The sequence below is a fragment of the Serratia plymuthica NBRC 102599 genome (genome assembly GCF_001590925.1).
GTDB classification, from domain to species: domain Bacteria; phylum Pseudomonadota; class Gammaproteobacteria; order Enterobacterales; family Enterobacteriaceae; genus Serratia; species Serratia plymuthica.
The window spans coordinates 1-56,669 of sequence record NZ_BCTU01000007.1; the positions used below are offsets into that span (position 1 = coordinate 1).

57 protein-coding genes, 1 tRNA gene and 1 riboswitch (1 of these 59 running past the window's edge) are annotated in these 56,669 nt (G+C 56.5%); of the genes, 42 read left to right on the forward strand and 16 right to left on the reverse strand.

The features are described from left to right. The first annotated feature begins 18 nt into the window (after nt 1-18). Nucleotides 19-93, forward strand: a tRNA-Gln gene (locus tag SPL01S_RS04690). Between the two features lie 107 nt (nt 94-200). Here SPL01S_RS04690 and ubiF read toward each other — a convergent pair. After that, entirely contained in the window at nt 201-1,382 is a 1,182-nt protein-coding gene (ubiF, locus tag SPL01S_RS04695; protein WP_063198233.1) for a 3-demethoxyubiquinol 3-hydroxylase, read from the reverse strand. Nucleotides 1,383-1,579: 197 nt separating this feature from the next. Here ubiF and miaB point away from each other — a divergent pair, with 197 nt between their 5' ends. The 12 genes from miaB (at nt 1,580) to SPL01S_RS04755 (ending at nt 13,228) form a co-directional block, all read left to right on the forward strand. After that, on the forward strand, nt 1,580-3,004 hold the full coding sequence (miaB, locus tag SPL01S_RS04700; RefSeq protein WP_062869922.1) for a tRNA (N6-isopentenyl adenosine(37)-C2)-methylthiotransferase MiaB: 1,425 nt from the start codon (nt 1,580-1,582) through the stop codon (nt 3,002-3,004). A gap of 130 nt (nt 3,005-3,134) precedes the next feature. After that, complete coding sequence (locus SPL01S_RS04705; protein WP_063197901.1) at nt 3,135-3,470, forward strand: zinc ribbon domain-containing protein YjdM; 336 nt, start codon at nt 3,135-3,137, stop codon at nt 3,468-3,470. 202 nt (nt 3,471-3,672) lie between these two features. After that, the gene (locus SPL01S_RS04710; RefSeq protein WP_004949638.1) at nt 3,673-4,728 is read left to right on the forward strand and encodes a PhoH family protein; all 1,056 of its coding nucleotides are present in this window, start codon (nt 3,673-3,675) and stop codon (nt 4,726-4,728) included. Beyond that, on the forward strand, nt 4,725-5,198 hold the full coding sequence (gene ybeY / locus SPL01S_RS04715) for an rRNA maturation RNase YbeY (RefSeq protein WP_004949634.1): 474 nt from the start codon (nt 4,725-4,727) through the stop codon (nt 5,196-5,198). Before SPL01S_RS04710 ends, ybeY begins: the two co-directional genes overlap by 4 nt. Before the next feature lie 83 nt (nt 5,199-5,281). After that, complete coding sequence (corC, locus tag SPL01S_RS04720; protein ID WP_004949631.1) at nt 5,282-6,160, forward strand: CNNM family magnesium/cobalt transport protein CorC; 879 nt, start codon at nt 5,282-5,284, stop codon at nt 6,158-6,160. A gap of 7 nt (nt 6,161-6,167) precedes the next feature. Then, nucleotides 6,168-7,697: an apolipoprotein N-acyltransferase gene (gene lnt, locus SPL01S_RS04725; protein WP_062869920.1), complete on the forward strand. Its 1,530-nt coding sequence runs from the start codon at nt 6,168-6,170 to the stop codon at nt 7,695-7,697. A 383-nt stretch (nt 7,698-8,080) separates the two neighbouring features. Beyond that, nucleotides 8,081-8,977, forward strand: a complete 897-nt coding sequence (locus SPL01S_RS04730; RefSeq protein WP_006324078.1) for an amino acid ABC transporter substrate-binding protein — start codon at nt 8,081-8,083, stop codon at nt 8,975-8,977. A 211-nt stretch (nt 8,978-9,188) separates the two neighbouring features. Further along, entirely contained in the window at nt 9,189-9,929 is a 741-nt protein-coding gene (locus SPL01S_RS04735) for an amino acid ABC transporter permease (protein WP_020438628.1), read from the forward strand. Next, nucleotides 9,929-10,603 carry a glutamate/aspartate ABC transporter permease GltK gene (gltK, locus tag SPL01S_RS04740; RefSeq protein ID WP_004949616.1) on the forward strand — a complete coding sequence of 225 codons (675 nt, stop codon included), beginning with the start codon at nt 9,929-9,931 and terminating at the stop codon, nt 10,601-10,603. The genes SPL01S_RS04735 and gltK overlap by 1 nt, the downstream gene beginning before the upstream one ends. Further along, the gene (locus tag SPL01S_RS04745) at nt 10,603-11,328 is read left to right on the forward strand and encodes an amino acid ABC transporter ATP-binding protein (protein WP_004949614.1); all 726 of its coding nucleotides are present in this window, start codon (nt 10,603-10,605) and stop codon (nt 11,326-11,328) included. The genes gltK and SPL01S_RS04745 overlap by 1 nt, the downstream gene beginning before the upstream one ends. 120 nt (nt 11,329-11,448) lie before the next feature. Beyond that, nucleotides 11,449-12,381, forward strand: a complete 933-nt coding sequence (gene rihA, locus SPL01S_RS04750) for a pyrimidine-specific ribonucleoside hydrolase RihA (protein WP_063197903.1) — start codon at nt 11,449-11,451, stop codon at nt 12,379-12,381. Nucleotides 12,382-12,529: 148 nt separating this feature from the next. Beyond that, nucleotides 12,530-13,228, forward strand: coding sequence for an FMN-dependent NADH-azoreductase (locus SPL01S_RS04755; RefSeq protein ID WP_063197906.1), 699 nt, complete (start codon nt 12,530-12,532; stop codon nt 13,226-13,228). A 51-nt stretch (nt 13,229-13,279) separates the two neighbouring features. Here the strand turns inward: SPL01S_RS04755 and SPL01S_RS04760 are convergent, their stop codons facing one another. Further along, nucleotides 13,280-13,762 (reverse strand): zinc ribbon-containing protein, encoded by a 483-nt coding sequence (locus SPL01S_RS04760; RefSeq protein WP_004949608.1) that lies wholly within the window; start codon nt 13,760-13,762, stop codon nt 13,280-13,282. 267 nt (nt 13,763-14,029) lie between these two features. Between SPL01S_RS04760 and leuS the strand changes: the two genes are divergently transcribed. From leuS to lipA, 13 genes are all read left to right on the forward strand, one after another. Continuing rightward, on the forward strand, nt 14,030-16,612 hold the full coding sequence (gene leuS, locus SPL01S_RS04765; RefSeq protein WP_063197908.1) for a leucine--tRNA ligase: 2,583 nt from the start codon (nt 14,030-14,032) through the stop codon (nt 16,610-16,612). A 14-nt stretch (nt 16,613-16,626) separates the two neighbouring features. After that, complete coding sequence (gene lptE / locus SPL01S_RS04770) at nt 16,627-17,187, forward strand: LPS assembly lipoprotein LptE (protein WP_063197910.1); 561 nt, start codon at nt 16,627-16,629, stop codon at nt 17,185-17,187. Then, complete coding sequence (gene holA, locus SPL01S_RS04775; RefSeq protein ID WP_004949603.1) at nt 17,184-18,218, forward strand: DNA polymerase III subunit delta; 1,035 nt, start codon at nt 17,184-17,186, stop codon at nt 18,216-18,218. Before lptE ends, holA begins: the two co-directional genes overlap by 4 nt. Next, nucleotides 18,208-18,870, forward strand: coding sequence for a nicotinate-nucleotide adenylyltransferase (gene nadD, locus SPL01S_RS04780; RefSeq protein ID WP_062869915.1), 663 nt, complete (start codon nt 18,208-18,210; stop codon nt 18,868-18,870). Before holA ends, nadD begins: the two co-directional genes overlap by 11 nt. A 187-nt stretch (nt 18,871-19,057) precedes the next feature. Beyond that, entirely contained in the window at nt 19,058-19,375 is a 318-nt protein-coding gene (gene rsfS / locus SPL01S_RS04785; protein ID WP_004949598.1) for a ribosome silencing factor, read from the forward strand. 3 nt (nt 19,376-19,378) lie between these two features. Continuing rightward, nucleotides 19,379-19,849, forward strand: coding sequence for a 23S rRNA (pseudouridine(1915)-N(3))-methyltransferase RlmH (gene rlmH / locus SPL01S_RS04790; RefSeq protein ID WP_004949595.1), 471 nt, complete (start codon nt 19,379-19,381; stop codon nt 19,847-19,849). Between the two features lie 38 nt (nt 19,850-19,887). Next, nucleotides 19,888-21,783, forward strand: a complete 1,896-nt coding sequence (gene mrdA, locus SPL01S_RS04795; RefSeq protein WP_063197913.1) for a peptidoglycan DD-transpeptidase MrdA — start codon at nt 19,888-19,890, stop codon at nt 21,781-21,783. 8 nt (nt 21,784-21,791) lie between these two features. Next, nucleotides 21,792-22,904 (forward strand): peptidoglycan glycosyltransferase MrdB, encoded by a 1,113-nt coding sequence (mrdB, locus tag SPL01S_RS04800; protein WP_004949591.1) that lies wholly within the window; start codon nt 21,792-21,794, stop codon nt 22,902-22,904. Nucleotides 22,905-22,914: 10 nt separating this feature from the next. After that, the gene (rlpA, locus tag SPL01S_RS04805) at nt 22,915-24,000 is read left to right on the forward strand and encodes an endolytic peptidoglycan transglycosylase RlpA (protein WP_063197916.1); all 1,086 of its coding nucleotides are present in this window, start codon (nt 22,915-22,917) and stop codon (nt 23,998-24,000) included. Between the two features lie 241 nt (nt 24,001-24,241). Continuing rightward, complete coding sequence (dacA, locus tag SPL01S_RS04810) at nt 24,242-25,453, forward strand: D-alanyl-D-alanine carboxypeptidase DacA (protein ID WP_006324071.1); 1,212 nt, start codon at nt 24,242-24,244, stop codon at nt 25,451-25,453. A 111-nt stretch (nt 25,454-25,564) separates the two neighbouring features. Then, nucleotides 25,565-25,828: a DUF493 family protein YbeD gene (gene ybeD / locus SPL01S_RS04815; protein WP_004949579.1), complete on the forward strand. Its 264-nt coding sequence runs from the start codon at nt 25,565-25,567 to the stop codon at nt 25,826-25,828. A 134-nt stretch (nt 25,829-25,962) separates the two neighbouring features. After that, nucleotides 25,963-26,631, forward strand: coding sequence for a lipoyl(octanoyl) transferase LipB (lipB, locus tag SPL01S_RS04820; protein ID WP_062869913.1), 669 nt, complete (start codon nt 25,963-25,965; stop codon nt 26,629-26,631). Beyond that, nucleotides 26,624-27,589 (forward strand): lipoyl synthase, encoded by a 966-nt coding sequence (lipA, locus tag SPL01S_RS04825; RefSeq protein WP_062869912.1) that lies wholly within the window; start codon nt 26,624-26,626, stop codon nt 27,587-27,589. Before lipB ends, lipA begins: the two co-directional genes overlap by 8 nt. A gap of 96 nt (nt 27,590-27,685) precedes the next feature. Here lipA and tatA read toward each other — a convergent pair whose 3' ends face one another. After that, on the reverse strand, nt 27,686-27,895 hold the full coding sequence (tatA, locus tag SPL01S_RS04830; RefSeq protein WP_062869911.1) for a Sec-independent protein translocase subunit TatA: 210 nt from the start codon (nt 27,893-27,895) through the stop codon (nt 27,686-27,688). A gap of 218 nt (nt 27,896-28,113) precedes the next feature. On the opposite strand from tatA, the gene SPL01S_RS04835 reads away from it, so the two are divergent. Beyond that, complete coding sequence (locus tag SPL01S_RS04835; RefSeq protein WP_063197918.1) at nt 28,114-29,175, forward strand: diguanylate cyclase; 1,062 nt, start codon at nt 28,114-28,116, stop codon at nt 29,173-29,175. Here the strand turns inward: SPL01S_RS04835 and SPL01S_RS04840 are convergent. Next, nucleotides 29,172-29,603: a GNAT family N-acetyltransferase gene (locus SPL01S_RS04840; RefSeq protein WP_063197921.1), complete on the reverse strand. Its 432-nt coding sequence runs from the start codon at nt 29,601-29,603 to the stop codon at nt 29,172-29,174. The two genes, SPL01S_RS04835 and SPL01S_RS04840, sit on opposite strands and share 4 nt — an antisense overlap. Before the next feature lie 81 nt (nt 29,604-29,684). Then, nucleotides 29,685-29,747: riboswitch (Fluoride riboswitch) on the forward strand. 77 nt (nt 29,748-29,824) lie between these two features. Between SPL01S_RS04840 and crcB the strand changes: the two genes are divergently transcribed. The 3 genes from crcB (at nt 29,825) to SPL01S_RS04855 (ending at nt 32,296) form a co-directional block, all read left to right on the forward strand. Further along, a complete protein-coding gene (gene crcB / locus SPL01S_RS04845; RefSeq protein WP_004949564.1) occupies nt 29,825-30,208 on the forward strand; it encodes a fluoride efflux transporter CrcB in 384 nt (127 codons plus the stop codon). Nucleotides 30,209-30,502: 294 nt separating this feature from the next. Continuing rightward, the gene (locus SPL01S_RS04850) at nt 30,503-31,099 is read left to right on the forward strand and encodes a TetR/AcrR family transcriptional regulator (RefSeq protein ID WP_004949559.1); all 597 of its coding nucleotides are present in this window, start codon (nt 30,503-30,505) and stop codon (nt 31,097-31,099) included. 6 nt (nt 31,100-31,105) lie between these two features. Beyond that, nucleotides 31,106-32,296 carry a multidrug effflux MFS transporter gene (locus SPL01S_RS04855; protein ID WP_062869908.1) on the forward strand — a complete coding sequence of 397 codons (1,191 nt, stop codon included), beginning with the start codon at nt 31,106-31,108 and terminating at the stop codon, nt 32,294-32,296. A 68-nt stretch (nt 32,297-32,364) separates the two neighbouring features. Here SPL01S_RS04855 and cspE read toward each other — a convergent pair whose 3' ends face one another. Beyond that, on the reverse strand, nt 32,365-32,574 hold the full coding sequence (gene cspE / locus SPL01S_RS04860) for a transcription antiterminator/RNA stability regulator CspE (RefSeq protein WP_002210315.1): 210 nt from the start codon (nt 32,572-32,574) through the stop codon (nt 32,365-32,367). 345 nt (nt 32,575-32,919) lie between these two features. Between cspE and SPL01S_RS04865 the strand changes: the two genes are divergently transcribed. The 5 genes from SPL01S_RS04865 (at nt 32,920) to SPL01S_RS04885 (ending at nt 38,031) form a co-directional block, all read left to right on the forward strand. Further along, entirely contained in the window at nt 32,920-34,083 is a 1,164-nt protein-coding gene (locus SPL01S_RS04865; protein WP_063197923.1) for a M20 peptidase aminoacylase family protein, read from the forward strand. Nucleotides 34,084-34,280: 197 nt separating this feature from the next. Continuing rightward, nucleotides 34,281-35,606 carry an LLM class flavin-dependent oxidoreductase gene (locus SPL01S_RS04870; RefSeq protein WP_020438625.1) on the forward strand — a complete coding sequence of 442 codons (1,326 nt, stop codon included), beginning with the start codon at nt 34,281-34,283 and terminating at the stop codon, nt 35,604-35,606. 132 nt (nt 35,607-35,738) lie between these two features. Next, nucleotides 35,739-36,266 (forward strand): GNAT family N-acetyltransferase, encoded by a 528-nt coding sequence (locus SPL01S_RS04875; protein WP_004949547.1) that lies wholly within the window; start codon nt 35,739-35,741, stop codon nt 36,264-36,266. A gap of 41 nt (nt 36,267-36,307) precedes the next feature. Beyond that, nucleotides 36,308-37,195, forward strand: a complete 888-nt coding sequence (locus SPL01S_RS04880; RefSeq protein ID WP_013811858.1) for an amino acid ABC transporter permease — start codon at nt 36,308-36,310, stop codon at nt 37,193-37,195. Between the two features lie 8 nt (nt 37,196-37,203). Continuing rightward, nucleotides 37,204-38,031, forward strand: a complete 828-nt coding sequence (locus SPL01S_RS04885; RefSeq protein ID WP_006324062.1) for an amino acid ABC transporter ATP-binding protein — start codon at nt 37,204-37,206, stop codon at nt 38,029-38,031. A gap of 34 nt (nt 38,032-38,065) precedes the next feature. On the opposite strand, the gene SPL01S_RS04890 is transcribed toward SPL01S_RS04885, so the two are convergent. After that, complete coding sequence (locus SPL01S_RS04890) at nt 38,066-38,578, reverse strand: VOC family protein (protein WP_006324061.1); 513 nt, start codon at nt 38,576-38,578, stop codon at nt 38,066-38,068. 289 nt (nt 38,579-38,867) lie between these two features. Between SPL01S_RS04890 and SPL01S_RS04895 the strand changes: the two genes are divergently transcribed. After that, nucleotides 38,868-39,347, forward strand: a complete 480-nt coding sequence (locus SPL01S_RS04895) for a cold-shock protein (RefSeq protein WP_063198236.1) — start codon at nt 38,868-38,870, stop codon at nt 39,345-39,347. Nucleotides 39,348-39,519: 172 nt separating this feature from the next. After that, entirely contained in the window at nt 39,520-39,681 is a 162-nt protein-coding gene (locus SPL01S_RS25445) for a YnfU family zinc-binding protein (protein ID WP_006324059.1), read from the forward strand. 5 nt (nt 39,682-39,686) lie between these two features. Here SPL01S_RS25445 and SPL01S_RS04900 read toward each other — a convergent pair whose 3' ends face one another. The 3 genes from SPL01S_RS04900 to SPL01S_RS04910 all read right to left on the reverse strand — a co-directional run bounded on the left by SPL01S_RS04900 (nt 39,687) and on the right by SPL01S_RS04910 (nt 43,360). After that, a complete protein-coding gene (locus SPL01S_RS04900; RefSeq protein WP_037433888.1) occupies nt 39,687-41,135 on the reverse strand; it encodes a GGDEF domain-containing protein in 1,449 nt (482 codons plus the stop codon). Between the two features lie 631 nt (nt 41,136-41,766). Then, entirely contained in the window at nt 41,767-42,318 is a 552-nt protein-coding gene (locus SPL01S_RS04905) for a flavodoxin family protein (protein WP_004949530.1), read from the reverse strand. Nucleotides 42,319-42,448: 130 nt separating this feature from the next. Beyond that, entirely contained in the window at nt 42,449-43,360 is a 912-nt protein-coding gene (locus SPL01S_RS04910) for a LysR family transcriptional regulator (RefSeq protein ID WP_063197925.1), read from the reverse strand. A 97-nt stretch (nt 43,361-43,457) separates the two neighbouring features. Between SPL01S_RS04910 and SPL01S_RS04915 the strand changes: the two genes are divergently transcribed. Then, entirely contained in the window at nt 43,458-44,522 is a 1,065-nt protein-coding gene (locus SPL01S_RS04915) for an aldo/keto reductase (protein WP_063197928.1), read from the forward strand. Between the two features lie 168 nt (nt 44,523-44,690). Further along, complete coding sequence (locus SPL01S_RS04920) at nt 44,691-44,996, forward strand: YnfU family zinc-binding protein (RefSeq protein WP_063197930.1); 306 nt, start codon at nt 44,691-44,693, stop codon at nt 44,994-44,996. A gap of 71 nt (nt 44,997-45,067) precedes the next feature. Here the strand turns inward: SPL01S_RS04920 and SPL01S_RS04925 are convergent, their stop codons facing one another. After that, a complete protein-coding gene (locus SPL01S_RS04925) occupies nt 45,068-46,612 on the reverse strand; it encodes a glycosyltransferase family 39 protein (protein ID WP_063197933.1) in 1,545 nt (514 codons plus the stop codon). 80 nt (nt 46,613-46,692) lie between these two features. Between SPL01S_RS04925 and SPL01S_RS04930 the strand changes: the two genes are divergently transcribed. The 3 genes from SPL01S_RS04930 (at nt 46,693) to SPL01S_RS04940 (ending at nt 47,603) form a co-directional block, all read left to right on the forward strand. Next, complete coding sequence (locus tag SPL01S_RS04930) at nt 46,693-46,914, forward strand: helix-turn-helix domain-containing protein (RefSeq protein WP_111738557.1); 222 nt, start codon at nt 46,693-46,695, stop codon at nt 46,912-46,914. 117 nt (nt 46,915-47,031) lie between these two features. Continuing rightward, nucleotides 47,032-47,280, forward strand: coding sequence for a type II toxin-antitoxin system CcdA family antitoxin (locus tag SPL01S_RS04935; protein WP_081113140.1), 249 nt, complete (start codon nt 47,032-47,034; stop codon nt 47,278-47,280). Continuing rightward, a complete protein-coding gene (locus SPL01S_RS04940) occupies nt 47,280-47,603 on the forward strand; it encodes a CcdB family protein (RefSeq protein WP_063197941.1) in 324 nt (107 codons plus the stop codon). Before SPL01S_RS04935 ends, SPL01S_RS04940 begins: the two co-directional genes overlap by 1 nt. 341 nt (nt 47,604-47,944) lie before the next feature. On the opposite strand, the gene SPL01S_RS04945 is transcribed toward SPL01S_RS04940, so the two are convergent. The 6 genes from SPL01S_RS04945 to SPL01S_RS04970 form a co-directional block, all read right to left on the reverse strand. Further along, a complete protein-coding gene (locus tag SPL01S_RS04945; protein ID WP_063197944.1) occupies nt 47,945-48,841 on the reverse strand; it encodes a PhzF family phenazine biosynthesis protein in 897 nt (298 codons plus the stop codon). A 310-nt stretch (nt 48,842-49,151) separates the two neighbouring features. Further along, complete coding sequence (locus SPL01S_RS04950; protein ID WP_063197947.1) at nt 49,152-50,069, reverse strand: alpha/beta fold hydrolase; 918 nt, start codon at nt 50,067-50,069, stop codon at nt 49,152-49,154. Between the two features lie 26 nt (nt 50,070-50,095). Next, on the reverse strand, nt 50,096-51,250 hold the full coding sequence (locus SPL01S_RS04955; RefSeq protein ID WP_063197949.1) for an alkane 1-monooxygenase: 1,155 nt from the start codon (nt 51,248-51,250) through the stop codon (nt 50,096-50,098). After that, complete coding sequence (locus SPL01S_RS04960) at nt 51,244-52,314, reverse strand: 2Fe-2S iron-sulfur cluster-binding protein (RefSeq protein WP_063197952.1); 1,071 nt, start codon at nt 52,312-52,314, stop codon at nt 51,244-51,246. The genes SPL01S_RS04955 and SPL01S_RS04960 overlap by 7 nt, the downstream gene beginning before the upstream one ends. A gap of 1 nt (nt 52,315) precedes the next feature. Beyond that, nucleotides 52,316-53,335, reverse strand: coding sequence for an arylesterase (locus SPL01S_RS04965; protein ID WP_232246027.1), 1,020 nt, complete (start codon nt 53,333-53,335; stop codon nt 52,316-52,318). Next, nucleotides 53,332-56,669, reverse strand: partial view of a type I polyketide synthase gene (locus SPL01S_RS04970; protein WP_063197957.1) — the end only. Its footprint extends 4,501 nt past the window's final position; only the last 3,338 of its 7,839 coding nucleotides appear in the window; the start codon falls outside the window, past its right edge — the gene reads right to left on this strand; the stop codon is at nt 53,332-53,334. The genes SPL01S_RS04965 and SPL01S_RS04970 overlap by 4 nt, the downstream gene beginning before the upstream one ends.

The window sequence follows — 56,669 nt, forward strand, 5'->3', positions numbered from 1 at the left end:
ATTTTACTGTTATACAATTGGGGTGTCGCCAAGCGGTAAGGCTCTGGTTTCTGATACCAGCATACCCAGGTTCGAATCCTGGCACCCCAGCCACATTTAGAAAAGCCCGCTTCGGCGGGCTTTTTGCTATTCTGCGTTCGTGAAGTCTCGTTAAAGCGGGCGCAACCTGCTGCGCCCGTACCAGGAAAACACCACCTCGACTACAGCCCCAGTGCGTATTTCAGCGCATGTTCCTTCAGCTTGCCCGCCCGCTGGGCCGCCATCAGCGCAATATTGCGCGCTACGTTCAGCGGCGCCAAATTATTGCTGAACGCGGTATAAAACAGATCCATGCCACTTTGCATCAACAGGTTATCGGTGCGACGACGGCGTTGGTAGCGCATCAGCACCGCTTCACTGCCCCAGTCCTCGCCCTGCTCCCGGGCGTCACTCAGTACCGCCAGCAACGCTTCCACATCGCGATAGCCCAGGTTCACCCCCTGCCCTGCTAACGGGTTGATGGTGTGCGCTGCATCACCGAGCAACGCCAGCCCCGGCAGAACATAGCGTTGTGCATGGCGGCGCGCCAGCGGGAAAGCCCCGGCGGCATGCACTTTTACCGCCCCCAGGCGCGCCGGAAATGCTTCAGCAATTTCCCTCTCAAGTTGCGCCGGCGGCATCGCTTGCAGCTGGCGGATGCGTTGCGGGCTGTCATACCACACCAGTGAAGCCCATTGGTCATACAGGGGCAGGAAAGCGCGCGGCCCGGAAGGGAAAAACTGCTGCCAGGTCACATCCTGTTGCGGCTCGCCGGTATCGACGGTGATCAACATGCAGGACTGGCGATACTGCCAACCGCTGGTGCCGATGGCCGCCAGATTACGTACCTGCGAATTCGCACCGTCTGCACCCACCACCAGCCGCGCCTGCAGCTTCTCAGAAGAGTCCAGCTCCAATTGCCAGCGGTCATCTTCCCGTTGCAGCGAACGCAGCCTGTCGGGGCAACAGAGCGTCAAATTGTCGCACTGCTCCATTTGCTGCCACAGCGCCAATTGCAAAATCCGATTCTCCACCATAAAGCCCAGCTCAGGCAGCCCCAGCGAAGCCGCGTCAAACGCTACGCGTGAAGACGCCCATTCCCAGGTTTCCAACCGGCGATACGGTGCCACGCGCATGCCCGCCACCGCTTTCCAGACGCCAAGCTGCTTGAGCAACCCGACCGAAGTGCAGCCAATGGCTGAAATACGCAGATCCGGCGGGCTTTGGGCATCGAACGCCTGCGGCGGCTGATGTTCCAGCAACGCCACCGACCAACCGGCCTGCGCCAACCCCAGCGCCGCCGCCGCGCCGACCATCCCGCCGCCTACCACTACGGCGTCATACCTTTTTTGAGATGTGTTCATTTTGGCCATGTTTTCTTAGTGAATTATCGCCATCCCAACGGGCACGGCGTTTGGCATCAGTGTACCGGATTTTTAATTGCGCATCAGGTCGCATACCGTTTTCCCCGCGCTGGTCACAACGGCGCCAAATGATTACAATACGCCCCCTGCATGTCGCGTATCGCAACTTTCGCTCCGCACTGAGTAATGGCAAGTCAATGACCAAAAAACTGCATATCAAAACCTGGGGCTGCCAGATGAATGAATATGATTCATCAAAAATGGCGGACTTACTGGGAAGCACACACGGGTTCGAATGGACCGACAACGCTGAAGAAGCGGATGTACTGCTGCTGAATACCTGCTCAATCCGTGAAAAAGCGCAGGAAAAAGTTTTCGCCATGTTAGGGCGCTGGAAACTGCTGAAAGAAAAGAACCCGGCGTTGATCATCGGCGTTGGCGGCTGCGTGGCTTCTCAGGAAGGCGAACACATTCGCAGCCGCGCACCTTGCGTCGACGTTGTGTTTGGCCCACAGACCTTGCACCGCCTGCCGGAAATGATCAACCACGTGCGCGGCACCCGCAGCCCAATCGTCGACATCAGCTTCCCGGAGATCGAGAAGTTCGACCGCTTGCCGGAACCGCGCGCCGAAGGCCCAACCGCCTTTGTCTCCATAATGGAAGGCTGCAACAAATACTGTACTTTCTGCGTGGTGCCTTACACCCGTGGCGAAGAAGTGAGTCGCCCAAGCGATGACGTGCTGTTCGAGATCGCCCAACTGGCGGCGCAGGGCGTGCGTGAAGTGAATCTGCTCGGCCAGAACGTCAACGCCTACCGCGGCGCCACCTACGACGGCGGCATCTGTTCGTTTGCCGAACTTCTGCGTTTGGTGGCAGCGATTGACGGCATCGACCGCATCCGTTTCACCACCAGCCATCCGATTGAATTCACCGACGACATCATCGCGGTGTATCAAGACACGCCTGAACTGGTCAGCTTCCTGCATCTCCCGGTACAGAGCGGCTCCGATCGCATTCTGACCATGATGAAACGCGCACACACCGCATTGGAATACAAAGCGATCATTCGCAAGCTGCGCAAGGCGCGGCCGAACATACAGCTCAGCTCCGACTTTATCATCGGCTTCCCGGGGGAAACCCAGGCCGACTTCGAACAGACCATGAACCTGGTCGCCGAGATTAACTTCGACGCCAGCTTCAGTTTTATCTATTCGTCACGCCCGGGCACCCCGGCGGCCGATATGGTGGACGACGTCAGCGAAGACGAAAAGAAACAGCGCCTGTACATCCTGCAGGATCGCATCAACCAGCAGGTGTTGCAGTTCAGCCGCCGCATGCTCGGTACCGTGCAGCGTATTCTGGTTGAGGGCACCTCACGCAAAAGCGTGATGGAGCTGGCTGGTCGCACCGAATGCAACCGTATGGTGAACTTTGAAGGCACACCGGATATGATCGGCCAATTCGTTGATGTGGAAATCACCGAGGTAATGACCAACACACTGCGTGGTGCAGTGGTGCGTACCGAGCAGCAGATGGATCTGCGCGTACATGAATCCCCGCAATCGGTGATCGCCCGTACCCGCAAAGAAAATGCGCTGGGTGTCGGCACTTACCAGCCCTGACGCCGTTTCCGCATTGCCGTAAGCCGTGGCGCCCGTCGCCACGTTAACGTTTATCCTTATTATTTCTCCGCCGGGCGCTTGCGTCCGGTGATGTTCTTTTTTGTTTTTTATTATAAAGAGGCGACATAGCATGCAACTCCCACACTGCCCGAAGTGCAACTCCGAATACACCTATCAGGACAATGCGATGTTTATCTGCCCTGAATGCGCCCATGAGTGGAGCGACAGCGCGCCTGCGGCGGACAACGATACCTTGATTGTCAAAGACGCCAACGGCAACCTGCTGGCCGACGGCGATGCCGTGACCGTAGTGAAAGATCTGAAGGTCAAAGGCAGTTCCTCGATGCTGAAGATTGGCACCAAGGTGAAGAACATTCGTCTGGTGGAAGGCGACCACAACATTGACTGTAAAATCGATGGTTTTGGCCCGATGAAGCTGAAATCCGAATTCGTAAAAAAGAACTGATCCTCACACAATTACGCGGCTGTTTTTGCCGCGTTTTTTCCTCTCCCGGCCCTTGAATTACACCGTCGGCGCACAGATAGATCATGGGTAAACTTGCGCCGGTGCGGCGCACCATGAATAATTCAAGGTAGAAACGTCAGGGTTTGCCCTGAATGCGCGTACCGAAAATCAACCAGGCCCGATGTGAGCCTTGAGGAATAGTTTGAACGTCGCAACACAAGAAATTTTGTTAGAGCCGGCAGACAATAAGCGATTGCTCAGCCTGTGCGGCCCATTTGATGACAATATCAAACAGATCGAACGCCGGTTGGGGATCGAGATCAACCGCCGTGACAACCGTTTTAAGCTGGTTGGCAAAAACCCGTGCGTGGTTGCCGCCGCCGATATCTTGCGCCACCTGTACGTGGACACCGCGCCCATTCGCGGCGTGATCCCGGATATCGACCCGGAACAGATCCATCTGGCGATCAAAGAAAGCCGGGTGCTTGAGCAAGTAGCCGACAGCGTGCCGGATTACGGCAAAGCGGTGACCATCAAAACCAAGCGCGGCATGGTGAAACCGCGCACGCCGAATCAGGCGCAGTACATCGCCAATATTCTCGATCACGACATCACTTTCGGGATTGGGCCGGCGGGGACCGGGAAAACCTATCTGGCCGTCGCCGCTGCGGTAGATGCCCTGGAGCGCCAGGAGATTCGCCGCATTCTGCTGACGCGCCCGGCGGTTGAAGCCGGTGAAAAACTGGGCTTCCTGCCGGGGGATCTGAGCCAGAAGGTCGATCCTTACCTGCGCCCGCTGTACGACGCCCTGTTCGAAATGCTGGGCTTCGAGCGCGTGGAGAAGCTGATCGAACGCAATGTGATTGAGGTTGCGCCGCTGGCCTATATGCGCGGCCGCACCCTGAACGACGCATTTATCATTCTCGATGAGAGCCAGAACACCACCATCGAACAGATGAAGATGTTCCTGACGCGCATCGGCTTCAACTCGAAGGCGGTGATCACCGGTGACGTGACGCAGATTGACCTGCCGCGCAACCAGAAATCCGGCCTTCGCCATGCGATAGAAGTCCTGTCGGATGTCGAAGAACTGAGCTTCAACTTCTTCCACAGCGAAGACGTGGTGCGCCACCCGGTGGTAGCCCGCGTGGTTATCGCCTATGAAGCCTGGGAAGCCGCAGAACAAAAACGCAAAGACGCGATTGCCGAACAACGTAAGCACGAAGCCATCATCGCCTCCGGGCAGGAGACACTATGAGCCAGGTGATTTTGGATCTGCAGATTGCCTGTGCAGACAGCAACGGCCTGCCGGACGAAGCCACCTTCCAGCGCTGGCTGGAAGGCGTGCTGCCGCAGTTTCAGGAAGAAGCCGAGGTCACCATTCGCCTGGTGGACGAAGCCGAAAGCAACGAACTGAACCTGACCTACCGCGGGAAGGATAAACCGACCAACGTGCTGTCCTTCCCGTTCGAAGCCCCACCGGGCATAGAGCTGCCGCTGCTCGGCGATCTGATCATCTGCCGTCAGGTCGTTGAACAGGAAGCGGTTGAGCAAGACAAGGCGCTGGAGGCCCACTGGGCGCATATGGTTGTCCATGGCAGCCTTCATCTGCTAGGGTATGACCACATCGAAGACGATGAAGCCGAAGAAATGGAGTCTTTGGAAACCGAAATCATGCACGGCCTGGGCTACCCGGACCCGTACCTGGCGGAAAAAGACCCCCTCTGACGTCAGCTGATTCCCCGCAGCCCCTGTAAGGGGCTGTCGCTGACGCCCCTAACTCTTACATGAGTGATATTAACTAAAACGCCATGAGCGACGACCATTCACAAAGCAATGACAGCCCCAGTCCCAAGAAGGGGTTCTTTACTCTCATCCTTAACCAGCTGTTCCACGGCGAACCGAAAAACCGTGGCGATCTGGTAGAGCTGATCCGTGATTCCGAGCAAAACGACCTGATCGATCCCGATACCCGAGACATGCTGGAAGGCGTGATGGATATCGCCGAGCAGCGCGTGCGCGACATCATGATCCCGCGTTCCCAGATGGTCACGCTCAAGCGTAACCAGACGCTGGAAGAGTGCCTGGACGTGATTATCGAATCCGCCCACTCGCGCTTCCCGGTGATCAGCGAAGATAAAGATCACATCGAAGGCATTCTGATGGCCAAGGATCTGCTGCCGTTTATGCGTGCAGAGTCTGAGCCGTTCAGCATAGATAAGGTGCTGCGCGCCGCGGTGGTGGTGCCCGAAAGCAAGCGTGTTGATCGGATGCTGAAGGAGTTCCGCTCCCAGCGCTATCACATGGCGATTGTCATTGACGAATTCGGCGGCGTTTCCGGCCTGGTCACCATCGAAGACATTCTGGAACTGATTGTCGGCGAAATCGAAGACGAATACGACGACGAGGAAGATCTGGATATCCGCCAGCTTAGCCGCCATATGTATACCGTGCGGGCATTGGCGCCGATTGAAGACTTCAACGAAGCCTTTAATACGCACTTCAGCGACGACGAGGTCGACACCATCGGCGGCCTGGTGATGCAGGCCTTCGGGCACTTGCCGGCGCGCGGGGAAACCATTGAAATCGAAGGTTACCTGTTTAAGGTTGCGATGGCCGACAGTCGACGTATCATCCAGGTTCATGTAAAAATTCCGGACGATTCTCCGCAACCGAAACTGGAAGACTAAATCAAACATGGCTAAAGCCTCTTTCCTTGAACGCCAGCGGGTTCGTGCCCTGCTGGCGCTGTTGTCTGGTGCCGGCGGCGCGCTGGCGTTTTCTCCTTACGATATTTGGCCTGCGGCCATTGTTTCCCTGTTCGGCCTGTTGGCCGTTACCCTGAACCGCACCACCAGACAATCCGCCCTACTCGGGTTCTGCTGGGGGTTCGGCCTGTTTGGCGCCGGCGTCAACTGGGTTTACGTCAGCATTGCCGACTTCGGCGGCATGCCGTTTGCCGTCAATATTTTCCTGGTCGCCCTGCTGGCCGCCTACCTGGCGTTGTATACCGGGCTGTTCGCCGGCTTACTGGCGCGCCTGTGGCCAACCACCAGTTGGTACCGCCTGGCGATTGCCGCGCCGGTGCTGTGGCAAGTGACCGAGTTTCTGCGCGGCTGGGTGCTGACCGGTTTCCCCTGGTTGCAATTCGGCTACAGCCAGCTCAACGGCCCGCTGAAAGGCGTCGCACCGCTGCTGGGGGTTGATGCCATCACCTTCATCCTGATGGCGATCGCCGGATTGCTGGTGTATGCCATCAATCAACGCCGCGTTGCCGCAGCGGCCGTTGCCGTCGCGTTGCTGCTGTTGCCCTGGCCGCTGCGTCAGTTGCAGTGGTTCACCCCGCAACCGGAGAAAGCGGTGAATGTCGCCATGGTGCAAGGCAACATCGCCCAATCGATGAAGTGGGATCCGAAAGCGCTGGTCAGCACGCTGCAAACCTATCTGGATGAAACCCGCCCTTACATGGGCAAGGCGCCGATCATCATCTGGCCGGAATCCGCCATCCCGGATTACGAAGCCAGCCAGAACGGTTTCCTGACCATGATGGACGACCTGATGCGCGCCAAAAACAGCAGCCTGATCACCGGCATTGTCGACGTGCGCGCCACCCCGCAGGGCCAGCAAATCTATAACAGCGCCATTGTATTGGGTGAACAGACGCCGTACGTCTACCCGGCTAAAGACCGCTATAACAAGCATCATCTGGTGCCGTTCGGTGAGTTTGTGCCGCTGGAGACGCTGCTGCGGCCACTGGCGCCGTTCTTCGATCTGCCGATGTCGTCCTTCAGCCGCGGCGATTACGTCCAACCACAACTGAGCGTGAAGGGCTATAACCTGACGGCAGCGATCTGTTATGAGATTGTTCTCGGCCAACAGGTGCGCGATAACTTCCGCCCGGACACCAATTTCCTGCTGACCCTCTCCAATGACGCCTGGTTCGGCCATTCCATCGGCCCGTGGCAACACTTCCAGATGGCGCGCATGCGTGCGCTGGAACTGGGGCGCCCGCTGTTGCGCAGCACCAACAATGGCGTAACCGCCGCCGTTGACGCCAACGGCGAGGTGATTGCCGAGATCCCGCAGTTCACCCGCAGCGTGCTCGAGGTGAAAGTCACCCCGACCACCGGCATTACGCCATACGCCCGTTTTGGCGCCACACCGCTGTGGATCATTACCCTGCTGCTTGGCGGCATGGCGTTGATGCTCGGCCTGCGTCGCAGGTAATCTCAACCGGTGCGCAGTTCACTGAACTGCGCACCGCGTCTCTGTCCCCGTCAAATACCCGTTAAATAAACCTTTCTGGCACACTCCTTGCTTTAATCACTCTGTGATTTAAGACCGATTTACTTTTACTGACGTTTTGTCGCACTTATGCACAACTTGAGAGCATCACTAGCACCAGAAGGGTGCATCAGGGTTTTGTTGCATTAATTTGGTGCGCGTGGCGTTTCAAAAAATGAAACATTTTAGTTTCATTGTGTTCACAATCGGCTATTTTCTAACGGTTATCTGTGCCAAGACTATCTTTATATCTTGAGTAAGAGATCCCCCGTTTTAAACCTGACACTCTTGAGTCAGAACCACGACAACAGCAAAGGAGCTGGACCATGCAAATGCGTAAATTGGCGTTATCGTTACTGCTGATCGGTATGGCGGGTAACGTAGCCCATGCGGAAGAACTGACCGGTACGCTGAAGAAAATCAAAGACAACGGCGTGATCGTTGTCGGCCACCGCGAATCGTCAGTGCCGTTCTCCTACTACGACAACCAGCAGAAAGTTGTGGGCTACTCCCAGGACTACTCCAACCAAATCGTTGATGCTGTTAAGAAAAAACTGAACATGCCCGATCTGCAGGTAAAAATGCTGCCGATCACCTCGCAGAACCGTATCCCACTGCTGCAGAACGGCACCTTTGATTTTGAATGCGGTTCAACCACCAACAACGTTGAGCGTCAAAAACAGGCAGCCTTCTCCGACACCATCTTCGTGGTCGGTACCCGCTTGCTGGTGAAAAAAGGCTCTGACGTCAAAGACTTCAAAGACCTGGCCGGCAAACCGGTAGTAGTCACCTCCGGCACAACGTCAGAAGTGCTGCTGAACAAACTGAACGACAGCGGCAAGATGAACATGCGCATCATCAGCGCCAAAGACCACGGTGACTCGTTCCGTACCCTGGAAAGCGGCCGCGCCGTAGCCTTTATGATGGATGACGCGCTGCTGGCGGGCGAACGTGCCAAAGCGAAGAAGCCGGATCAATGGGAAATTCTCGGCACGCCGCAGTCGAAAGAAGCTTACGGCTGTATGCTGCGTAAAGACGACGCCGAGTTCAAAAAACTGGTCGATGACACCATCGCTCAGGCCCAAACCTCCGGTGAAGCGGCAAAATGGTTTGATAAATGGTTCAACCAGCCAATTCCACCAAAGAACCTCAACATGAACTTCGCCCTGTCAGACGACATGAAGCAACTGTTCAAAGAGCCTAACGATAAAGCACTGAACTAATAGAAAGAGAGCTGGTGCGGCCGCCAGGCCAAACCAGCCCTGTTGATGGCTGGGACAGACAGGAATGAGGGGGGCCGTTCCCCTCCCTCATTTTCCCCCTAACTCACAACCGATATCCGCGCACATAAGCCAGCCTGACTGGCCGCGATGCGATCGGCGCTGAATAGTCATCAATCTTTAGGCGCTCTGCGCCCGCTTAACGGAGTTTGTTATGTCAATAGATTGGAACTGGGGTATCTTCCTGCAGCAGGCCCCGTTTGGGAATACCACCTACCTCGGCTGGATTTGGTCCGGCTTCCAGGTCACGGTAGCCCTCTCCGTCTGTGCATGGATTATCGCTTTCTTTGTCGGTTCGCTGTTCGGTATTTTACGTACCGTGCCAAACCGTTTTCTTTCCGCTCTCGGCACCTGCTACGTCGAACTGTTCCGTAACGTGCCGCTGATTGTGCAATTCTTTACCTGGTATCTGGTGATGCCGGAGCTGCTGCCTGCCAATCTGGGCATGTGGTTCAAAACCGAACTCGATCCTAACGTCCAGTTCTTTATCTCCTCCATGCTGTGCCTCGGGCTGTTTACCGCCGCCCGCGTGTGCGAGCAGGTACGCGCCGCGATTCAGTCCCTGCCGCGTGGCCAACGCGCCGCCGGGCTGGCCATGGGCCTGACGCTGCCGCAAACCTATCGCTATGTGCTGTTACCGAACGCCTACCGGGTGATTGTGCCGCCGATGACCTCGGAAATGCTCAACCTGGTCAAAAACTCCGCCATCGCTTCAACCATTGGCCTGGTGGATATGGCGGCTCAGGCCGGTAAGCTGCTGGATTACTCCGCGCATGCCTATGAATCCTTTACCGCCATTACGCTGGCCTATATCGGCATCAACGCCGTGATCATGCTGTTTATGCGTCTGGTAGAGAAGAAAGTGCAGTTGCCTGGCAATATGGGGAGTAAATAATGTACGAATTTGACTGGGCATCCATTGTCCCAAGCTTCCCTTACCTGCTGCAAGGGTTGGTCATCACGCTGAAGATCACCGTGACCGCCATCGTTTTTGGCATCCTCTGGGGAACCATTCTGGCGGTCATGCGTCTGTCGCCCATCAAGCCTATCAGCTGGTTTGCCACACTCTACGTCAACCTGTTCCGTTCCGTTCCGCTGGTGATGGTGCTGCTGTGGTTCTACCTGGTGGTTCCAAGCTTATTACAACAAGTTCTGGGGCTATCGCCGAAAACCGATATTCGCCTGATCTCGGCTATGGTAGCCTTTTCCCTGTTTGAAGCGGCCTATTACTCGGAAATTATCCGCGCAGGCATTATCAGTATTTCCCGCGGCCAATCTTCCGCCGCGCTGGCGCTGGGCATGACCCACTGGCAGTCGATGAAACTGGTGATCCTGCCGCAGGCGTTCCGCGCCATGGTTCCGCTGCTGCTGACTCAGGGCATCGTACTGTTCCAGGATACTTCGCTGGTCTACGTGCTGAGCCTGGCCGACTTCTTCCGTACCGCCTCAACCATCGGCGAGCGCGACGGCACACAGGTTGAAATGATCCTGTTCGCCGGTTTTGTCTATTTTGTTATCAGTCTCGCCGCCTCGGCGCTGGTAAGCTATTTGAAGAAAAGGACTGTTTGATGATATCCCTGAAAAATGTTTCTAAGTGGTACGGTCACTTTCAGGTTCTGACCGATTGCACCACCGAAGTGAAAAAAGGCGAGGTGGTGGTAGTCTGCGGTCCTTCAGGCTCGGGCAAATCCACCCTGATCAAAACCGTCAACGGTCTGGAGCCGATTCAGCAAGGCGATATCCTGGTGAATGGCACGGCCGTCAACAACAAGAACACCAACCTGGCGCAGTTGCGTTCCAAAGTGGGCATGGTATTCCAGCACTTTGAGCTGTTCCCGCATCTGTCGATCATCGACAATCTGACGCTGGCGCAGGTAAAAGTCCTCAAGCGCGACAAGGACGCCTCACGCGAGAAGGGCCTTAAGCTGCTGGAGCGCGTGGGGCTTTCCGCCCATGCCAACAAGTTCCCTGGGCAACTTTCCGGCGGCCAGCAGCAGCGTGTGGCTATCGCCCGAGCGCTGTGCATGGACCCGATCGCCATGCTGTTCGATGAACCGACCTCCGCGCTTGATCCGGAAATGATCAACGAAGTGCTGGACGTCATGGTCGAGCTGGCTCAAGAAGGCATGACCATGATGGTGGTGACCCACGAAATGGGCTTTGCCCGTAAGGTGGCCCACCGGGTGATCTTTATGGACGAAGGCAAAATTGTCGAAGACCGCAACAAAGACGACTTCTTCAACAACCCGGAATCCGAACGCGCAAAAGACTTCCTGGCCAAGATCCTGCATTGATTCATTGACACTATGCGCCCCGCCCGGGGCGCATTCTCCGCCCCTATCCCGGCACTAAAAGCGCTTGTTTCTCCCCTGTTTTGATCCGATGCTCACTGGATAACAACAAAGGAGATAAACATGCCCCGCCCTATCATTATCGATTGCGACCCCGGCCTGGACGACGCCATTGCCCTTGCCATGGCGCTGCGCTCGCCGGAACTGGACATCAAGGCCATCACCACTTCCGCCGGCAACCAGACGCCGGAGAAAACCCTGCATAACGCGCTCGGTCTACTGACGCTGATGAAACGCGAAGATATTCCCGTCGCTGCCGGTGCCGCGGCACCGCTGATGCGCCCGCTGGTGATTGCCGATCATGTCCACGGCAAAACCGGTATGGGCAATACCCATCTGCCAACACCAACGATAAAACCGGTCACGCAAACCGCCGTGGAACTGATCGCCGGCCTGCTGCGCACCAGCCCGCAACCGATCACTCTGGTGGTCACCGGCCCGATGACCAATATCGCCCTGTTACTGGCCCAGCATGCCGAGCTGAAAGGCAACATCGAGCGTATTGTATTTATGGGCGGCGGAATGAATGCCGGCAACGCCACGCCGGTGGCGGAATTCAATATCTTTGTCGATCCCGAAGCCGCAGAAATAGTGCTGAAGTCCGGCGTGCCGCTGACCATGGCCGGGTTGAACGTTACCCATCAGGCGCTGGTGCTGCCGCAGGATATCGAACGTATCCGCCAGATTAACAATCCGGTGGCACAGGCGGTTGCAGAGATGCTCGATTTCTATCTGCCGCTGTACCTCAGCCACCCACGCGGGTTGCCGGGCGCCGCGATGCACGATCCCTGCACCATCGCCTGGCTGCTGGCACCGCAGCTGTTTACTGGCATCGAACGTTGGGTCGGCGTGGAAACCCAAGGGGAATATACCGTCGGCATGACGGTAGTGGATGACTTCCAGCAGAGCGGTAAACCGGCCAACGTTGAAGTGCTGACCGGTATTGATCGCGAAGGATTTATCGAACTGCTGATTGAACGCGTGGCGCGTTACTGATTGGCCGGGGCGTTTACTGCGCCCCGGCACATTCAATTTTTTTGATTTAACCCAGCGAATTTTTACGCTATCACTGGCTACGGCTTACCTCTAAGATGCCTTATACACCGCATCACTAACACCTTAGAGCAAGTCTGGAGATAGCCCAATGAGTCGTATACTGGTCCTGAAATCAAGTATTCTGGGCGATTATTCCCAGTCTGGAAAATTAGTCGATTTTTTTGTTGAACAGTGGCGTGAAGCACACCCGAATGACACATTTACCCTTCGCGATCTGGCCAACCCAACCCTGCCCGAGCTGGATGGTGAAGTGATTGGCGGTTTTAACGCCGGTGATAACCCCTTGACGCAGCACCAAAAAGAGACGCTGGCGCTTTCCGATGAGCTGATTGCTGAATTGAAATCGCACGACACTGTCATCATCGGTGCCCCAATGTACAATTTCAATATTCCTACCCAGCTGAAAATTTATTTCGACCTGGTGGCACGCGCCGGCCAAACCTTCCGTTACACCTCTGAAGGCGCGGAAGGCCTGGTGACCGGGAAAAAAGCGATAGTGATCTCCAGCCGCGGCGGTATCCACGCCGATACGCCAACCGATCTGATCACCCCTTATCTGAAGCTGTTCCTCGGGTTTATCGGCATCACCGACGTAGAATTCGTGCTGGCGGAAGGTTTTGCCTATGGGCCGGAAGTCGCTGAAAAAGCCGCGCAAGACAGCCGCATTGCCGTGACGCAAAAGGTGCCGGCCAGGGCGCAATTGGCCCCGGCAACCCAGCCTGCGGCGGTACAAGCCCCGGCGAGCGGCGGCTTTCTGAGTAATCTGATGAAAAAGCTCTTCGGCTGATCGTCTCCCCTCATCCTGATTTGCCAAGCAAGAAGGATGAGGGGGCAACACTCAAGGTTCGAAGGGCCGACGCTGGAACTGGTCATGGCCGCACTTAGGGCACAGCGGCAGCACTTCCGGCGTGTAAAACGCCAAATGATGGTGGCACTGCTCGCACACCAGATTGCCCAACCCTACCACCTCACCGCTGTGGTAGACGCCGTGATGGCTGACGTCTTTAAACACTTCCCGCCATTCCAACTGGGTTTTGTCCGTAATATCCGCCAGCTCTTGCCACAGGCTCTCCTTGATAACCCGCATAAAGACGCTGTCGGTAAACTCGCCCTTGCTTTCCTGGTAACTGCGGGCGAACTCTTCCAGGTCGCGCCGTACCGCCTGGATCACCTGCTCCACTTCGCCGCGCGTCAATTCACCCGCTTCGTTCAGCCTTTTTTCGGCACCGGCGACCAATTCGTCAATATCACGCTCTCCATTTTTCAGGCGTTCGGTCAGAGATGCCACCAATTCGCGGTAATACTGAGCAACCTTGTTCATATTCTCTCCTCGATGAACTTACGTGACAGGGCTTATCTCCCAAAACTATCTCTTATCATTTTAGTCGTAAATTGCTGATGTCACTTGGCAAGACTCGGGCTCCTCAAGATGTGAGTCATATCATGGCGGGGATTTTTTTAAATGCGCCGAGTCGGGCGCTTGGTGTTGTTGCCGGGAGGTCTTATCAGCTATGCTATGCGGATCTATAAGTACTCAACAGAATGCTACGGATGTAGCTGTTTTACACCTACAGGACCACCAGCCGCCATGCAAGAGCAATACCGTCCAGAAGACATAGAATCGAACGTACAGCTTCACTGGCAAGAGAAGCAAACTTTCAAGGTTACCGAAGACGCGAGCAAGGAAAAGTACTACTGCCTATCCATGCTGCCCTACCCATCAGGCCGTCTGCACATGGGACACGTTCGTAACTACACTATCGGCGACGTGATCTCGCGCTATCAGCGCATGCTGGGCAAAAACGTGCTGCAGCCGATCGGCTGGGATGCGTTCGGCCTGCCGGCGGAAGGCGCTGCGGTTAAAAACAACACCGCACCGGCTCCGTGGACCTACGACAACATCGAATACATGAAGAACCAGTTGAAACTGCTGGGCTTCGGCTATGACTGGGATCGCGAGATCGCCACCTGCGATCCGGATTACTACCGTTGGGAACAGTGGTTCTTCACCAAGCTGTACGAAAAAGGCCTGGTCTACAAGAAAACCTCCGCCGTCAACTGGTGCCCGCACGATCTGACCGTGCTGGCCAACGAACAGGTTATCGACGGCTGCTGCTGGCGCTGCGACACCAAGGTCGAGCGTAAAGAGATCCCGCAGTGGTTCATCAAAATTACCGACTACGCCGATCAGTTGCTCAACGATCTGGATACGCTGGAAAGCTGGCCAGAACAGGTGAAAACCATGCAGCGCAACTGGATTGGCCGCTCTGAAGGGGTGGACATCACCTTTGACGTGGCGGGCAGCGACGAGAAGCTGACCGTGTACACCACCCGTCCGGATACCTTCATGGGCGCCACCTATGTGGCCGTCGCGGCGGGCCACCCGCTGGCGCAACAGGGTGCGGTGAATAACCCGGCGCTGGCTGAATTTATCGAAGAGTGCCGCAATACCAAGGTGGCCGAAGCCGACATGGCGACGATGGAGAAGAAAGGCATGCCGACCGGCCTGTTCGCCATTCATCCGCTGTCCGGCGAGAAGGTGCCGGTTTGGGTTGCCAACTTCGTCTTGATGGAATACGGCACCGGTGCAGTGATGGCGGTTCCGGCTCACGACCAGCGCGATTGGGAGTTCGCCACCAAATATGGCCTGCCGATCAAACCGGTGGTGCTGGCGCTCGACGGCAGCCAGCCGGACGTACACGCCGAAGCGATGACCGAAAAAGGCACGCTGTTCAACTCCGGCGAGTTCGATGGCTTGGATCACGAAGCCGGTTTCAACGCCATTGCCGACAAACTGGTCGCCATGGGCGTGGGCCAACGCAAGGTCAACTACCGTCTGCGCGACTGGGGCGTGTCCCGTCAACGTTACTGGGGCGCACCGATCCCGATGGTGACGCTGGAAGACGGCACCGTAATGCCAACCCCGGAAGACCAACTGCCGGTGATCCTGCCGGAAGACGTAGTGATGGACGGTATTACCAGCCCGATCAAGGCCGATCCCGAGTGGGCGAAAACCACCGTTAACGGCCAGCCGGCGCTGCGTGAAACCGACACCTTTGACACCTTTATGGAGTCTTCCTGGTACTACGCGCGCTACACCTGCCCGCAGTACGACCAGGGCATGCTGGATCCGGCTGCCGCCAACTACTGGCTGCCGGTCGATCAGTATGTCGGCGGTATCGAACACGCCATCATGCACCTGATGTATTTCCGCTTCTTCCACAAACTGCTGCGCGACGCAGGCATGGTGGATTCCGACGAGCCGGCAAAACGCCTGCTGTGTCAGGGCATGGTGCTGGCGGACGCCTTCTATTACACCGGTAACAGCGGCGAGCGCGTCTGGGTTTCCCCGGTCGACGCCACCGTTGAACGCGACGACAAAGGCCGCATTGTTAAAGCCACCGATCCACAAGGCCGCGAACTGGTCTATGCTGGCATGAGCAAAATGTCGAAGTCGAAGAACAACGGCATCGACCCGCAAGTGATGGTCGAGAAATACGGCGCGGATACCGTGCGTCTGTTCATGATGTTCGCCTCGCCGGCAGAAATGACGCTGGAATGGCAGGAATCCGGTGTGGAAGGGGCAAACCGCTTCCTGAAACGTGTTTGGAAACTGGCCTACGAACACCTTGAGAAAGGCGCTGTCCAGCCGCTGAACATCGCGGCGCTGAACGAAGATCAGAAAGCGCTGCGCCGTGATCTGCACAAAACCATCGCCAAAGTGACCGATGATATTGGTCGTCGTCAGACCTTCAACACCGCCATTGCGGCCGTGATGGAGCTGATGAACAAACTGGCCCGCGCACCGCAGGACAGCGAGCAGGATCGCGCTCTGCTGCAAGAAGCGTTGCTGTCCGTCGTTCGTATGCTGTATCCGTTTACCCCGCACGTTTGCTTCTCGCTGTGGCAGGCGTTGGGCGGCGAAGGCGATGTGGATACCGCAGCCTGGCCACAGGCTGACGAGCAGGCGATGGTCGAAGACTCCAAGCTGGTCGTGGTACAGGTAAACGGCAAAGTTCGCGCTAAAATCACTGTGGCAGCAGATGCAACCGAAGAGCAGGTACGTGCGCGTGCCGCCGAGGAACATCTGGTCGCTAAATATCTGGACGGGGTTACGGTTCGTAAAGTGATCTATGTTCCGGGCAAATTGCTTAACCTGGTTGTGGGTTAACACAAGGAGGAGTTGTGCGACATCGTATTCTGACGCTGTTGCTGGGGTTGGCGGTGCTGGTCACCGCCGGCTGCGGTTTTCACCTGCGTGGTACCACGCAGGTCCCCTCGGAAATGAAAACGCTGATACTGGACAGTGGGGATCCTTACGGTCCGCTGGCCCGCGCAGTGCGTGAGCAATTGCGTCTGAACGACGTGACTATCGTCAAAGATCCGAAACGTAAGGATATTCCTTCCCTGCGTCTCGTCGGTTCCAGCGAAAGCCAAGACACCGCCTCGATCTTCCGGGACGGCAAAACCGCTGAGTATCAGATGGTGCTGACCGTTCAAGCGCAGGTCCTGATCCCGGGTCATGATCTGTATCCGCTGAACGTGAAAGTCTTCCGTTCGTTCTTCGACAACCCGCTGACCGCGCTGGCAAAAGACTCCGAACAGGACATTATTCGCCAGGAAATGCGTGAGCAGGCCGCCCAGCAACTGGTCCGCAAACTGTTGACGGTGCATGCGGCGGAAGAACAAACCCAGCAAAAAGCTGCCGCCGCCGGTGAAAAAGCGGAAAGTCTCCCAGCGCAATGATCCGTATTTATCCTGAACAACTTGCCGCGCAGCTCCGAGAGGGGCTGCGCGCTTGTTATTTATTGAGTGGCAATGAGCCGTTATTGCTGCAGGAAAGCCAGGATCTGATCCGGCAGGCCGCGCAACAACAGCAGTTCACCGAGCACTACAGCATTTCTCTCGACGCCCATACCGACTGGGACGCCATTTTCAGCATCTGCCAGGCCATGAGCCTGTTCGCCAGCCGCCAGACCCTGCTGCTTATCTTCCCGGATAACGGCCCGACGGCCCCGCTCGGCGAGCAACTGATCAAGCTGGCGGCGCTGCTGCATGACGACATTTTGCTGATGCTGCGCGGCCCTCGCCTGACCAAAGCGCAGGAAAACAGCGCCTGGTTCAAAGCGCTTAGCCCAAATGGCGCTTACGTCAGTTGCCAGACGCCGGAACAAGCGCAGTTACCCCGCTGGGTGGCACAGCGCGCCAAAACCATGAAGCTCGAGCTGGACGATGCGGCCAACCAGTTGCTGTGCTATTGCTACGAAGGCAACCTGCTGGCGCTGTCGCAGGCGCTGGAAAGGCTGTCGCTGTTGCATCCGGACGGTAAACTCACGCTGCCACGCGTTGAACTGGCGGTGAACGACGCCGCTCACTTTACGCCATTTCATTGGCTGGACGCCCTGCTGGCGGGCAAAAGCAAACGCGCCTGGCACATTCTGCAGCAAATGCAGCAGGAAGATGTAGAACCGGTGATCCTGTTGCGCACCCTGCAACGCGAGCTGCTGCAACTGCTCAACCTGCAACGCCGCATGGCATCCGTACCGCTGCGCACGCTGTTCGATCAATACAAGGTCTGGCAAAACCGCCGTAACCTGGTGACGCAGGCCCTGCAGCGGCTGTCCGGTGCTCAATTGCAGCAGGCGGTTCATCTGCTGACGCAAATTGAGATCACCCTGAAGCAGGATTACGGTCAGTCGGTATGGCCGGAACTGGAAACCCTGTCTATGCTGCTGTGCGGCAAACCCCTGGCCACGAGTTTTTCAGATGCCCACTAATCCGCAAAGCGCGACAATCCTGCATGCCCTGTTCGGCGGCACCTTTGATCCTATCCATTACGGCCATTTGCGGCCGGTGGAAGCGCTGGCCGCAGAAGTCGGTCTGAACCAGGTTACGCTGCTGCCAAACCACGTCCCCCCACACCGTCCGCAGCCTGAGGCCAATGCCCAACAACGGTTGAAGATGGTTGAGCTGGCGATCGCCAATAACCCGCTGTTCGCCGTTGACGATCGTGAACTGCACCGCACCACGCCGTCCTATACCATTGAAACGCTGGAAACCCTTCGTAAAGAACGTGGCCCCGCGTTGCCATTGGCCTTTATTATTGGCCAGGATTCTCTGCTGACGCTGCACAAGTGGCACCGCTGGCAGGCATTGCTGGATGTCTGCCATCTGTTGGTGCTGGCCCGCCCTGGCTACAATGACCAAATGGATACGCCGGAACTGCAACAGTGGCTGGAGCGTCATCGGGTCACCGACGCCGCGCTGCTCAGCCAACGGCCGCAGGGACATATTTACCTGGCCGACACGCCGCAGTTGGAAATTTCCGCCACGGAAATCCGCCAGCGCCGCCATCAGGGCCTCAGCTGTGACGACCTGTTGCCGCGTTCGGTGCAGCGCTATATCGAGTTACAGGGTTTATATCGCTAGCCGGAGTCGCGTGATATACTGCGCCGCTATTTTTCAGGTATTCGCTGAAAACCCCGGAAACCTTAGCTGCCGGGCAATTATCAGCTGGCTTTCAGCGGCATCCTGCCGACATTATCATTGATTCAGGCCGCATGCGGGCATTTGCCTGCCGCAGTCGAACAAACAGAACACACCCGAGGGGGAACCTTTGCAAGGTAAAGCGCTCCAAGATTTCGTCATCGATAAAATCGATGACCTGAAAGGCCAAGACATTATCGCTCTGGATGTACAGGGCAAATCCAGCATCACCGATTGCATGATCATCTGCACCGGGACCTCTACCCGCCACGTGATGTCGATCGCCAACCACGTAGTGCAGGAAGCCCGCTCCGCAGGGATGGAACTGTATGGCATGAAAGGTCAGGAAGCCTCCGACTGGGTCGTGGTCGATTTGGGCGATGTGATCGTACATATCATGCAGGAAGAAAGCCGTCAGCTGTATGAGCTGGAAAAACTCTGGAGCTAAGCGGTGAAACTGCAACTGGTAGCGGTCGGCACTAAGATGCCAGACTGGGTGCAGACCGGATTTATGGATTATCTGCATCGTTTTCCGAAAGACATGCCGTTTGAGCTGACCGAAATCCCGGCAGGCAAGCGCGGCAAGAATGCCGACATCAAACGCATTCTGGAAAAGGAAGGCGAGCAGATGCTGGCTGCGGTGGGCAAAGGCAACCGCATTGTCACGCTGGATATCCCCGGTACGCCGTGGGAAACGCCGCAGTTGGCGCAACAGCTCGAACGCTGGAAGCAGGATGGCCGCAACGTCAGCCTGCTGATTGGCGGCCCTGAAGGGCTGGCACCGGCCTGCAAAGCCGCTGCCGAACAAAGCTGGTCGCTCTCGCCATTGACCTTGCCGCATCCTTTAGTGCGCGTATTGGTGGCTGAAAGCCTCTATCGCGCCTGGAGTATTACAACAAATCATCCTTACCACCGGGAATAACCGGTGGTGACAGTGACAGAGTGAAATAAAGCAGCGGGATGAAAATAGAACGTAACCCTTTTCGCGACTATACGGCTGAATCTGCCCTGTTTGTACGCCGCGCCCTGGTGGCGTTTTTGGTCATTCTGGTGCTGAGCGGCACCCTGATCGCCAATCTGTATAATCTGCAAATTGTCCGCGTTGAGGATTACCGCACCCGTTCCAACGAAAACCGCATCAAGCTGGTGCCTATCGCCCCCAGCCGCGGCATTATTTACGATCGTAACGGCACCCCGCTGGCGCTCAACCGCACTATCTATCAGTTGGAGCTGATGCCGGAAAAGATCGACGATCTGAAAGCGACGCTGCAGGCGCTGCGTCCGGTGGTTGATCTGACCGACGACGACATCACCAACTTCGAGAAAGAGCGCAAGCGCTCACGCCGTTTCGTCTCCATCCCGGTGAAAACCGCACTGAACGAAGTGCAGGTCGCCCGCTTTGCGGTCAATCAGTTCCGCTTCCCTGGCGTGGAAGTGAAAGGCTACCAGCGCCGCTATTATCCTTATGGTTCCGCCCTCACTCACGTCACCGGTTACGTCTCGAAGATCAACGATCGCGACGTCGAGCGGTTGGACAAAGACGGCAAGCTGGCGAACTACGCCGCCACCCACGATATCGGCAAGCTGGGTATCGAGCGCTATTACGAAGACACCCTGCATGGCAAAACCGGCTACGAAGAGGTCGAGGTCAACAACCGCGGTCGGGTAATCCGTCAGTTGCACGAGCAGCCACCTTCCGCCGGCCAGGACGTTTACCTGACGCTGGATCTCAACCTGCAACGCTATATCGAGCAATTGCTGGTGGGCAGTCGGGCGGCAGTGGTGGTGAGCGATCCGCGCACCGGCGGCATTCTGGCGATGGTCTCCAACCCCAGCTATGACCCGAACCTGTTCGTGGACGGCATCTCCAACAAGGATTACCAGGGGCTGTTGAACGATCCTAACCGGCCACTGATCAACCGTGCCACGCAAGGGGTTTACCCGCCGGCGTCAACGGTGAAACCCTATATTTCCGTCTCGGCGCTCAGCGCCGGGGTGATCACCAAAAACACCATAGTGTTCGATCCCGGCTGGTGGCAGTTGCCCGGTTCGGAAAAACGCTTTCGCGACTGGAAAAAATGGGGCCACGGCCGCCTGAACGTCACCAAAGCGCTGGAAGAATCGGCAGATACCTTCTTCTATCAGGTGGCGTACGACATGGGCATCGATCGCCTGTCGACCTGGTTGACCAAGTTTGGCTACGGCCAGTACACCGGCATCGATCTTTCCGAAGAACGTTCCGGCCTGATGCCGACCCGCGACTGGAAATTCAAACGCTATAAAAAACCCTGGTATCAGGGCGACACCATTCCGGTGGGCATCGGTCAGGGCTACTGGACGGCAACGCCGATCCAGATGTCCAAGGCGCTGAATACCCTGATTAACGACGGCAACGTCAAAACGCCGCATCTGATGCAGAGCACCCGAATCAACGGTGCGCTGGTGCCGTTCCGTCAGGAAGAGAACACGCAGATCGGCGATATTCATTCCGGCTTCTGGGAAATTGCCAAAGACGGCATGTATGGTGTCGCCAACCGCCCTAACGGGACGGCGCGTAAGTACTTCGCGGATGCACCCTACAAAGCCGCGGCAAAATCGGGTACCGCACAGGTATTCGGCTACGAAACCTATAACGCCCACAAACTCGCAGAGCATCTGCGTGACCACAAACTGATGACCGCCTTTGCGCCGTACAACAATCCAACGGTGTCGGTCGCCATCATTTTGGAAAACGGCGGTTCCGGTCCGGCGGTCGGGACGATTACCCGTCAGATCCTCGACCATATCCTGCTGGGCGACAACAATACGCAATTACCCTCCGAGGCTCCACTGCCGCCTGGTGTAGAAGGTGATTAAGGTAGAACATGACTGAAAGCCAACAAAAAGGCTCGATCTGGACCAAAATCCATATCGACCCCACTTTCCTGTTATTCATTCTGGCCCTGCTGGTCTACAGCGCATTCGTGATGTGGAGTGCCAGCGGCCAGGATATCGGCATGATGGAACGCAAAATCGGCCAGATCGTCATGGGCCTGATCGTGATGGGCGTAATGGCTCAGATCCCGCCGCGGGTCTATGAAAGCTGGGCGCCCTATCTGTACATTTTCTGCGTGATTCTGCTGATCATGGTGGACGCGTTCGGGCAGATCAGTAAAGGTGCTCAGCGTTGGCTGGATCTCGGCTTTGTTCGCTTCCAGCCGTCAGAAATCGCTAAAATCGCCGTTCCGCTGATGGTTGCTCGCTTTATGAACCGCGACGTCTGCCCGCCTTCGCTGAAGAATACCGCCATTGCGCTGGTGCTGATTTTCCTGCCGACCCTGCTGGTTGCTGCACAGCCGGACCTGGGCACGTCGATTCTTATCGCCGCCTCCGGTCTGTTCGTGCTGTTCCTGTCCGGCATGAGTTGGAAGCTGATCGCCGTTGCCGCCGTGATGCTGGCGGCCTTTATTCCCGTGCTGTGGTTCTTCCTGATGCACGGCTATCAACGCGACCGCGTCATGATGCTGCTCGATCCGGAAAGCGATCCGCTCGGTGCCGGCTACCATATTATTCAGTCGAAAATCGCCATAGGTTCCGGCGGCCTGTCCGGCAAGGGCTGGCTGCACGGCACCCAGTCGCAGTTGGAGTTCTTGCCGGAGCGCCATACCGACTTCATCTTCGCGGTATTGGCCGAGGAACTCGGGCTGATTGGGGTGCTGGTGCTGTTGGCGCTGTACCTGCTGGTGATTATCCGCGGGCTGATGATCGCCGCCAAGGCGCAGACAACCTTCGGCCGCGTCATGGTCGGCGGCCTGATGCTGATTCTGTTCGTTTATGTGTTTGTTAACATTGGTATGGTCAGTGGCATTTTACCGGTAGTTGGCGTACCTTTGCCTCTGGTCAGTTACGGGGGTTCGGCGCTGATCGTACTTATGGCTGGGTTCGGCATTATCATGTCGATCCACACGCATCGGAAAATGCTGTCTAAAAGTTTATAAGAGGTGAGTAATGCGTAAGGAATGGCTTTGGGTCGGCGTAGTGGCTGTGTTGCTTTCCGCCTGTACCTCCCCGACCACGGAACAGCAGGCGCCGCCGCAGCAGCCGTATAACGGGCCGGTGGTGGAAATCGGCGGCGTTGAGCCTCAATATGAACCCTATAACCCTGGCACCCTGCAGGATTATAAGGTTAATGGCGATACTTACCGCATCGTGAAGGACCCGCAGAATTTCTCGCAGACCGGTCTGGCCAGCTCCTATGGCGAAGAAGCCCGGGGCAACACCACCGCGCTGGGCGAGCAGTTCGATCCTAACGGCCTCACCGCCGCGCACCCTACGTTGCCGATCCCAAGCTACGTGCGCGTGACCAACCTCGCCAACGGCCGCCAACTGGTGGTACGCGTGAACGATCGCGGGCCTTACACCAATGGCCGCATTATCGATCTGTCGAAAGCCGTTGCCGACCGTCTGAACCTGTCCAACAACACCAAGGTTAAAGTTGATTTCATCAACGTGGCGCCGGATGGCACCCTGAGCGGCCCCGGCACCATAGGGACAATCGTCGCCAAACAAAGCTACGCCCTGCCGTCGCGCCCCGATCTTGGCTCGAGCAGCATGGGAACTCCCGTGCAGCAGGAAGCCCCCATCGCCAGCGGCGCCGCAGTACGTCCAATAGATAACAACAGCCTGGACACCGGTGACAACGCCCCAGCCGCCGCTGCCGGCAGCAGCCGCACCGGCTTCCTCGGCGCACCAAGCCAGGTTCCCGCCGGCGTGTTGGAAGGTTCAGAACCTGAACCGGCCGTCACCGCCGCCGCCATTGCAGCCCCCGTCGCCGCCACCGCAGCCGTTGCTGCCGGAGCCTCTTCCGCCGGGAGCTATGTCGTCCAGGTTGGTGCACTCAGCAGCGCTGAACGCGCACAAACCTGGCAACAGAGCCTGAGCCGGCAATTTGGCGTGCCAGGCAAGGTTGCGGCCAGCGGCGGTGTCTACCGCGTACAGTTAGGCCCGTTCAGCGATCGCCAGCAGGCGGCACAGTTGCAACAGCGCTTGGCTGCGGAAGCGCAACAACAATCTTTTGTCACTGCTGCACCCTAAACAAAGATACCCGATCAATTTCAAGCTGCAGCCGACACTGCTGCAGCTTGAAAGGTCAAAAGCATGAAGCCCCGGCGGGCGATCGCGACTGATAAGCGTTTCTCTAGCTGAAACATTTTCTTTCAGCAAAATGCCGGTAAAGCGCTATTAGTCAGATGAATGGATAATGCCTGCCGGAATCTCATCTGTTATAGTGTGGCTCGTTTTTAACTTTACCCTCATGGATGTTGTCCTCTCGATCATGAAACAAGTAACTTCTTTTCGCTTAATCAAGAGCATAGCGCTCGGCTCCGTTATCGCGATGAGTGCAGCTTCCGTTGCGCAAGCCGATGACGTTAATATCAAAACCATGATCCCAGGAGTGCCGCAAATCGATGCGGAAGCCTACGTCCTGATTGATTACAACTCCGGTAAAGTTTTGGCGGAAATGAATGCCGACGCGCGCCGCGATCCGGCCAGCCTGACAAAAATGATGACCAGCTACGTCATCGGCCAGGCGCTGAAAGCGGGTAAAATCGGCCCGGAAGACATGGTTACCGTGGGACAAGATGCCTGGGCGACCGGCAACCCGGTATTCAAAGGTTCTTCGCTGATGTTCCTGAAGCCAGGCGATCGCGTGCCGGTATCCAAACTGACCCGCGGCATCAACCTGCAATCCGGTAACGACGCCTGCGTAGCGATGGCCGATTACGTGGCCGGCAGCCAGGACGCGTTCGTTAACCTGATGAACACCTACGTCAGCAAGCTGGGCCTGCAAAACACCCACTTCCAGACGGTACACGGCCTCGACGCACAGGGCCAGTACAGCTCGGCGCGCGATATGGCGTTGATCGGCCAGGCGCTGATCCGCGACGTGCCGGACGAATACGCGATTTATAAAGAAAAAGAGTTCACCTTCAACAATATCCGTCAGATGAACCGTAACGGTCTGTTGTGGGACACCAGCCTGAACGTGGACGGCATCAAAACCGGCCATACCGATGCGGCAGGCTACAACCTGGTGGCTTCCGCCACCGAAGGCCAGATGCGCCTGATCTCTGCGGTACTGGGCGGTCGGACTTATAAAGGCCGTGAAACCGAAAGCAAGAAACTGCTGACCTGGGGCTTCCGCTTCTTCGAAACCGTTGCACCGCTGAAAGTGGGCAAAGAGTTTGCGTCTGAACCGGTCTGGTTCGGCGATTCGGATCGCGTTGAGCTGGGCGTGGACAAAGACGTCTACCTGACCATCCCACGCGGCCGGATGAAAGATCTCAAAGCCAGCTACGTGCTGAACACACCGGAGATTCATGCGCCACTGGCCAAAAACCAGGTTGTCGGCAGCATCAACTTCCAGCTGGATGGCAAAACCATCGATCAGCGCCCTCTGGTGGTAATGAACGAAGTGAAAGAAGGCGGTTTCTTCAGCCGCATCGTGGATTATATCAAACTGATGTTCCACCACTGGTTCGGTTAACAGTTGAAACGGGCAAAATTGCCCTCATATACTGATTAACATTAACTCCCGCTCCGGCGGGAGTTATAATTTATAGATTCGCTATGTTGATAGCAGCACTCTGGAGCGCACATGAAAACTAAACTGAACGAACTGCTCGAATTCCCTTGCTCGTTTACCTACAAGGTAATGGGCCTGGCACAACCTGAGCTGGTGGACCAGGTGGTTGAAGTGGTGCAGCGCCATGCTCCCGGGGATTACAACCCTGAAGTCAAACCGAGCAGCAAAGGCAATTACCACTCCGTTTCCATCACCATCAACGCCACCCATATCGACCAGGTTGAGACGTTATATGATGAATTGGGCAACATTGAAATTGTCCGCATGGTGCTGTAATTCCAGCACAAAACCCTGCTAACCAACCCGGGCCAGAGGATCGTCTGCCCGGGTTGCGCATTTTTGGTCAGCTAAATGCTGGTCGCCGGCCAGAGCGCCCGGTATAATGGCATTACCACTTCTGTAACCTGACGATGACTCTTTTGCAACCAGACAAGATCATTTTGCGTCAGCTGGGGTTGCAGCCCTATGAGCCTGTATCCCAAGCCATGCACAACTTCACCGATCGCAGAACCGATACCACGCCCGATGAGCTGTGGTTGGTTCAGCATCAGCCCGTGTTTACCCAGGGCCAGGCCGGTAAAGCGGAACATCTGTTAATGCCGGGTGATATTCCGGTGGTCCAGAGCGATCGCGGCGGCCAGGTGACCTACCACGGTCCAGGGCAGCAGGTGATGTACGTGATGATCGATCTGAAACGCAACAAGGTTGGCGTTCGCCAACTGGTCACGGCTATCGAAGATACCGTTATTAATACCCTCGCCCACTTTCATATCGAATCGCGCGCCCGCCCGGATGCGCCCGGTGTTTACGTGGGGGAACAAAAAATCTGTTCGTTGGGTTTGCGGATCCGCAAAGGCCGTTCATTTCACGGCCTGGCGCTGAATGTGGCCATGGATCTCAACCCCTTCCAACGTATCAACCCTTGCGGTTACGCCGGTATGCAAATGGCGCAGGTCAGCGCGCTGGTGCCCGGCGTAGGCATAGAAGACGTACACCCAATCCTGGTACAGGAATTTGTTCATTTACTCGGCTACCCGAAGGTCGAGCTTCGTAACTGGAACCTGCACGATTATGAGTAAACCAATTCAGATGGAACGCGGCGTTAAATACCGCGATGCAGACAAAATGGCGTTGATCCCGGTTAAAACGGTGGTCACCGAACGGCAGGAGCTGTTACGTAAACCCGAGTGGATGAAGATCAAACTCCCTGCCGACTCTACGCGCATTCAGGGCATTAAAGCCGCCATGCGTAAAAACGGTCTGCATTCGGTGTGCGAAGAAGCTTCCTGCCCGAACCTGTCTGAATGCTTTAACCACGGCACCGCCACCTTTATGATCCTGGGCGCTATCTGTACCCGCCGTTGCCCGTTCTGCGACGTGGCCCACGGCCGTCCGGTGGCCCCGGATGCCAACGAACCGGAGAAACTGGCTCAGACCATCGCCGACATGGGCCTGCGCTATGTAGTGATCACTTCGGTTGACCGCGACGACCTGCGTGACGGCGGTGCTCAGCACTTTGCCGACTGTATCGCCGCCATTCGCGTGAAAAACCCGACCATCAAAATTGAAACGCTGGTGCCGGATTTCCGTGGCCGTATGGATCGCGCGCTGGAAATTCTGACAGAGACGCCGCCGGACGTGTTCAACCACAATCTGGAAAACGTACCGCGCGTCTACCGCCAGGTTCGTCCGGGCGCCAACTACGAATGGTCGCTAAAACTGCTCGAACGGTTTAAAGAAGCGCACCCGCACATCCCAACCAAATCCGGTCTGATGGTCGGCCTGGGGGAAACCAATGCGGAAATCGTTGAAGTCATGCGCGACCTGCGTCGCCACGGCGTCACCATGTTGACCCTGGGCCAGTACCTGCAGCCAAGCCGTCATCACCTGCCGGTACAGCGCTATGTTAGCCCGGCCGAATTCGATGAAATGAAAGAAGAAGCGATGGCGATGGGCTTTACCCATGCGGCCTGTGGCCCGTTTGTTCGTTCCTCCTACCATGCCGATTTACAGGCGAAAGGGATGGAAGTGAAGTAAATGCGGTAACAACTTGTTACGCTTAAGCTTGCGGAAACGCCAAAAAACGGATGTCCTTGCGGCATCCGTTTTTTTATTGCCAAACAGAAAGCGTGATTACACGTCTTTCTTTTCGACGCTCTGCGGGTTGGATTGGCTTTCTGCCGTGTTTGCCGGCGGCGGAGTCGTGTCGTCGCCCACGGCCTTTTTAAAGCCCTTCAGCGCAGCGCCCAGATCGGCACCCAAGGTGCGCAGTTTGCTGGTACCGAACAGCAAGATAACCAACACCGCAATCACCAGAAGTTTGGTAATACTGATACCTTCCATACTCACCTTCTTATTCATATAGCGCTGCAGAGGCAGCGAAAAACAAACCTTGCCTAGGGTTATTTACCTACTTTCGCCAAGCCAAGACAACAGCAACATGTAACAGAGTGAGATCCCTGCGCCGAGACCTCTTTTAAATACATTGCGCATTAATCAGACTATTCTGAGTTATCACGCTGCATGGTACGCTGTCGTTACACCTATCAGGGAGCTGCAGGATGTATGCACCATCAGTTATCGATACCAGACGATCCGGCCTCAGCTTCGCCAGACGTACCTATCTGCCACGCATCGTCGGCCTGGGGATTGGTTTTCTGTGCGTATTTTCGGTGCTCCATTCCCAGCCTTCGGCCCCCTGGGTGTGGGGCCTGCTGATTTTTCACGGTTTTATTTGGCCGCATGTCGCCTACCAATGGGCGCGTCGCTCTGCCACGCCCTTCAAGGCGGAAACCCGCAACCTGCTGATCGATTCGTTTTTTGGCGGTCTGTGGGCAGCGATGATGGCCTTCAATGCATTGCCGTCGGTGGTCATTCTGTCGATGATGGGCATGAACAATATTGCCGCCGCCGGCAAGACACTGTTCTTTAAAGGGCTGGTGGCACAGCTGGCCGGCGCCCTGACGGTCAGCGCCCTGTTGGGTTTTCCCTTCCAGCCACAGAGCACGCCGCTACAGATCTACCTCTGCCTGCCGATGATCTACCTCTACCCGGCCCTGTTGGGGTTAGTCACCTACCGCACCGCCAAACGATTAGCGCAGAAAAAACAGGAGCTGCTGCGCATCAGCATGCGTGACGGCCTGACCGGGTTGTACAATCGCCGCCATTGGGAACATTTGCTGCATCACCAATTCGACAGTTGCCGCCGTTACCAACACACTGCGACCCTGATCCTGATGGATGTCGATCGTTTTAAAACCATCAATGACACCTTCGGCCATGCGCTGGGTGACGAGGTGCTGGCGGTGCTGGCGGAAGAGCTGTTAATCGGCCTGCGTGCCGTGGATATTGTCGGGCGTTATGGCGGGGACGAATTTGGCGCAGTACTGCCGAACACCAGTGCCGAACAGGCCAGCATTGCGCTGCAGCGCATCCAGGAACGATTGAACGACATTATTTTTCGTGAAGCGCCGCAGTTGCGGCTGAACATCAGCGCCGGTATAGCCGATTACCACGGTGAAATGGGCGGCTATCTGGACTGGCTGAAAGCCGCCGACAACGCGCTGTACCGGGCAAAAAACAATGGCCGCAACCGGCTGGAACTGGCGGTGCCCGGCAACTAACTTAATAACTTGGCAAAGTATTTAGGAGCTTCAAAAAAGCCCTCCCGCTGATAGAACGCGTGGGCCCGTTCACGGCGGCTGTGGCAATGCACTTCAAGGCGATCGCAGCCGCGCCGGCGGGCCAATGCTTCTCCTTCAGCCAGCAATAACTGGCCGACGCCCAGGCCACGCGCGTGGCTATCAACGCAAAAATAGCTGATCCGGCAAATATCTCCGGCCAACGCCAACTGCGGCAAGAAATGCAGCGACAAAATCCCCAGCACCTCATTATCGTCATCGTCGGCCGCGACCAGCAACGCTTCATCGGGATGCGCCAATAGTTGCGCCAGACGCGCGTCAATAAATGCCTCGGTTCCGGCGTAATCCAGCGCAGCCATTAACACCACAATAGCTTCTTTATCAGCCTGTACCGCCGTTCTCACTTTCATTTCAGTTGTTTCCTCCGTCACAGATACTACAAAATAGGCAACGCCAGGTGTAAGATCCAGCCTGCGCGGCAAAAAGCGGCGCCGAACAACGGAGATGACATTCCTCCATAACCGCCTTCACAGGCTGATGATGTCTACGTAACCTCTCAAAGGGGTGCGTAGCGTTGCGCCAACCCCTTTCTGAGCCTTGGTTTTCCCTTTTAGTGAAAGGTATTTCAACCATGTTGAGTTCTTTACTGGCAGTCTTTATTGGCGGTGGTGTCGGCAGCGTGCTGCGTTGGGTTATCAGCATGAAGATGAATCCGCTTAACGCGCATATCCCTTTGGGCACATTGGCGGTGAACCTGGTGGGCGGTTTTATCATCGGGTTGGCCATCGCCACCTTTACCCGCATGACGCACCTGGATCCCACCTGGAAATTGCTGATTACCACCGGCTTCTGCGGCGGTTTAACCACCTTCTCCACGTTTTCGCTGGAGGTGGTGTACTTGCTGCAGGATGGCCGTTTTGCCTGGGCGCTGGCCAATATGCTGCTCAATCTGGCCGGCTCCCTGGCGATGACCTTGCTGGCGTTTATGCTGGTCATCTGGGTTAACGGGCAGTAGCTGATTTCGTTCTCTTAATGTTTCCTTAATCAGCCATGCGCATAATCTCATCCAGTGTCCCAAACTGGATGAGAATTCTGATGTTTCGCCTGCCCAAAACCGCCGCTGAAGTGATCGCTACCCTGCTGTGCCTGCTGATTGTCGCCGCTTTCATCAAGGTCTATCTGTTCGCCTGACGCTTCGCCCCCACAGGATCCTCCCTTTATAGTTCCCCTGCTGCCGTTCTTGCATTACAATTGAGAATGAACGTTCGCACCCAGAATGCGAACCCCTCTCTTGGCAAAGGATCGGGAAATGATATCCACCAGCGACAGCAGGCAAGCCAAAGCGCAAGCCCGCCGCGATCAAATCGTCGAGGCGGCGAAAGTCTGTTTTCGTCGGCATGGTTTTCACGCCGCCAGCATGGCGGAAATCGCCCAGGCTTCGCAGCTCAGCGTCGGTCAAATCTACCGTTATTTCGCCAATAAAGACGCGATCATCGAAGAAATCGTCAACCGTATTATCGCCAGTAAAATGCAGCGTCTGGAGGATCTTGGCGATCACATTAACCTGATCGCCAGCACCCTGTCGGCGCGCGCGCTGTTCCAACAACCCGGTGAAAACGAAACTGACCATATGCTGATGCTGGAAGTCACCGCCGAAGCCACGCGCAACCCGGTGGTGGCGAAAATGCTCAGCGACGCGGAAACGCGGTTGTTCCATCACGTCTGCCAAAACCTGCAGCGGATGTACCCGTATTTCACCGAACAGGAAATCGCCGCACGGGTGGAATTTGTCGCCGTCTTAAGCGAAGGCACAGGTTATCGCATCCTTACCACGCAAAAAGCCGATGTCAGCTTGCTGAACGGCCTGTATCAACAAGCTATCTCTCACCTATTCAGGAAACCCTAATTTCCCATGACCAGACACTTATCCAGACAACGTCTGGTGTACGCGGTGGTGCTTGGCCTGCTGGCCGCACTGGGGCCGCTGTGCACCGATCTCTACCTGCCCGCCCTGCCGGAAATGGCCGGCGAGTTGAATACGTCCACCGCCACGGCGCAGCTCAGCCTGACTGCCGGCCTGCTTGGGCTGGGCGTCGGCCAACTGATATTTGGCCCCTTCAGCGACAAGCTCGGCCGCATGCGGCCGCTGCTGCTGTCGCTGGTGCTGTTGCTGGCCGCCTCTCTGTGGTGCGCGCTGGCGCCAAATATCGACCAGTTGCTGATCGCCCGCCTGTTGCAGGGGCTGGCCGGTGCCGGCGGTGCGGTGATCTCTCGTGCCATCGCGCGCGATCTCTATGCCGGACATGAACTGACGCGCTTCTTCGCTCTGCTGATGCTGGTTAACGGCCTGGCGCCGATTATTGCGCCGGTGCTGGGCGGCGCCATGCTGCAATTGATGGACTGGCGCGGGATTTTCGGCGTACTGGCGGCCATTGCCGTGCTGCTGTTTACCCTTTCAAGCCTTAAGCTGCGTGAATCGCTGCCCGTGGAACGCCGCAGCCAGGGTGGCATTTTGGCCATGCTGATGTCGCTGGGCGGGTTACTGACCCAGCGCCAGTTTATGGGCCTGTGCCTGACGCAGGGGTTCGTCATGGCCGGGATGTTCGCCTACATCGGCGCATCTCCCTTCGTATTGCAGCAGATTTATGGCCTCAGCCCGCAGATGTTCAGCCTGTGCTTTGCCGTTAACGGCGTCGGTTTGATTATTTCTGCGCAGCTTGCCAGCCGTCTGAGCGCGCGCTGGGGGGAAAGGCTAGTGCTGAAAGGTGGCTTGACATTAGCGGCTGTCGCCTCGCTGCTGTTGCTGCTGGCAGGTAGCCTCCACGCACCGCTGGCGCTGCTGATGGTACCGCTGTTCTTCTCAGTGGCCGTGATCGGCATTGTCGGCCCTACGGCGTCATCATTGGCGATGCAAAGCCAGGGCGACAAAGCCGGCAGCGCCTCGGCGTTGATCGGCGTGTGCATGTTCGCGCTCGGCGCGTGCAGCGTGCCTATTACTGGGTTGGGCGGCACTTCCAGCGTGTCGATGGCGCTGACCATTGTCGGCTGTTACGCCATTGCCATCGTGCTGTTCACCCTGCTGGTGCGCAAACCTCAGGCGTAAGGCACCGTAAAAAGTGCAATAAAAAACCCGCTCAGGGAGCGGGTTTTAAGAATTTCGGCTACTGTAGCTTAGATAGCGATAACGTTAGCAGCAGATGGCCCTTTGGCACCGTTCGTGATTTCAAATTCTACACGCTGGCCTTCAGCAAGAGTTTTGAAACCATTGCTAGCGATGGCAGAGAAGTGAACGAAAACGTCCTTGCTACCATCTTCCGGGGTAATGAAGCCGAAGCCTTTGGATTCATTAAACCACTTAACGCTACCTTTAATCTTAGACATCAAACTTACCTTTAACGTGAATGTAAGACACTGAACCTGTGTCCAGTACAGTACAGCAATTAGACCGGATTTTGTCCACAACCTGGATCACATAAAACCGATAAAGAGTGAAAAAATCGGTATCGCCCACTGTAAATCTCTTGCACCGCTTGTTGTAACCAGTCTTGACAGCTCAATGCTCTTTAATCTCCATCGAACAACGGCCGAACGCCTGTTTCAGCCCCGGCAGCGTTCGTTGCCAGCGTGATGCAGACATAATCGCTATGAAATATAACCAGATAGTCTTTTTGCTTCCGGCCGAGCTGCACTAGGGTTAGAGCTTATCAACCACTGTGAGCCAAGACTATGACCAGCCAACTGGCCGAGAAGATCGTCGCCTACCGCCGTGAACTGCATCAGAACCCTGAGCTGTCCAACCACGAGTTTGCCACTACCGCCCGCCTCACCCGCTGGCTGGAAGAGGCGGGTATCCGTATTCTGCCGCTGGGGCTTAAGACCGGTGTGGTCGCCGAAATCGGCAGCGGCAAAGGCCCGATCATTGCGCTGCGCGGCGATATTGACGCCCTGCCGATAGAAGAAATCTCCGGCGTTCCCTTCAGTTCGCAAAATAGCGGCGTCATGCACGCCTGCGGGCATGATTTTCATACCTCGGTGATGCTCGGCGCAGCGCATTTGCTGAAAGCGCGCGAGGCCACCCTGCCCGGCACGGTACGTATTTTCTTCCAACCGGCAGAGGAAACCTTTAACGGTGCCCAGCATCTGATCGACGCCGGTGCGCTGGATAACGTGGCTGCGGTATTCGGCCTGCATAATGCGCCGGAGCTGCCGACCGGCACCTTCGCCACCCGCGCCGGAGCATTTTACGCCAACGTCGATCGCTTCCAGATCCTGATCACCGGCAAAGGCGCACATGCCGCCAAACCGGAGCAAGGCGTAGACACCATCGTCACCGCCAGCCAAATTGTCAACGCGTTGCAAACCCTGCCCAGCCGCAGCTTTAGCTCGCTGGAGTCGCTGGTGGTGAGCGTGACGCGCATCGAGGGTGGCAACACCTGGAACGTGTTGCCGCAGACCGTGGAACTGGAAGGCACGGTGCGTACCCACAACGAGAAAGTCCGCCATCAGGTCCCGGACAAAATCCGCCAGGTGATTAACGGCGTAGCCGCATCGCTTGGCGCGCAGGCGGAACTGCGCTGGCAGCCAGGCCCACCGGCGGTGGTCAACGACGCGCGTTGGGCGGCTTTCAGCAAAATCGTCGCCGCCGAAGCCGGTTATCGGGTAGAAGAAGCGGATCTGCAGATGGGCGGCGAGGATTTCGCGCTTTATCTGCACCACGTGCCGGGCGCTTTTGTCAGTATCGGTTCAGCCAGTGAGTTCGGTTTACACCACCCGCGCTTTAACCCGGATGAACAGGCGATCTTCCCGGCCTCGCAATATTTCGAGCTACTCGCTGAGCGCACGCTGCAACAATTAGCCACCGCGCCGGAAAAAATCACCAGCAAGGCGTAAAACTCCCCTCATTATTATTTCGCGGCGCAGCCTCTTCTGCGCTGCGATTTATTATTTTCCCGTCATCCATACACGCCACGATATTTGCTATTTCAACATTTGAATATGCTGTTTTGTTGTTTTACATCCTGAGGACGCTCATCAATAGTGGGAGCTCGACAGATAGCGCCACAGCGGCACTTAACAGGGTGAAAGCAATGAGCAACAATGCGAAAAACAAACGGCAATTGCGTCTTGGCGCCATTTTGCATGGCGCATCGGGAAATATGTCTGCCTGGCGGCATCCGGATGCCACCGCCGACGCCAGCATTAATCTCGATTTTAATATTGCCACGGCGAAAAAAGCCGAACAGGGTAAATTGGATTTCGTGTTTGTTGCCGACGGCTTATATATCAATGAGAAATCCATTCCGCATTTCCTTAACCGTTTTGAACCCCTGACCCTGCTTGCCGCCCTGTCCGCCGCCACCGACAAAATCGGGCTGGTGGGCACGTTGTCCACCTCATACAGCGATCCCTTTACCGTCGCGCGCCAGTTCGCCAGCCTGGATCACCTGAGCAAAGGTCGGGCGGGCTGGAACGTGGTGACGTCGCCGTTGGAAGGGTCGGCAAAGAATTTCTCGCGCACCGAACACCCGGAGCACAGCCTGCGTTATCGCATCGCCAGTGAGTATCTCGATGTCACCAAAGGGCTATGGGACTCGTGGGAAAGTGACGCCTTTGTGCGGAACAAAAACAGCGGCGAATTTTTCAGCGCCGGCAAGCTGCATACCCTGAACCACCAGGGGGAATTCTTCTCGGTACAAGGGCCGCTGAATATCGGCCGTACGCCGCAGGGCCGCCCGATCTTGTTCCAGGCCGGTGCGTCGGAAGACGGCAAGCAGTTGGCGGCTAAACACGCCGATGCCATTTTCACCCACCATGAAACCCAGCAGTTGGCGCAGGCGTTTTATCAGGACGTAAAAAACCAACTGGTGGAACAGGGCCGCGAACCGGACGATCTGCGAATTTTCCAGGGCGTCAGCGTGATCGTCGGCGACGACAATGAAGACGTGGAACGCCAATATTGGGAAACCGCACGTCTGGTCAGCATCGAGAACGCGCTCAACTACCTTGGCCGCTATTTCGAGCATTATGACTTTTCCCGCCATCCGCTGGATGAGCCCTTCCCGGACATCGGCGATTTAGGGCAAAACAGCTTCCGCAGCACTACCGATGCCATCAAACGCAACGCCCGCGAGCGTAATCTGACGCTGCGTGAAGTGGCGCTGGAAGCCGCCTCGCCGCGCCCGGTGTTCGGCGGCACGCCGGAGGCGGTAGCGGACGGTCTGCAAAACTGGTTCGACACCCAGGCCGCCGACGGCTTCATCATCAGCGGCGGCACGCCGAACTCCTTCGGCCACTTTATTGACCGCGTTGTGCCCATCCTGCAGCAACGCGGCCTGTTCCGCAGCGATTACAGCGGCGACACGCTGCGCGACCACCTTGGCCTGAAGCAGCCGCTGAACCAATTTACCCAATAACAATAATATTTTTTCAGGGATATTCCGCTATGCAAAACACCTTTACCGGCGCCGGCATCCATGTAAAAGCCATCCAAACCCGTCGCCTCGTGGCGAAAAATCAGCAAGGTCTGGGCGACTAGGAGCATACCGATGGCAAACGACGTCTTTATCCAAACACTGCCGGACGACCCGTTGGTCGAGCCGGTGATTGAAGGGCTGTTCGGCGAGTACCGTCAGCGCTACGGCGATTATTTTGGTGACCAGGAACAAGAAGCGCTGGATCTGTACGCCCCGCCACAGGGTGCGTTTATCGTGCTGCTGCGCGCCGGGGAGCCGATCGCCATGGGCGCGTTCAAACGCTACGATCCGCACACCGCAGAGCTGAAACGCATCTGGACGCGAACCGACCTGCGTCGCCAGGGGTTGGCGCAAAAGGTCTTGCAGCAACTGGAAACGCTGGCAAGAGAACAGGGTTACCGCCAGCTCTACCTGACCACCGGCTTTCGCCAGCCGGAGGCGGTGGGCCTGTATCTGAGCAACGGCTATCAGCCGCAGTTCGATCCCACCGTCGACAGTGAAGTTTACAGCCGCCCGCCTTACGACGGCCGGTTGCCGTTTCGCAAAAGCCTGATAACAGCAGGCGCACTCTGTTGCGCGCAGGAAAGGAAGATTGCCTAGGGGCCGGTCCCCCTCCCTTTATCTGTTTCAGGAGCAATACAATGTCCAAACAAGAAGTGTTAAAAGTGGTTCCCGCACGCTATCCGCTGCGGCTGGTGGGCGCACTGTTTTCGGTGTTTATTCTGGCGGCGATCGTCCAGTCGGTGGCGGCCAACGAGCGCTGGGAATGGGGGGTATTTGCCGAGTGGTTCTTTGCACCGGCAGTGCTTTCCGGCCTGGGGCAAACCCTGCTGCTGACGCTGCTCGGCACGCTGTTCAGCATTATTTTCGGCACCTTGCTGGCGCTGGCGCGGTTGTCGCGCTCTTATCTGTTGGCTTCGCTGGCCTGGGGCTATATCTGGCTGTTCCGTTCGCTGCCGCTGATTCTGGTGCTGATCATCTTGTATAACTTCTCTTACCTGTATGACTCCATCTCGCTGGGCATTCCCTTTACCTCGCTGGTGTTCGCCAGCTACCCGACCATCGATATCCTCAGCCAGTTTTCCGTCGCGGTCCTGGGGCTAACCCTGGTGCAATCGGCTTATACCGCAGAAATCATCCGCGGCGGCATTCTCGGGGTGGAATACGGCCAGCATGAGGCCGCAGCGGCGCTCGGTCTGCCGGGCTATCGCCGCACTTTCCGCATCATTTTGCCGCAGGCGCTGCGATCAATAGTTCCGACCGGTTTCAACGAGATCATCAGTCTGGCAAAGGGCACCTCGATCGTTTACGTGCTGGCGTTGCCGGAGCTGTTTTACACCATTCAGGTCATCTATAACCGCACGCAGCAGGTAATACCGCTGCTGATGGTCGCGACCGTCTGGTACCTGTTCATCACCACCGCGCTGTCGGTGATCCAATACTACATTGAACGCTATTTTGCCCGAGGCGCAGTACGCGAGTTGCCGCCGTCACCCTGGCAGAAACTGGCCGGCTGGATAAAACGTTAGGAGGATTTATGTCCGAAGCTATTGATTACTATGCCCTGCGCGAAGCGCCGGTGCGCAACATCGTTCCGGTACCGGCGCGCGGCCTGATTGAAATCAGCAACGTGAGCAAATTTTTCGGCAAGCACAAGGCGCTCGACGACGTCAGCCTGACGCTGCGGCCGGGCACGGTCACGGTGATCCTCGGGCCGTCCGGCTCGGGCAAATCCACCCTGCTGCGCGCCATCAACCACCTGGAGCGCGTCGATGAAGGCTTTATCCGCATCGACGGCGACTACGTCGGCTACCGGCGTAAAGGCGACAAACTGTATGAACTGAAAGAGAACGCCATTCTCAAGCAGCGTATCAACGTCGGCTACGTGTTCCAAAACTTTAACCTGTTCCCGCATCTGACGGTGCTGGAGAACATCATTGAAGCGCCGGTGGTGCATAAGATTTATTCGCGCGCTCAGGCAAAAGAAGTCGCTTATCAGTTGCTGGATACCGTCGGCCTGCGCCACAAGGCCGACGCTTATCCGCGCCACCTGTCCGGCGGCCAGCAGCAACGCATTGCCATTGCGCGTGCGCTGGCGTTGAACCCGAAGGTCATTTTGTTTGACGAACCCACCTCGGCGCTCGATCCGGAGCTGGTCGGCGAAGTGCTGGACGTGATCAAAGGGCTGGCGGACTTGGGCGTGACGCTGGTGGTGGTCACCCATGAGATTGGCTTTGCGCGTGAAGCGGCGGACCAGATTGTGTTTATGGTCGACGGCCAGGTCGTCGAACAGGGCAACGCCCGGCAGGTGCTGAACCATCCGCAGCACCAGCGCACCATTAACTTCCTCAACAAAGTTCTGTGACTCACGGGGCGCAACCGCGCCCCGCCCGATAATCTTAAGCCTCAGCAGCGAAGCGGCGTTTTTCGGCGGCGAAATCCAGCGGCTTGATGCCGCGCTGATTGCGATCCTGCTCGGTCAGCAGCGCCGGCGGGATAAACCAGGTCACTTCAAACAAGAGCCCGTCCGGATCGTGGCCATAGATGCTTTTGTGCACGCCGTGATCCTCCTCCAGCCCGAGAATGCCGCGCTGCGCCAATTGATCGCGAATGCGTTCGAGCTCATCCAGGCTATCGACTTCCCAGGCCAGATGGTACAGCCCGGCCGGTGGTTCGTTTTCCGCCGGCGGTTCGCCGTTGGCGCGAAATACCCCGGCGCGCTGTTGTCCGAGATTTTTGCTGAACAGCGCCAGATCGTGATCGTTATCCGAATCGGCCGCCTGGGTAAACACCGCTTTGTCGGGGCTGCCCGAAGGTTTTAGCTTGAACCCCAGCACCTGATGATAAAACTCCGCACTTTGCTGCACATCGCTGACATACAGCACCGCGTGGTTAAGCCGTTTAATTCCCATCGATTTTCCCTTTCCGCATTGAATAAAGTCAGCTTGAAAATAGCATGTGTCCGGAACCCCGCTAAATGCCGTTATCGCATTATCAAAACCGGTGCGCGTAACCTGTCACTGCAAGGCATTCCGCGCTATCATATCCCCGTCGCCTTTCAAGCCGCAGCCTTGTGGTCTGCACTCGCGCCCCCAGTGACTTACTTAAGTAAGCGCCTGGCGTGAGCGAGCTGGCCGCCCAGCCGCAACTTGAAATTCATAGGGGATAAATATTGTATTGAACGAATTAACGAGAATGATGATGAACGGCAAAATAACGACTTTTTTTGAAGACAAAGGCTTCGGCTTTATTACCGATGAGAACGGGGAAAATCGTTATTTTCACGTGATTAAAGTGCAAAACCCGGAGCTGATTAAGAAAAACGCGGCGGTGACCTTCGAACCGACCAACAACACCAAAGGCCCTTCGGCGTATGCGGTCAAGGTGCAGGCGGCGAGCAAATACATCATCATCGCCAACGAAAGAATCAAGATCACCAGCATCAAATCTTTCAACACTTTCACCAAAGAAGTGCCGGTGAAAGCGGACGTGGACAAAGAAAATACCGTGCTGTCGGTGGGCCTGCTGATGAACCGCATCCGCCCGCAGCCCGAAGACGCGCCGCAAACCATGCAGACGCTGCGCATGCTGACCATCACCACGTTCCAGAACGCGACCCATACCTTCTCCGAGCAGGAGATCGACATGGATGAAACGCTGAAAGTGCTGAAAAGCCTGTAATCACCGCCCAACGCCTATCCCTGCCCCTTGTCGGGGCGCTATCTGCTTCGCCCGCCTCCGTCGGGACGAATATATTCGCGCCCTACTAATGGCGGTGCGTATAAAAAACATTCGAAGCAATTTTATATCACCTGTGTTAGCGTGGGTTTTCACCTGACACAGGCCGTGCTATATGACTGATTCCAGCAGCGTTAAAGGCTTTATCAATCGTTCCACCAACATCGCCTGCCCCAAATGCGCCTACGTCACCAGCCAAAAATGCGCGACGCTACGGCAAAACGTTCTGCTTATCTGCCCGAACTGCGGTACCCGGTTTGAACCCAGGCAGAACTGAAACGCTTATTTGAACACTATGTGCCCAACGCTGTTGCCACTCACCGCGTTAAACGACTCCACGCGATTGCGCCCCTGCGACTTGGCGCGATAAAGCGCGATGTCCGCCATATTCATCAGCTGTGCCAGCGATTTCACCTCGTTCATCGCCAGGCTGGCGACGCCCACGCTGATGGTCACTTTCAGCGGCGCTTTGCCTCCGGGATACAGGTCGGTTTTTTGCACCAGTTGCCGTAAATGCTCCGCCAATGCCACCCCCTGCGCCGCCAGCGCGCGCGGCAGCATAATCGCAAAATCTTCCCCGCCCAAGCGACCAAACAGCTGATCGTGGCGCAGTTCGCGCCGGACAATATGAGCGAAGGTAGCCAGTGCCTGATCGCCGACTTCGTGCCCGTGAGTGTCGTTAATGAGTTTAAAATGATCGATATCAATCAGCAGCAGCGATACCGCCTCTTTCGACTTATATTTGTGCTCCAGCAGTTCACCGGCCTTTCGCGTCAGCGCACTGCGCGCCAGCACCCCGGTCAGGAAATCGTGATTGGCGCTGTGCTCCAGCCGGCGCATCAGCTTACGGTTAACGGCTATCGAACTGGCGAGGATCAGCGGCCCCATGACCAGCATGGCAATCCCCAACCGGGCCGACATCAGGGTATCGAGGAACGCGTTGTGGTTGTTCGGCGTTTCATACAGCATCAGGTTGGCGGAGATGCTGCTGATTTCGGTCATACCGGTCAACAGCGTCAGCAAGGTCACGGTGAACAGCTGGTAGCGGACCGCACACCACAGCAGCGCCGGGATCGGGAAGGCAATCGCCCCCGGGCCACCGATGTACACGCTGAATATCAGGGAAAACAGCAGCGCCAGCAGCGGCATGCCGGCACGCAGCGGCCAGTTGATCTGCATACGCAACAACTGCTTCAGCCGCGGCGCCGCCAGGAACACCGGCAACAGCAACAGGTTGGTGGAGAACTGTTCACTGAACCACGCCAGCCAGGCGGTGATCACCGTATTATTGTACAGGCTGTCATTGCGCAGTATCGACAGGGTTGACGCCACCGCCGCACCACTCAGGCTGGCGGTAAACATATAAAGTATCGCCTGAGGCTTGCCCATTCTGCGCTGCGACTGCGGCAACAGCAGCATCACGCCATAGCCGGTGGCAATCAGCGACATATTACAGGCATTCAACCACATGACCAAAGGTAGCGCTTCGCCGGTCGTCAAATCGGCGGCAATCATGCCAAGGTAGGTGGTTAGCCAGCCCAGCGGCGTGGCATAGGCGGGTTTGCGCAATAGCAGGCCGAGTAAAATCGCATTCACCGGCCAAAACAGGGAAAGGGATCCGATCGGACGAGTAAATATACCCAACAAGGAAAGCAAAAACGCCAGCAGAAAAAGAGTGATCAGCTGGAGGGTAACGGGCAAGCCATGTTTGGCGTTTATTCTGGCGTTCATCACCTTACCCATAAATTCATAATAACCAGAGCAATTATCTGCATATTCCCTCGCCCGGCATGATAAGGAGGACAAAAAACCCGTTCTCAACCAGTAAATACAGATGATTCAAAAACAAAGAGACATTCATTTTTATTTAGCAGAACGTTCTTAACTCCACAGCTCGTCGCCGTAACCTGGAGTGAACGCATTCACGCAAAACCGAAGAAAAATGTTCAGCGATATCTACCAGCATAGCCTAAGCCGCCATTGATCCGCATTAGCACAAAACCACAATTATAAAATGGGTATTTATCGTTTACCCTATTGTGCCTGCGATTATTTTCCAGCAAGTCACCCGGAAGCGCAATTAGAACCGGAAACATAAAAAAAAACCCGCAGAGCGGGCTCGCTTGAAGAGCAGCAAATTGACAGTTACGGCACAGCCATTGTCTGCCTGTGCCGCTATTCACTATGTAGCCGGAAGCTTAAGCGGACCTTAGCAACAAAAAACCCGGTCTAGGAACCGGGAATATTTGTACGAAATGCAGTGTTAGCCCAAGCAGGCTAATAACATTTCTCAGTTTACACGCCAAATGTGCAGAAAAAATGAACGGCGCGATATCCCCACCGAACGCGATGGGGAATGGGATCACGCCAGTTTGGCGGCAATGCTCGCGACGCGCTGACCATACAATTTGGCGGTTTCCAAATCCCCCGACAGCATTTCATCTACGCCGGCATCGGCAGGTGTCTGTACCAGCAGGCCGACAGATCCGCCCAGATTGTTCACATCGGTACGCTGCGCCGCTTTGCTGTTGGCCGGTGGCAGCCCCAGGCTGACCCACAGGCCGCCGTGCTGTGAAGCCAGCGTTTGCAGGGCGATCAGCGTGACCTGCTTGTCGCCGTTCAGGCTGGCGCTGTTGGTGAAACCGCCGAACACCTTGTCTTGCCATTTGCGAGTGAACCAGGCTTTTGAGCTGGCGTCGGCAAATTTCTTGAACTGCCACGACGGGCCGCCCATGTAGGTCGGCGAACCAAAGATGATGGCGTCGGCCTCATCCAGTTTCTGCCAGGCTTCTTCGCTGATATTGCCGTCTTGATCGATAGCGATCAGCTCAGCTTCTGCGCCTTCGGCAACAATGTTCGCCAAACGCTCGGTGTGGCCGTAGCCGGAATGAAAAATCACCACTGTCTTCGCCATAAGGAACTCCCAGGTAGTTGCATCGAGGTGCCGGCGGCACCCGTAAATACGCTGATCCAATCTACTCAAGCGGCCTCAAGGTGAATACCCAATTTATCTGACGGAGTTATTCAAAAAAACCGGGTGGCATTCACGCCCCAGCCGCCTGCACGTCCTGCTGCCGGGCGAAATCAATAAATGCGCGAAGCGGGCGCGGCATTTGTCGGTTGGCGGGGTAGTAAAGGTAAAAACCGGGAAAAGGCGGCGTCCAGACATCCAACAGCGGCACCAGCCGGCCGTCGGCCAGCGCGGCGGCCACCTGATGCTCAAACAGGTAAGCGATGCCCACGCTGTCCAGCGCCGCCCGCACCAGGATCTCCGGTTCGTCAACGATCACCGGCCCTTCCACCGCGATATCCAACTTTTCCCCGTCGCGCTCGAATTCCCAGCGGTAAAGATTGCCATTGGTTGGCCAGCGAAAATTCAGGCAAAGGTGTTGGCGCAGCTCGTGCGGCGCCTGCGGTTGGCCATGACGAGCCAGATACGCCGGGGAAGCGACTACCCGCATCCGAAGGTCTCCACCAAGCTTGATCGCCACCATGTCCTTTTCCAGCTTCTCGTACAGACGCACGCCGGCATCGAAACCGCCGGCAACAATGTCCACCAGCCGGTCTTCCACGTTGAGATCGAGGAGGATATCCGGGTACTGCCGGTGAAACGGCGCGATCAACGGCGCCAGAAAATGCATGGCGGCGATCCGCGTAACATTGAGCCGCAAACGCCCGGTGGGCTGCTGGCGTTGGTTGACCGCCTGCTCCACCGCCGCATCGATTTCGGCGATAGCCGGCAACAGGCGCGCCAACATCTGCGCCCCGGCGTCGGTGGGCGCCACGCTGCGGGTGGTGCGGTTCAGCAGCCGCAACCCCAGGCGGCTTTCCAGATTGCGCAGCGTCTGACTCAGCGCTGAAGCGGTCATGCCCAGGTGCACGGCGGCGCGGGCGAAGCTGCCGTGTTCAACAATGGCGGCAAAAGCGCGCAACTCTGCAAATTCACTTCCTCTCATTATGCCTCCATTGATTAATAATTCATGAAGATTATAGCGTATTCCGTGAACAGCCCGCCGGGTCTATCTTGAAATCAACATCAACAGGAGAACGCCCATGAACACATCCTTATCGCTGGACAGTTACCGCCTGCTGGGCCGCTCCGGCCTGCGCGTCTCGCCGCTGGCGCTTGGCACCATGACCTTCGGCGCCAACTGGGGTTGGGGAGCGGAACAGGCCGAGGCCCGCCGCCTGTTCGACGCCTATGTCGACCACGGCGGCAACTTTATCGATACCGCCAACCGCTATACCGAAGGCAGCGCCGAACGCTTTGTCGGCGAATTCGCCACCGGCCGCCGCGATCGTCTGGTGATCGCCACCAAATACACCTTGCCGATGCAACCCGATAACCCGAACTCCGGCGGCAATCACCGCAAAAGCATGGTGCGATCGGTGGAGGATAGCCTGCGGCGCCTGAATACCGACTATATAGACCTGCTCTATCTGCACGCCTGGGACTACACCACCCCGGTGGAAGAAATCATGCGCGCGATGGACGATTTGGTGCGCGCCGGCAAGGTGCTGTACCTGGCGGTATCGGATCTCCCGGCCTGGCAGGCAGCCAGAATGCAGATGCTGGCGGATTTGCGTGGCTGGTCGCCTCTTATCGGCCTGCAAATCGAATACAGCCTGCTGGAACGCACGGTGGAGCGCGAATTGATCCCGATGGCGCAAGAGCTGGGGCTGGGCGTGATCCCCTGGTCGCCGCTTGCGGGCGGTGTGCTGAGCGGCAAATACCGGCGGCAGGATCTGCAACCGGAGGGGGATGAAACAGGTACCCGACGCGAGGTCGTGCGCACCAAGGGAACGCTGACCGCCCACAACCTCGACATTGCCGATGCCGTGAGCGATATCGCCCGCGAAGCCGGTTACACGCCCGCTCAAGTGGCGTTGGCCTGGACGCTGCGCAATCCGGCGGTGAGCGCGCCGATTATCGGCGCACGCACGCTGACGCAACTGGATGACAACCTCGGTGCGCTGGAGGTCAGGTTGGCGGAAGATCGCTGGCAACGGCTGGATTCGCTCAGCGCGATTGAATTGGGCTTCCCACATGATTTTCTGACGCTGTCGACCACCCGCAACATCATGTTCGGCGGCCTGAATATCGTCGGACGCAGATAAAAAAAATCCCGCACGAGGCGGGATAAACTTAACAGGGATGGGGTAATACACTACAGGGACTAACACACAACATCATCGGGTAGGACTACCTTACCAATCCCAATGTATAGAACTGTCATTCCTGCGTAAGGTTGCTCCGGCAGATGTAACGCCGGATGGAAATGTGACATGTTGACCGTGGCGCCGGCGCTCAGGGATGGGCATGGCGCCTTACCCACCTCACACAACCGATTAATAAATAATCGATTCAGGGCTATTAAGAGCACCGGGTGGTATACTGATAACCCCTACATCTACCCGGTGAAAGATATGTCTATCTTTGATGCCCTTAAGATGTTCAGCGCCACATCCGTGAAAGTGACTTGCCCAAAATGCGCTTACGCCTCCGAGCAAAGCAGCAGCAAGATGCGCAAAAATATCACCATGATCTGCCCTAAATGCGGGCACTATTTCCGCCCTGGAGAAGAAAAGTAATTTTTCCCGTCAATGCACCCGCGGAGTGGTGTCGTTGGCGGTTATCAAAAGTCCGCCGCTGCCCTCGGCTTTCACCTGCCTGATTTAACGATAAACAGCCGCGATTCGAACCCGCCGCTTTTAAAGGTGCTGGTGTTGGCCCATCCCGGCGGCAACCGCCCAAAATCCTGATTAAAATCGCCGCCGCTGACCAACCACACCCGACGATGGGCCCCCACCAGAGCGTTGAGATTATCGACATAGGTCTGCGCCGCCCGATCGTGGAAAAAAGTGCCAAAACCATAAGCATTGGGTTTTCCAGAATTACCGTTGGGCTTGACCGGCGTATACAGCAACGCGCGATGCCCTTTCTCGTTGTAATAAACATAACTCAGATAATTGAACATATTGCTGACGACAACGGCATCATCAGGTTGATAGCCACGGTTGATATAGCGCACCATCTCCTTAAACTCATCTTTCTCCGGCGGATAATCATTGCGCAACCCGCTGCCAAACAACAGGCTAACCAGCAGCAACAATAAAAACCTGTGCGCCTTTTTTTCGTTTTCAGTAATTAACAGGGCCAGGATGATCGGAATGCCTAATGAGGAGAAAAATAAATAACGGTCGACGAACAACGGCGTGCGGAACGAAATAATAAACAGCAGAGTAACAGGGATAAATACGCTGCAAAGCAACAACAAAAGGTATTTTCTTTCCCCTCCCCGCCCCATCAGCCACAGGCATGACAACCCGGTGAAGCACACCGGTAACAGCCAAAAAATGATCGCGGGATAACCTCTGCCATCATTCCCGGTGAATAACCGCCAATACATGGCAGGAAGATCGCTCCACACCACCTGGGGGATCCAGCCGACATCCCCGCCCACTTTCAGCTCCGCAATATGATCCAGCAAGTTCACCAACACCAGCAGCCAGGGGATATAGGCCAACCCTATAGCCAGATTGGCCAGCCACCATGCCGGTTGCTTGAGATAACATTGGGGTTCGTCACGCCGGCAGGACAGCGCCAACAGCACTATCCAGTGCGTCATTAAGGCAAAAATGGTGAAGTAATGCGTGTAAAAACTCAACGCCATCAATAACGCATAAACCGCCAAATAACGACGGTTAGCGGGCGCCTTTAACCACATCACCAGCGCCAGGGTAGCGGCGATCGTCAACATGCCCATCAGCGCATACATACGCGCCTCCTGGCTGTAACGCACCGCCATCGGCATCATCGCCATCAGGCTGCCGGCCAGCAGTGCCGCCCGTTCATTGGCGACCTTGCGCGTCAGCTTTATGGCCAGCGCGACCGTAATAACGCCAAACAGCAGGCTGAGAGAACGGACAGCCAAAATGCTATCGCCGAACAGCAGCATCCAGCCACGCAGCAGCAGATAATAAAGTGGAGGATGGACGTCAAAAGAAGCATGGTACAGCAGCGCCGAGACGTCATAACGGCTGGTCAGCACGCTGGAGGCCTCGTCACACCAAAGGTATCTGCCGGTTAAAGAAATAAACCGGATCCCGGCGGCAAACATCAGGATCAGATAGACGTAATGCCGGTAGCCAAAACCTTTTAGCGCCTTGCCGGCCAGGGGTTTAGTAGAGATCTGTTGCAGAGACATAACCGCATTCCGCCGGGTTGTTCCACACAGTGTGGAGACGTGGCGCTCATCATTACCGAGCTCAGGTAAATGGCAGCTCAATCATCACCAAAATAAGCCAACGCCGCTTTAACCTGGCGGCGCTCTCGCGGGCGGCAGGGCTGAGTTCTTCAACGCTGGCAAACGCCCTTGTGCGGCCCTGGCACAAAGGTGAATGGATGATTGCCGAAGCCGTCGGCGTCCATCTCGCCGAGATCTGGCCTAGCCAATATAATGATGACGCCGGGTTGCTGCTGGACAGGAAGGCGAAGATCCGGCTCTGAAGATGTGCGGGGTTTGCCCCGCGCGGCTAAGCGAAGCCTCGGCACAATGGAGGCTTGATTGTTTTTCCATCATTCCTCATACTCATGCGCATACCTCTGTGCATAGGAGCAAATACCATGACTACTGTCACCTCTTCACGACGGGGCACCAAAAGAAGCACCAACGTTTACCTGACTACTGCGCTGGTCGAGAAAGCCCGTAGTCTGGACATGAATCTCTCTGCAACGCTGGACATACTTTTGGCACAAGCGATAGAAGCTAAAAAGCATGAGAGGGAGAAAGAAAAAGAAGATATGCAGGCTATGAACGCATTCATGGCTAAAGCGGGGATGCTTACGGATGATGAATTTTTCGGGAGCCTGTAATGCCGCAACAATTTGATGTTTATCGAAATCCTTCGGCCAAAACAAACAAGCTTTGGCCACTTTACCTTATTATCCAGAATGATTATTTTGATGATTTAACAACAAGAATTATTGTCCCTCTGGTCTGGAAAAACGACATTAACCTTAACCAGAAAAGAATCACTCCTCAGATCACAATTGATAATAAAATTTATCATATATTTACACCAGCAATAACTTTTTTGGATGCAAAAAAAATCAACCAGACAGATTTTGTATGTAATCTTGCCTCATCCAGAAGTGATATTATCTCAGCCCTTGATGCTATCATTACAAATACTTGATCCCACTTATAAATTTCTCCAGCAACGACGATACACCGAAACAGGTAATCGCCTGGTTCTGAATGACAAAAACCAACCCTTCCTCTACAAGAAAATCATCCTCACCTGCTATAAATCTTTTTAATCTCGCTCCCTAATTTCATCGCATAATAAAACGTGGCTTATAAAAACAAACCAATATGGTTTTTATGATTTAGTTGAATATGCATTTTTCAATAAAGGTACCGGGCAACATGGTTAGATTATACTCTATGAAATAAAACACTCTGGCATTAAGGCCGGGACGGGCACTGTCCCAGCCTCGATCACAACGTCTGGTAATCAGTGAATTATTGCCACACCTAAATGCGCAGCCAGCCATTAATCAGCGTGCAACTCTGTCCACCAATCCATGGCTCATCGTGAATAAAACGAACGCTAACCCGGCCTTCTCGATGCAGTTGAGTACCTTGTCGAACCTGATACCCTTGTGCCGTCCAGCCACCGTCGGGGAAGTGATTGGCCTTCAACCAACGGGCCAGACACGCATTAGCACTGCCGGTCACGGGATCTTCAACCAGCTTATCCCATTCAACCAGAAACGCTCGCATCTCGTAATCAGCGGGACCACCAGATGAATGGGCACCATAAATCACCACGCCATCAACATGACAAGCCATCTGCAGCTTTTTAATCATGGCCTGATCCGGCGTCATCGCCAGACAGGATTGAGCGTTTGGCATGCGTACCATCAGCCAGCGAATGCCCATATCGGCAATCACCGGCATCGCATCTGATTCAATAACCGCAGGCTGAAATGCGGCCGTTAGCCATTCCCTTTCCTCAACGGCCAGCGTTCGAAACGTTACTTCAGGTGCGGCAAACGCCAGTGTTCCGTCAGGCAGGATATTGACTGCAATCAGACCAACCCCGCATTCTTGCATAACAACCCCCGGCTGTTTGGTCACCAGCCCCGCCTCCAATAATGCATGGGCCGTACCCAACGTCGGATGTCCGGCAAAGGGCAACTCTTTTTCAGGGGTAAAAATGCGCACCTGATAATCTGCAACGGGATTAGTCGGTTTGAAGACAAACGTCGTTTCCGAAAGGTTGGTCCAGCGAGCTAATGAAAGCATCTGCATTTCATTCAACCCTTCCGCCTCCAGGATCACCGCCAAAGGATTCCCCTGCAATGGCGAGGTGGTAAATACATCCACCTGTTTGTAGGCGCGTGGTATCACATTATCTCTTCTGAGCATTTGCCATAGTCCGTTATATATAAGGCTTGATGATAGCTCTATTAAATCAATGACATCAATCTACAGCTATTGGATGCTCTACACTTCTCACCCTATTGTCGAACTCCACGAAAAGGCCATCGGTGCCTTACACATGTTCAATTCATTGGAGGAACCACCCAAAAACGGATAGTCGCAATAAATTTGCCCGCAGCATTCTCATCGCCCCGTCGACGTGAAATACCCTTAAACAACCGCTGCTATTTACCGGAACCCGATAGCCATTATCCCTGACTATCGGGCAATCCCTCCCCGGCAAGAATAGCGCCGGTTAAGGTTGAAGCGGAGCCAGATGCGCCAACACCAGATCTATGCCCTCCCCCGGGCGGCGCAACGGGTTATGCCCCAGCCCCTGGGTTTTCACCAGACGGGCGGCGGGCCAGGCTTGGGCCAGGCATTCTGCTTCCACTTCCAGGACGATGTCGTCGGCGCTGTCGTGGATGATTAACGCCGGTTGTTCAATCTGCCGCAACCCTTCATAGGCGTTAAAGCGCTGCCAAACGGCATCCCCGATGCCAAAGTAACGCTCAATGTAACCCCGTAAACGTTGCTGCTGGCGCGCCGGCAAATTGAGGATAGAAGCATACTTGGTCACCAGGCCGCTAAAGTGCGTGGGGGCGCCGACAATCACCAAGACTTTGGTACGCAGCCCGGCTTTCACCGCGTTGATCGCCGACAGGCCACCGAAGGAATGAGCCACAATCGCGTCAAACCCGCCCTCTTGCCGCTCCAGTCGCTGAATGATTTCGATAAACTCGACAATGCTGCTCTGGTCGCCTTCCGCATCCCCATGTGCCGGTGCGTCAAAGCCGACAACCTGGAAACCCCGTTCCACCAATACCTGGATCAAACGCGAGAAATGCGATGCCCGCGACTCCCAACCGTGCGCCAACAGCACCTTTGGCCCCTGTTGCCCCCAGTGGTACACCACCGCCTGCTTATCGTTGCTCAGGGTGATGTACGTAATGCTGCTCGCCATGCCCATCGTCTGTTTATCGCTTTCACGTGTCGGGACGCGGCGTGGGGTGAAAAAGCGTTTGCCAAGGTAGGCGGCCGTTGGGCCAGGCACCACAAAATCCATCAACCGAATACCCACTTTAATGCAGGATACGGCCGGTGAGCGCATATACGCCGGCCCACGATACTGCCGGTAGGCTTGTTCGATAAGTTGGTCAAAGTGTTCGCTCATTGTACTCTCCAGAATCGCGGGTGACGTTAGACTTGCGCGGGCGCATCTTGCGCCGCTTGACGCTTATCGAGCTGCCGAATAAGGGCCCTTTCCGCATCCGTGGCGACATGCCGATCCCAATACGCCAGTTTTGCTTCCATGCGTTTAAACCACAGTGGCGGTACCAACGCATACAGGATATGCGCCACGTAGCCATGATCGATCCCCACCGCATAGCTGTGCGCTTGCAGCCGCCAGAACTCCCGACGTGGATTCGTGTGGTGATCCGAGTGGCGCGTCAGATTCAATAGGCCGGCAGAAGATGCCTGGTTGTTGCAATCCCAGCTGTGGCGTGGCTCAACGCGGGTATTGGGAACCCGGATTAAGCCGTAATGCTGGATATAGTTGACGGTTTCAAACAAGAACTTGGAGACCAGCATGGCCACCAGGCAAGCGAGTAATCCACGCCCCCCGGCCGCCGCATAACAGGCGGCCAGGATCGTCAGGCTCATGATAACGCTGCGAATCACCCTATTGCCCAGCGTAATACTCCGCTTGCCCTGGCCTTTTAGCCGTTGCTGTTCCACCTGCCACGACTCGCGGTACTGCGACAGGGACGAGCGGATAAAGAAACGGTAAACATGCTCGCCGCGGCGTGCCGTCGCCCCATCGGCGTACGTCGCCACATTGAGGTGATGCGAGTACACGTGGGAGATGGAAAACTGCGCGTCCGCAACCAATGCCAGTAACCAGCGCCCGACGGTCATCGCCAACCAGCTCTGGGTTTTGTGGATAAGCTCATGAGCCACCACCGTGTTGGTACTCAGCGTATAGCCGGTGGACACGGCGGCCAGCAGCAATTCCGGCATTCGCATACCGTGCAAGGCCGGGACATCCCACCCCGTCGTCGCCGAGACCCCGGCCCCAAACCCCAGCACATCGCCCGGTGCCGCCTGCCAGATCAACGTAAACAACGCCAGCAGGGCCGCGGGAAGTTGCAGATAGGGGATCAGCGCCAGAAGAGCGGTGAAGCGATAGTGGTGATCGGCAGTATCTACCGGGGTCACATTATCAAAGATCAAATAACTCAAGGATACGCACAGCATGGCGGCCAGTATCCACCCGCCGCCGAGCAAATTGGCCGCCGCCGTCAGGGGTAAAAACACCAGTGGCACCAGGGCGAATCTTAGGTAACTCAACATACTAACTCCTTATTGTTCGAGATTTTTTCCTCGGTGCCGGCGGGAGAAAAACAGTCTGTCTGGATATGTCGCGCCAGCACCCCACTCGCAAGCAGCCCCCGTTGGCATGCCTGCGCCAGCCCTGGGTTACCGCAGATCACCGCCCGCCAGTCGCGAGTCTCCAGCCCGTATTTTTGGTACGGATAGAGGCTGCGCCACTCCTCCAGCCAGGATGTAAAGCGCCCCACAAGTTCGTGCTGTTTCCCCTCATTCTCTTGCGACAACGCATGCAAGTAATGGAAGCCTTCATGCTGTTGTTGCAACCGCTGCAGTTCGGCAACGTCAAACTTGTCCTGCCGCTTGCGAATGGCATGCACCAGCATCACCGCCCGATAGGGATTACGCGCCAGAGCCGCACGAACCAGCCCCAACGTGGTTCCTAAACCTGAACCGCTGGCTATGGCCAGCAATGGCCCTTTCCCGTCATCGGCTTGCCCAAACCGTCCGCTACAGCCAGATACCCACAGGGTACGCCCGACGCTGTCCTGATCGCATAAAAGGGGAGAAACGCGCCCCTGCTCTCTCAGCGTGACATCCACAACAATCTCCCACGCGTTACTGGGCCAACTCACCGAGTAACTGCGGACATCGGCGCCCGGCTGGTGGCACAGCTGCAAAAATTGCCCGGGCAGGAAAGGCATAGCCTGCTCAGGCGACAGGGTGATCCGCCACACCCTGCTTGAGAGAGGAGTTGCCTGTTTTATCTGAGCCGGCACCCAGTTTGTCGCTACCGCAGCCGACATCAGGGTTAAATCAGACTGGGGCAAGCACTGGCAGGCCAACACATGGCCGGCCGCAATGTCTTCGGCACTGAGCAAATAGCCGAGATCCACCAGCGAACGCACTTCACCGCTGACCACCCGGCACAGGCAGGATTTGCAAGACCCCACCTGGCAGTTATAAGGCAACGCCACGCCGGCTTTCAGCGCGCTTTCCAGCACCGTTTCCCCCGCAGCCAGGGTGAAGGCTTTCCCCTCCAGCACTCCCTGAAAGGTGCTGCGGCGCGAGAACCATCTCTTCAGCATGTTATTGCTCTCCGCACGTCAGCAGGCCATCATCAAATACGCTGCCCATCAGGATCCGCCCACCGAGCGGCGCCGCCACGCTGATCGCCGCCAGCGCCTGGCCATGGCTCTGGTAATAAATCTGCGCACGCTCAACCGCACCCTGTGTGCCCAGCGACAGTTGCCAAACCAGCGACGGCGAACGCGCTTGCGCATCCTTTTGAAATGCGGCCAGCTTTAACAGTTGCGGATGCGCGGCCACCAGCAGCCCATCCCCGTCAGGCATAATATTGTCGACACCGTGCAACCCGGTGAACCGCCCCAGCAAGACGGGTGACGCCTCGCCCGGCCGCCATGCCCAACTGCTCACAGTGCCGTTGGTGGTTTCCGCCACGTACAGCCGCCCCCGCTGCGGGTTGTAGTAAATGCCGTTGGCAAAATGCAACCCATCGAGCAGCCTATGCTCCCCCGCGTCGTCTACCAGCAAGACCAGCGAGAGTGGCAGCCGCAGATAGTCTTCAACGCGCCCCAACATGCCGGAAAAGGCGTGGTCGCGCGTCAACAGCCAACGGGATTTATCAATGACGCTGATGTCGTTGATATTCTTGCCGACGCTGCGCGACAGCTCAGGCTGATAAACCAGCCGCATCGCCGCCCGTTCAAAACGGAACGTCTCAATGCGATCCCCACGAGAGCCGTGGCTCACTGCGTAAACCCACGTCTCTGCGCCCTTTTGCCACACATCGATACCGTGCGGGTAAAACTCAGCCGGATAGTCGCCGGGTAAACGCAGGGGCGCTTGCCCCTGTTGGAAGTAATAGAGCGCCCCCGGCGCGTTATCGTGGCGATTCAGGCTGCTGATCAGTGCGCCCCCTTCCTTCAGCGGCGCAATATCCTCCGCCCCGCTGATCCCCGGTATTTTTTGGCATTGCTGCAGGTTGATATCCTGAACGCGGTAGAACACGCCGGCGTCAAACAGCAGATTGATTACATACGCCAGCACAGCGACGGCCAGCGCTATCCCCATCAACTTTTTCATCATGCTTCCACGGCAACCGGTGAATAAAACTGCTGATTTACGGCGCTCACGCCTTGCTCAGCCAGAACCGCAATCGCAGCCAGATACGGCTCCAGCAGCGCTGCGGCGGTTTGCTCGGTGAAATAACGCGCCTGATAATCCAGCTCAATCGACAGCTCATCGGCCATTTCCACCACGTTGATCATCAAGGGGAACTCGACCGCGTTGACCGGCAGCATCGACAGGCTGGCCTGCCACTGGCGCATTTCCGCCAACGGAACGGACGGCTCAACATTGAACGTGGCAAGCAGAGGCAGTGGCGCTTGCTCACCATGGAAACAGCGGGACGGCAATGCCGGCGCGTCACGCTGCGCCAGAATGGCCTGATGCACCTTGGCCACAAACTCAGGCAACGAAGCGCTCGCGGCGCTGTTGAAACACAACGGCATCAGGCTGACGCACTGGCCGACCAACCCTTCGCTGTTCTCGAAGTCACGCCCGGCATTCGGCACAGCGACAGGCAACACAGAGTGGCCGACAAACTTCTCGAGCGTCAGTACAAACAGGGCGTTCAGCATCACAAAGCGGGTCGTGCGCAGTTCGGCGGCCACTTTACGCAGTTGGGCCGACAAGTTCGGGTAAGCCAGCCCTTGCTTCAAACGCTGGCCTTGATACGGCGCGGTCTGCAGGACCACCGGCAGCGCACTGGCGGGATCGAAACGATGCGCCGGGATAGCGGCCAGCCGTTGAGCAACCTCTGCATCATTGGCGGTCTTTTCCGCACGCATAAAACGCAAATAACTTGGCGCCGCCGACAGCTCAGGGCTAAACCCTGCCGCCAGCGCATCGTAGATATGCAGCAGTTCACGCAGCATCACCATAAATGACCAGCCATCCGCCACCGTATGGTGCGCCGTCAACGCCAGGGCTATTTGGCCGGGCTGGCTCAGCAATAAGACGCGCGCCAGCGGCGCTGCCGTCAAGGCGAAGGGTTTGGCGGCAAACTCGGCCAGCCGTGCGGCAACCTCTGCCGACTCGCTGCGTTCTTCAATAAAATCGACGCTGCTCCCACCCGGAACCACCCGCAACTCCCCCGCGTCATTGAACTGCATACGCAAGGACTCATGACGCTCGCTCAGCAGCGTCCAGGCTTCGGCCAGAAGTGATCCCTCGATTTCCCGCGCCGTTTCAACCACGCAGCCGATGTTGCCCGCGCACAGCCCGCTTTCGTCTTTGGCGGCCAGCAGCATAAAGCGCTGCTGGCTGTCGGCGGCCGGGTAAGGCGTATCGGGGTGCAAACCGGCATCACCGAAGAAACCGTCAACGCGCATGGCATTAACGCTCTCTTTTACCGCCGCGATAAAGTGCTCTATATCTTGCGAAGAGTGCGCGGTGGACACGAAGCAGTTGCGGCCTTCCCAAATGAAGATGCCGCGCAGCATCAGGTGATGGAACAAAATGTCGTAGTTACCGCTGAATTTGAAACGGAACAAACTGCCCGCCGAGACGATCTCGATCGGCGTACCCGTCGTGACAAACCAGGTGTTGAGCGTCTGCGCGAGGTAATGCGTCTTTTGGTTGATGTCGTCGTAGAGCCCAGGGTGGCTCTTGATATAGTCGAGCACCGCTTTGCTGGCCGCCATGGTCAGAGGGTGTTTGGAGAAGGTCCCGGCAAAGAAAATCAGTTCGGATTGCGGCCAGGATTCATCGCCGTATTGCCAGAAACCGCCGTCGATGCTGTCCATAAAGCGCGCCGACCCCGCAATGACGCCAATCGGCATGCCGCCGCCGACAATCTTGCCGTAGGTGGCAATATCGGCCTGGACACCGTAATACGCCTGCGCGCCGCCGGCAGCCAGGCGGAAACCGGTAATCACTTCATCGAACATCAAGGCGATATTGCGCTCGGCCGTCAGCTTACGCAGCGCATGCAAATAGTCGCGCGGCTGATGATCGGGGTAGCGGCTTTGAATCGGCTCCACAATGACCGCGGCCAGTTGATCGGCATACTGGGCAATCAAAGCCAGGCTCTCTTCGCTGCCGTAGTCGAGCACCAGCAGATCCTCGACCAGGGACGCCGTCGTCCCTGCGGCAATCGGCACCGCTCGCTCCGGGGTTTCGCCCCCCTGCTGACGCCCCAGGATGCCATCGAAAACGCCGTGATAAGAGCCGCTGAACAGCGCCACTTTGTTCTTGCCCGTTACGGCACGCGCCAGGCGTACCGCGCTCATGACGGCTTCAGAACCGGAGTTACAAAACGCCACGCGGTGCTGGCCCGTCAGCTCTGCAATCAATGTTGCAACCTCACCGGCCAGCGGGCTCTGCGGCCCGATTTGCATGCCTTGCGCCAGCTGTGCGGCAACGGCCTGCTGCACGCACTCAGGCGCATGGCCCAACAGGTTGGCGCCAAACCCCATGGTGAAATCAATGTACTCGTTACCGTCGGCATCCCAAATACGGGAGCCTTGTGAACGCACGCCCACCAGGGGATACAGCATTTCCTTGGTGGATAAACGGAAACCCGCCGATGCCCGGTTATCCGCCAGCACGGCGCGGTACTGCTGCGCATTGTGCTTGGAACCCGGGGTTTTGCTGACAAACTGCTGCGTCAATTGCTGTATGTGTTTATCGCGCTCGGCCCCTAATGACGTCTTCCTGGTTTCCTTTTTAAACCAGCTAGCGTGCGCGCCGGCTGTGGCCGGTGCAGCGGTAGCCGGCGCGTTGCTCGCCACTGCCGGTGCAGGAAGTGCGGCTACCGGTGCGCTTGCCGGCACCGAAGGCAGCGCGGGTGCGGAAAGCGGTTGAGCATGGCCGCCGCTTAACAGACGCAGCTGTTGCGACATGACCTCTAATTGCCGCGCAATCACGCCTTGCAACTCGGCCGGGGCCGTTGCCGGTATTCCCCATTCCGGTTCGAGCTGAGGGGCCGATACAGGTATCACCGAAGCGTCGGCTTGCGGCATTGCCGTCACAACCCGGCTTTCACTGGCCACCGCGACGGGCTCCGCCACTTGCGCACGTTCCACAACGTAATGGATCACCGCATCCAGCGTATTCAACTCTTCAAACAGCGATCTCAGCGGGATCACCACGCCATAGCGATCCTTGATGGTATTGATCGCATCCAGCAAGACCAGCGAGTCGGCCCCCATTTCCAGGAAGGGCAGATCATCATCCAAAGCTTCGGGCGATGCCCCCAAATACCCGGCAATGATCGCTTTGATTTCGGCGTGTAATTGATGTTGTTTTGACATAGCGTCCTCATGTGAAGATGGCGGCAGCGTTGGCGTTTCATCGGCCAGCCAATAAGTGTTCCGACAAAATTGAATGGCCGGCAGCGTCAAAGCTTCACGGCTTG

Bases quoted from the DNA above. Each gene is read 5' to 3' on its own strand.
- ubiF (WP_063198233.1), bottom strand. From the start codon at position 1,382: ATGAACACATCTCAAAAAAGGTATGACGCCGTAGTGGTAGGCGGCGGG.
- miaB (WP_062869922.1), top strand. From the start codon at position 1,580: ATGACCAAAAAACTGCATATCAAAACCTGGGGCTGCCAGATGAATGAA.
- SPL01S_RS04705 (WP_063197901.1), top strand. From the start codon at position 3,135: ATGCAACTCCCACACTGCCCGAAGTGCAACTCCGAATACACCTATCAG.
- ybeY (WP_004949634.1), top strand. From the start codon at position 4,725: ATGAGCCAGGTGATTTTGGATCTGCAGATTGCCTGTGCAGACAGCAAC.
- corC (WP_004949631.1), top strand. From the start codon at position 5,282: ATGAGCGACGACCATTCACAAAGCAATGACAGCCCCAGTCCCAAGAAG.
- lnt (WP_062869920.1), top strand. From the start codon at position 6,168: ATGGCTAAAGCCTCTTTCCTTGAACGCCAGCGGGTTCGTGCCCTGCTG.
- SPL01S_RS04730 (WP_006324078.1), top strand. From the start codon at position 8,081: ATGCAAATGCGTAAATTGGCGTTATCGTTACTGCTGATCGGTATGGCG.
- SPL01S_RS04735 (WP_020438628.1), top strand. From the start codon at position 9,189: ATGTCAATAGATTGGAACTGGGGTATCTTCCTGCAGCAGGCCCCGTTT.
- gltK (WP_004949616.1), top strand. From the start codon at position 9,929: ATGTACGAATTTGACTGGGCATCCATTGTCCCAAGCTTCCCTTACCTG.
- SPL01S_RS04745 (WP_004949614.1), top strand. From the start codon at position 10,603: ATGATATCCCTGAAAAATGTTTCTAAGTGGTACGGTCACTTTCAGGTT.
- rihA (WP_063197903.1), top strand. From the start codon at position 11,449: ATGCCCCGCCCTATCATTATCGATTGCGACCCCGGCCTGGACGACGCC.
- SPL01S_RS04755 (WP_063197906.1), top strand. From the start codon at position 12,530: ATGAGTCGTATACTGGTCCTGAAATCAAGTATTCTGGGCGATTATTCC.
- SPL01S_RS04760 (WP_004949608.1), bottom strand. From the start codon at position 13,762: ATGAACAAGGTTGCTCAGTATTACCGCGAATTGGTGGCATCTCTGACC.
- leuS (WP_063197908.1), top strand. From the start codon at position 14,030: ATGCAAGAGCAATACCGTCCAGAAGACATAGAATCGAACGTACAGCTT.
- holA (WP_004949603.1), top strand. From the start codon at position 17,184: ATGATCCGTATTTATCCTGAACAACTTGCCGCGCAGCTCCGAGAGGGG.
- nadD (WP_062869915.1), top strand. From the start codon at position 18,208: ATGCCCACTAATCCGCAAAGCGCGACAATCCTGCATGCCCTGTTCGGC.
- mrdA (WP_063197913.1), top strand. From the start codon at position 19,888: ATGAAAATAGAACGTAACCCTTTTCGCGACTATACGGCTGAATCTGCC.
- mrdB (WP_004949591.1), top strand. From the start codon at position 21,792: ATGACTGAAAGCCAACAAAAAGGCTCGATCTGGACCAAAATCCATATC.
- rlpA (WP_063197916.1), top strand. From the start codon at position 22,915: ATGCGTAAGGAATGGCTTTGGGTCGGCGTAGTGGCTGTGTTGCTTTCC.
- dacA (WP_006324071.1), top strand. From the start codon at position 24,242: ATGAAACAAGTAACTTCTTTTCGCTTAATCAAGAGCATAGCGCTCGGC.
- ybeD (WP_004949579.1), top strand. From the start codon at position 25,565: ATGAAAACTAAACTGAACGAACTGCTCGAATTCCCTTGCTCGTTTACC.
- lipB (WP_062869913.1), top strand. From the start codon at position 25,963: ATGACTCTTTTGCAACCAGACAAGATCATTTTGCGTCAGCTGGGGTTG.
- lipA (WP_062869912.1), top strand. From the start codon at position 26,624: ATGAGTAAACCAATTCAGATGGAACGCGGCGTTAAATACCGCGATGCA.
- tatA (WP_062869911.1), bottom strand. From the start codon at position 27,895: ATGGAAGGTATCAGTATTACCAAACTTCTGGTGATTGCGGTGTTGGTT.
- SPL01S_RS04835 (WP_063197918.1), top strand. From the start codon at position 28,114: ATGTATGCACCATCAGTTATCGATACCAGACGATCCGGCCTCAGCTTC.
- SPL01S_RS04840 (WP_063197921.1), bottom strand. From the start codon at position 29,603: ATGAAAGTGAGAACGGCGGTACAGGCTGATAAAGAAGCTATTGTGGTG.
- crcB (WP_004949564.1), top strand. From the start codon at position 29,825: ATGTTGAGTTCTTTACTGGCAGTCTTTATTGGCGGTGGTGTCGGCAGC.
- SPL01S_RS04850 (WP_004949559.1), top strand. From the start codon at position 30,503: ATGATATCCACCAGCGACAGCAGGCAAGCCAAAGCGCAAGCCCGCCGC.
- SPL01S_RS04855 (WP_062869908.1), top strand. From the start codon at position 31,106: ATGACCAGACACTTATCCAGACAACGTCTGGTGTACGCGGTGGTGCTT.
- cspE (WP_002210315.1), bottom strand. From the start codon at position 32,574: ATGTCTAAGATTAAAGGTAGCGTTAAGTGGTTTAATGAATCCAAAGGC.
- SPL01S_RS04865 (WP_063197923.1), top strand. From the start codon at position 32,920: ATGACCAGCCAACTGGCCGAGAAGATCGTCGCCTACCGCCGTGAACTG.
- SPL01S_RS04870 (WP_020438625.1), top strand. From the start codon at position 34,281: ATGAGCAACAATGCGAAAAACAAACGGCAATTGCGTCTTGGCGCCATT.
- SPL01S_RS04875 (WP_004949547.1), top strand. From the start codon at position 35,739: ATGGCAAACGACGTCTTTATCCAAACACTGCCGGACGACCCGTTGGTC.
- SPL01S_RS04880 (WP_013811858.1), top strand. From the start codon at position 36,308: ATGTCCAAACAAGAAGTGTTAAAAGTGGTTCCCGCACGCTATCCGCTG.
- SPL01S_RS04885 (WP_006324062.1), top strand. From the start codon at position 37,204: ATGTCCGAAGCTATTGATTACTATGCCCTGCGCGAAGCGCCGGTGCGC.
- SPL01S_RS04890 (WP_006324061.1), bottom strand. From the start codon at position 38,578: ATGGGAATTAAACGGCTTAACCACGCGGTGCTGTATGTCAGCGATGTG.
- SPL01S_RS04895 (WP_063198236.1), top strand. From the start codon at position 38,868: ATGAACGGCAAAATAACGACTTTTTTTGAAGACAAAGGCTTCGGCTTT.
- SPL01S_RS25445 (WP_006324059.1), top strand. From the start codon at position 39,520: ATGACTGATTCCAGCAGCGTTAAAGGCTTTATCAATCGTTCCACCAAC.
- SPL01S_RS04900 (WP_037433888.1), bottom strand. From the start codon at position 41,135: ATGAACGCCAGAATAAACGCCAAACATGGCTTGCCCGTTACCCTCCAG.
- SPL01S_RS04905 (WP_004949530.1), bottom strand. From the start codon at position 42,318: ATGGCGAAGACAGTGGTGATTTTTCATTCCGGCTACGGCCACACCGAG.
- SPL01S_RS04910 (WP_063197925.1), bottom strand. From the start codon at position 43,360: ATGAGAGGAAGTGAATTTGCAGAGTTGCGCGCTTTTGCCGCCATTGTT.
- SPL01S_RS04915 (WP_063197928.1), top strand. From the start codon at position 43,458: ATGAACACATCCTTATCGCTGGACAGTTACCGCCTGCTGGGCCGCTCC.
- SPL01S_RS04920 (WP_063197930.1), top strand. From the start codon at position 44,691: ATGTTGACCGTGGCGCCGGCGCTCAGGGATGGGCATGGCGCCTTACCC.
- SPL01S_RS04925 (WP_063197933.1), bottom strand. From the start codon at position 46,612: ATGTCTCTGCAACAGATCTCTACTAAACCCCTGGCCGGCAAGGCGCTA.
- SPL01S_RS04935 (WP_081113140.1), top strand. From the start codon at position 47,032: ATGACTACTGTCACCTCTTCACGACGGGGCACCAAAAGAAGCACCAAC.
- SPL01S_RS04940 (WP_063197941.1), top strand. From the start codon at position 47,280: ATGCCGCAACAATTTGATGTTTATCGAAATCCTTCGGCCAAAACAAAC.
- SPL01S_RS04945 (WP_063197944.1), bottom strand. From the start codon at position 48,841: ATGCTCAGAAGAGATAATGTGATACCACGCGCCTACAAACAGGTGGAT.
- SPL01S_RS04950 (WP_063197947.1), bottom strand. From the start codon at position 50,069: ATGAGCGAACACTTTGACCAACTTATCGAACAAGCCTACCGGCAGTAT.
- SPL01S_RS04955 (WP_063197949.1), bottom strand. From the start codon at position 51,250: ATGTTGAGTTACCTAAGATTCGCCCTGGTGCCACTGGTGTTTTTACCC.
- SPL01S_RS04960 (WP_063197952.1), bottom strand. From the start codon at position 52,314: ATGCTGAAGAGATGGTTCTCGCGCCGCAGCACCTTTCAGGGAGTGCTG.
- SPL01S_RS04965 (WP_232246027.1), bottom strand. From the start codon at position 53,335: ATGATGAAAAAGTTGATGGGGATAGCGCTGGCCGTCGCTGTGCTGGCG.